This window comes from Streptomyces griseoloalbus, assembly GCA_014650015.1.
GTDB lineage: Bacteria > Actinomycetota > Actinomycetes > Streptomycetales > Streptomycetaceae > Streptomyces > Streptomyces griseoloalbus.
On record BMUD01000027.1, the window covers coordinates 1 to 54561 of the forward strand.

At 68.2% G+C, this 54561-nt stretch carries 67 protein-coding genes and 4 tRNA genes (1 of these 71 only partly in view); 56 read left to right on the forward strand and 15 right to left on the reverse strand.

The features are described 5' to 3' along the window. Positions 1-345: 345 nt before the first annotated feature. The gene (locus IE178_RS30000; protein ID WP_193514467.1) at positions 346-609 is read left to right on the forward strand and encodes a GntR family transcriptional regulator; all 264 of its coding nucleotides are present in this window, start codon (positions 346-348) and stop codon (positions 607-609) included. 136 nt (positions 610-745) lie between these two features. On the opposite strand, the gene IE178_RS30005 is transcribed toward IE178_RS30000, so the two are convergent. The 10 genes from IE178_RS30005 to IE178_RS30050 all read right to left on the reverse strand — a co-directional run bounded on the left by IE178_RS30005 (position 746) and on the right by IE178_RS30050 (position 6101). Then, positions 746-1486, reverse strand: a complete 741-nt coding sequence (locus tag IE178_RS30005; RefSeq protein ID WP_193514468.1) for a hypothetical protein — start codon at positions 1484-1486, stop codon at positions 746-748. Positions 1487-1502: 16 nt separating this feature from the next. Further along, positions 1503-1784, reverse strand: coding sequence for a hypothetical protein (locus IE178_RS30010; protein WP_193514469.1), 282 nt, complete (start codon positions 1782-1784; stop codon positions 1503-1505). Next, complete coding sequence (locus IE178_RS30015) at positions 1781-2200, reverse strand: helix-turn-helix domain-containing protein (RefSeq protein ID WP_318280320.1); 420 nt, start codon at positions 2198-2200, stop codon at positions 1781-1783. Before IE178_RS30015 ends, IE178_RS30010 begins: the two co-directional genes overlap by 4 nt. Continuing rightward, positions 2184-2531 carry a hypothetical protein gene (locus tag IE178_RS30020; RefSeq protein WP_193514470.1) on the reverse strand — a complete coding sequence of 116 codons (348 nt, stop codon included), beginning with the start codon at positions 2529-2531 and terminating at the stop codon, positions 2184-2186. The genes IE178_RS30015 and IE178_RS30020 overlap by 17 nt, the downstream gene beginning before the upstream one ends. A gap of 79 nt (positions 2532-2610) precedes the next feature. Continuing rightward, positions 2611-2808: a hypothetical protein gene (locus tag IE178_RS30025; RefSeq protein ID WP_193514471.1), complete on the reverse strand. Its 198-nt coding sequence runs from the start codon at positions 2806-2808 to the stop codon at positions 2611-2613. Between the two features lie 11 nt (positions 2809-2819). Next, positions 2820-3170: a hypothetical protein gene (locus IE178_RS30030; RefSeq protein ID WP_193514472.1), complete on the reverse strand. Its 351-nt coding sequence runs from the start codon at positions 3168-3170 to the stop codon at positions 2820-2822. 267 nt (positions 3171-3437) lie between these two features. Then, a complete protein-coding gene (locus tag IE178_RS30035; RefSeq protein WP_193514473.1) occupies positions 3438-4721 on the reverse strand; it encodes a DNA primase family protein in 1284 nt (427 codons plus the stop codon). A 203-nt stretch (positions 4722-4924) separates the two neighbouring features. After that, the gene (locus tag IE178_RS30040; protein WP_318280321.1) at positions 4925-5350 is read right to left on the reverse strand and encodes a DUF2742 domain-containing protein; all 426 of its coding nucleotides are present in this window, start codon (positions 5348-5350) and stop codon (positions 4925-4927) included. Further along, positions 5347-5769: a hypothetical protein gene (locus IE178_RS30045; RefSeq protein WP_193514474.1), complete on the reverse strand. Its 423-nt coding sequence runs from the start codon at positions 5767-5769 to the stop codon at positions 5347-5349. The genes IE178_RS30040 and IE178_RS30045 overlap by 4 nt, the downstream gene beginning before the upstream one ends. Before the next feature lie 128 nt (positions 5770-5897). Continuing rightward, entirely contained in the window at positions 5898-6101 is a 204-nt protein-coding gene (locus IE178_RS30050; RefSeq protein WP_085573485.1) for a helix-turn-helix transcriptional regulator, read from the reverse strand. Positions 6102-6267: 166 nt separating this feature from the next. Between IE178_RS30050 and IE178_RS30055 the strand changes: the two genes are divergently transcribed. Together IE178_RS30055 and IE178_RS30060 are read left to right on the forward strand one after the other, a co-directional pair. Continuing rightward, positions 6268-6903 (forward strand): helix-turn-helix domain-containing protein, encoded by a 636-nt coding sequence (locus tag IE178_RS30055; RefSeq protein ID WP_193514475.1) that lies wholly within the window; start codon positions 6268-6270, stop codon positions 6901-6903. Next, positions 6896-8254 carry a tyrosine-type recombinase/integrase gene (locus IE178_RS30060; protein WP_193514476.1) on the forward strand — a complete coding sequence of 453 codons (1359 nt, stop codon included), beginning with the start codon at positions 6896-6898 and terminating at the stop codon, positions 8252-8254. Before IE178_RS30055 ends, IE178_RS30060 begins: the two co-directional genes overlap by 8 nt. A gap of 19 nt (positions 8255-8273) precedes the next feature. Here IE178_RS30060 and IE178_RS30065 read toward each other — a convergent pair whose 3' ends face one another. Beyond that, on the reverse strand, positions 8274-8762 hold the full coding sequence (locus IE178_RS30065; RefSeq protein WP_030823445.1) for a YajQ family cyclic di-GMP-binding protein: 489 nt from the start codon (positions 8760-8762) through the stop codon (positions 8274-8276). A gap of 145 nt (positions 8763-8907) precedes the next feature. On the opposite strand from IE178_RS30065, the gene IE178_RS30070 reads away from it, so the two are divergent. Together IE178_RS30070 and IE178_RS36340 are read left to right on the forward strand one after the other, a co-directional pair. Beyond that, positions 8908-9038: transfer RNA gene (locus tag IE178_RS30070), tRNA-OTHER, on the forward strand. A 108-nt stretch (positions 9039-9146) separates the two neighbouring features. Further along, positions 9147-9359, forward strand: coding sequence for a hypothetical protein (locus tag IE178_RS36340; RefSeq protein WP_229875466.1), 213 nt, complete (start codon positions 9147-9149; stop codon positions 9357-9359). A gap of 85 nt (positions 9360-9444) precedes the next feature. Here IE178_RS36340 and IE178_RS30075 read toward each other — a convergent pair whose 3' ends face one another. Next, the gene (locus IE178_RS30075) at positions 9445-10101 is read right to left on the reverse strand and encodes an NAD(P)H-binding protein (protein ID WP_184760977.1); all 657 of its coding nucleotides are present in this window, start codon (positions 10099-10101) and stop codon (positions 9445-9447) included. Positions 10102-10236: 135 nt separating this feature from the next. After that, the gene (locus IE178_RS30080) at positions 10237-11502 is read right to left on the reverse strand and encodes an amidohydrolase family protein (RefSeq protein WP_193514477.1); all 1266 of its coding nucleotides are present in this window, start codon (positions 11500-11502) and stop codon (positions 10237-10239) included. Positions 11503-11721: 219 nt separating this feature from the next. On the opposite strand from IE178_RS30080, the gene IE178_RS30085 reads away from it, so the two are divergent. The 6 genes from IE178_RS30085 to IE178_RS30110 all read left to right on the forward strand — a co-directional run bounded on the left by IE178_RS30085 (position 11722) and on the right by IE178_RS30110 (position 14292). Then, a tRNA-Thr gene (locus IE178_RS30085) sits at positions 11722-11794 on the forward strand. 46 nt (positions 11795-11840) lie between these two features. After that, positions 11841-11913 (forward strand) — tRNA-Met (locus IE178_RS30090). Between the two features lie 88 nt (positions 11914-12001). Continuing rightward, positions 12002-12166 (forward strand): 50S ribosomal protein L33, encoded by a 165-nt coding sequence (gene rpmG / locus IE178_RS30095; protein ID WP_003948671.1) that lies wholly within the window; start codon positions 12002-12004, stop codon positions 12164-12166. Between the two features lie 118 nt (positions 12167-12284). Next, the gene (locus IE178_RS30100) at positions 12285-12737 is read left to right on the forward strand and encodes a MaoC family dehydratase N-terminal domain-containing protein (RefSeq protein WP_184760979.1); all 453 of its coding nucleotides are present in this window, start codon (positions 12285-12287) and stop codon (positions 12735-12737) included. Positions 12738-12745: 8 nt separating this feature from the next. Next, positions 12746-13174 carry a MaoC family dehydratase gene (locus IE178_RS30105; RefSeq protein WP_193514501.1) on the forward strand — a complete coding sequence of 143 codons (429 nt, stop codon included), beginning with the start codon at positions 12746-12748 and terminating at the stop codon, positions 13172-13174. Positions 13175-13236: 62 nt separating this feature from the next. Next, a complete protein-coding gene (locus IE178_RS30110) occupies positions 13237-14292 on the forward strand; it encodes a UDP-N-acetylmuramate dehydrogenase (protein WP_193514478.1) in 1056 nt (351 codons plus the stop codon). 656 nt (positions 14293-14948) lie between these two features. Here IE178_RS30110 and IE178_RS30115 read toward each other — a convergent pair. Together IE178_RS30115 and IE178_RS30120 are read right to left on the reverse strand one after the other, a co-directional pair. Beyond that, on the reverse strand, positions 14949-15989 hold the full coding sequence (locus IE178_RS30115) for an adenosine deaminase (protein WP_184760981.1): 1041 nt from the start codon (positions 15987-15989) through the stop codon (positions 14949-14951). A gap of 123 nt (positions 15990-16112) precedes the next feature. Beyond that, positions 16113-17339 (reverse strand): pyridoxal phosphate-dependent aminotransferase, encoded by a 1227-nt coding sequence (locus IE178_RS30120; RefSeq protein ID WP_193514479.1) that lies wholly within the window; start codon positions 17337-17339, stop codon positions 16113-16115. A gap of 295 nt (positions 17340-17634) precedes the next feature. Between IE178_RS30120 and IE178_RS30125 the strand changes: the two genes are divergently transcribed. From IE178_RS30125 to rplQ, 45 genes are all read left to right on the forward strand, one after another. Then, a tRNA-Trp gene (locus tag IE178_RS30125) sits at positions 17635-17707 on the forward strand. A 108-nt stretch (positions 17708-17815) separates the two neighbouring features. Next, positions 17816-18103 (forward strand): preprotein translocase subunit SecE, encoded by a 288-nt coding sequence (secE, locus tag IE178_RS30130; RefSeq protein WP_184760983.1) that lies wholly within the window; start codon positions 17816-17818, stop codon positions 18101-18103. 80 nt (positions 18104-18183) lie between these two features. Continuing rightward, the gene (gene nusG, locus IE178_RS30135; protein ID WP_193514480.1) at positions 18184-19041 is read left to right on the forward strand and encodes a transcription termination/antitermination protein NusG; all 858 of its coding nucleotides are present in this window, start codon (positions 18184-18186) and stop codon (positions 19039-19041) included. Between the two features lie 168 nt (positions 19042-19209). Then, the gene (gene rplK / locus IE178_RS30140; protein WP_006130605.1) at positions 19210-19644 is read left to right on the forward strand and encodes a 50S ribosomal protein L11; all 435 of its coding nucleotides are present in this window, start codon (positions 19210-19212) and stop codon (positions 19642-19644) included. Positions 19645-19729: 85 nt separating this feature from the next. Then, on the forward strand, positions 19730-20455 hold the full coding sequence (gene rplA / locus IE178_RS30145) for a 50S ribosomal protein L1 (protein WP_184760985.1): 726 nt from the start codon (positions 19730-19732) through the stop codon (positions 20453-20455). Between the two features lie 683 nt (positions 20456-21138). Then, positions 21139-21669 (forward strand): 50S ribosomal protein L10, encoded by a 531-nt coding sequence (gene rplJ, locus IE178_RS30150; RefSeq protein WP_184760986.1) that lies wholly within the window; start codon positions 21139-21141, stop codon positions 21667-21669. 114 nt (positions 21670-21783) lie between these two features. Further along, positions 21784-22167 (forward strand): 50S ribosomal protein L7/L12, encoded by a 384-nt coding sequence (rplL, locus tag IE178_RS30155; protein WP_184760987.1) that lies wholly within the window; start codon positions 21784-21786, stop codon positions 22165-22167. 597 nt (positions 22168-22764) lie between these two features. After that, on the forward strand, positions 22765-26250 hold the full coding sequence (rpoB, locus tag IE178_RS30160) for a DNA-directed RNA polymerase subunit beta (protein ID WP_184760988.1): 3486 nt from the start codon (positions 22765-22767) through the stop codon (positions 26248-26250). 95 nt (positions 26251-26345) lie between these two features. After that, entirely contained in the window at positions 26346-30245 is a 3900-nt protein-coding gene (locus tag IE178_RS30165) for a DNA-directed RNA polymerase subunit beta' (protein ID WP_184760989.1), read from the forward strand. 173 nt (positions 30246-30418) lie between these two features. Beyond that, positions 30419-30973 (forward strand): DUF1707 and DUF4190 domain-containing protein, encoded by a 555-nt coding sequence (locus IE178_RS30170; RefSeq protein WP_318280322.1) that lies wholly within the window; start codon positions 30419-30421, stop codon positions 30971-30973. Between the two features lie 294 nt (positions 30974-31267). Then, positions 31268-31639, forward strand: coding sequence for a 30S ribosomal protein S12 (gene rpsL, locus IE178_RS30175; RefSeq protein WP_003948652.1), 372 nt, complete (start codon positions 31268-31270; stop codon positions 31637-31639). A gap of 2 nt (positions 31640-31641) precedes the next feature. Next, on the forward strand, positions 31642-32112 hold the full coding sequence (gene rpsG / locus IE178_RS30180; RefSeq protein ID WP_003992340.1) for a 30S ribosomal protein S7: 471 nt from the start codon (positions 31642-31644) through the stop codon (positions 32110-32112). 39 nt (positions 32113-32151) lie between these two features. Then, entirely contained in the window at positions 32152-34278 is a 2127-nt protein-coding gene (fusA, locus tag IE178_RS30185) for an elongation factor G (RefSeq protein WP_193514481.1), read from the forward strand. Positions 34279-34447: 169 nt separating this feature from the next. After that, entirely contained in the window at positions 34448-35641 is a 1194-nt protein-coding gene (gene tuf / locus IE178_RS30190; protein ID WP_062706810.1) for an elongation factor Tu, read from the forward strand. A gap of 519 nt (positions 35642-36160) precedes the next feature. Continuing rightward, complete coding sequence (gene gdhA, locus IE178_RS30195) at positions 36161-37519, forward strand: NADP-specific glutamate dehydrogenase (RefSeq protein WP_193514482.1); 1359 nt, start codon at positions 36161-36163, stop codon at positions 37517-37519. Between the two features lie 752 nt (positions 37520-38271). Further along, positions 38272-38580, forward strand: coding sequence for a 30S ribosomal protein S10 (gene rpsJ / locus IE178_RS30200; protein ID WP_003948644.1), 309 nt, complete (start codon positions 38272-38274; stop codon positions 38578-38580). A gap of 18 nt (positions 38581-38598) precedes the next feature. Beyond that, on the forward strand, positions 38599-39243 hold the full coding sequence (rplC, locus tag IE178_RS30205; protein WP_037929559.1) for a 50S ribosomal protein L3: 645 nt from the start codon (positions 38599-38601) through the stop codon (positions 39241-39243). Positions 39244-39251: 8 nt separating this feature from the next. Then, positions 39252-39911 carry a 50S ribosomal protein L4 gene (rplD, locus tag IE178_RS30210; protein WP_184760993.1) on the forward strand — a complete coding sequence of 220 codons (660 nt, stop codon included), beginning with the start codon at positions 39252-39254 and terminating at the stop codon, positions 39909-39911. Next, positions 39911-40330, forward strand: coding sequence for a 50S ribosomal protein L23 (gene rplW, locus IE178_RS30215; RefSeq protein ID WP_184760994.1), 420 nt, complete (start codon positions 39911-39913; stop codon positions 40328-40330). Before rplD ends, rplW begins: the two co-directional genes overlap by 1 nt. 38 nt (positions 40331-40368) lie before the next feature. Continuing rightward, positions 40369-41205, forward strand: coding sequence for a 50S ribosomal protein L2 (gene rplB / locus IE178_RS30220; RefSeq protein ID WP_184760995.1), 837 nt, complete (start codon positions 40369-40371; stop codon positions 41203-41205). Between the two features lie 12 nt (positions 41206-41217). Next, positions 41218-41499 carry a 30S ribosomal protein S19 gene (rpsS, locus tag IE178_RS30225; protein ID WP_003948639.1) on the forward strand — a complete coding sequence of 94 codons (282 nt, stop codon included), beginning with the start codon at positions 41218-41220 and terminating at the stop codon, positions 41497-41499. 44 nt (positions 41500-41543) lie between these two features. Next, positions 41544-41891: a 50S ribosomal protein L22 gene (gene rplV / locus IE178_RS30230; protein WP_006130776.1), complete on the forward strand. Its 348-nt coding sequence runs from the start codon at positions 41544-41546 to the stop codon at positions 41889-41891. After that, positions 41891-42718: a 30S ribosomal protein S3 gene (gene rpsC, locus IE178_RS30235; RefSeq protein ID WP_004927271.1), complete on the forward strand. Its 828-nt coding sequence runs from the start codon at positions 41891-41893 to the stop codon at positions 42716-42718. Before rplV ends, rpsC begins: the two co-directional genes overlap by 1 nt. A 5-nt stretch (positions 42719-42723) precedes the next feature. Further along, positions 42724-43143, forward strand: a complete 420-nt coding sequence (rplP, locus tag IE178_RS30240) for a 50S ribosomal protein L16 (RefSeq protein ID WP_004927269.1) — start codon at positions 42724-42726, stop codon at positions 43141-43143. Then, positions 43143-43367: a 50S ribosomal protein L29 gene (rpmC, locus tag IE178_RS30245; protein WP_003998824.1), complete on the forward strand. Its 225-nt coding sequence runs from the start codon at positions 43143-43145 to the stop codon at positions 43365-43367. The genes rplP and rpmC overlap by 1 nt, the downstream gene beginning before the upstream one ends. Then, positions 43367-43654: a 30S ribosomal protein S17 gene (gene rpsQ, locus IE178_RS30250; RefSeq protein WP_149551599.1), complete on the forward strand. Its 288-nt coding sequence runs from the start codon at positions 43367-43369 to the stop codon at positions 43652-43654. The genes rpmC and rpsQ overlap by 1 nt, the downstream gene beginning before the upstream one ends. A gap of 138 nt (positions 43655-43792) precedes the next feature. Further along, positions 43793-44161, forward strand: a complete 369-nt coding sequence (gene rplN, locus IE178_RS30255) for a 50S ribosomal protein L14 (RefSeq protein ID WP_003992364.1) — start codon at positions 43793-43795, stop codon at positions 44159-44161. A 2-nt stretch (positions 44162-44163) separates the two neighbouring features. Further along, positions 44164-44487 carry a 50S ribosomal protein L24 gene (gene rplX / locus IE178_RS30260; protein ID WP_184760997.1) on the forward strand — a complete coding sequence of 108 codons (324 nt, stop codon included), beginning with the start codon at positions 44164-44166 and terminating at the stop codon, positions 44485-44487. Continuing rightward, on the forward strand, positions 44487-45044 hold the full coding sequence (gene rplE / locus IE178_RS30265; protein ID WP_024883203.1) for a 50S ribosomal protein L5: 558 nt from the start codon (positions 44487-44489) through the stop codon (positions 45042-45044). The genes rplX and rplE overlap by 1 nt, the downstream gene beginning before the upstream one ends. 5 nt (positions 45045-45049) lie before the next feature. After that, positions 45050-45235 (forward strand): type Z 30S ribosomal protein S14, encoded by a 186-nt coding sequence (locus IE178_RS30270; protein WP_003948630.1) that lies wholly within the window; start codon positions 45050-45052, stop codon positions 45233-45235. Between the two features lie 237 nt (positions 45236-45472). Next, on the forward strand, positions 45473-45871 hold the full coding sequence (rpsH, locus tag IE178_RS30275) for a 30S ribosomal protein S8 (RefSeq protein WP_184760998.1): 399 nt from the start codon (positions 45473-45475) through the stop codon (positions 45869-45871). A 24-nt stretch (positions 45872-45895) separates the two neighbouring features. Further along, positions 45896-46435, forward strand: coding sequence for a 50S ribosomal protein L6 (gene rplF, locus IE178_RS30280; protein ID WP_024883205.1), 540 nt, complete (start codon positions 45896-45898; stop codon positions 46433-46435). 3 nt (positions 46436-46438) lie between these two features. Further along, a complete protein-coding gene (gene rplR, locus IE178_RS30285; RefSeq protein ID WP_184760999.1) occupies positions 46439-46822 on the forward strand; it encodes a 50S ribosomal protein L18 in 384 nt (127 codons plus the stop codon). A 41-nt stretch (positions 46823-46863) separates the two neighbouring features. After that, positions 46864-47469, forward strand: coding sequence for a 30S ribosomal protein S5 (gene rpsE / locus IE178_RS30290; protein WP_003992370.1), 606 nt, complete (start codon positions 46864-46866; stop codon positions 47467-47469). A gap of 2 nt (positions 47470-47471) precedes the next feature. Continuing rightward, the gene (gene rpmD, locus IE178_RS30295) at positions 47472-47654 is read left to right on the forward strand and encodes a 50S ribosomal protein L30 (protein ID WP_037929587.1); all 183 of its coding nucleotides are present in this window, start codon (positions 47472-47474) and stop codon (positions 47652-47654) included. A gap of 2 nt (positions 47655-47656) precedes the next feature. Further along, positions 47657-48112 (forward strand): 50S ribosomal protein L15, encoded by a 456-nt coding sequence (rplO, locus tag IE178_RS30300; RefSeq protein ID WP_024883206.1) that lies wholly within the window; start codon positions 47657-47659, stop codon positions 48110-48112. A gap of 244 nt (positions 48113-48356) precedes the next feature. Beyond that, entirely contained in the window at positions 48357-49670 is a 1314-nt protein-coding gene (gene secY / locus IE178_RS30305; RefSeq protein ID WP_142193684.1) for a preprotein translocase subunit SecY, read from the forward strand. Further along, positions 49670-50323 carry an adenylate kinase gene (locus IE178_RS30310; RefSeq protein ID WP_184761000.1) on the forward strand — a complete coding sequence of 218 codons (654 nt, stop codon included), beginning with the start codon at positions 49670-49672 and terminating at the stop codon, positions 50321-50323. Before secY ends, IE178_RS30310 begins: the two co-directional genes overlap by 1 nt. Before the next feature lie 277 nt (positions 50324-50600). Then, positions 50601-51437 (forward strand): type I methionyl aminopeptidase, encoded by an 837-nt coding sequence (gene map, locus IE178_RS30315; protein WP_184761001.1) that lies wholly within the window; start codon positions 50601-50603, stop codon positions 51435-51437. A 170-nt stretch (positions 51438-51607) separates the two neighbouring features. Beyond that, positions 51608-51829, forward strand: a complete 222-nt coding sequence (infA, locus tag IE178_RS30320) for a translation initiation factor IF-1 (protein ID WP_003948620.1) — start codon at positions 51608-51610, stop codon at positions 51827-51829. A 60-nt stretch (positions 51830-51889) separates the two neighbouring features. After that, a complete protein-coding gene (rpmJ, locus tag IE178_RS30325) occupies positions 51890-52003 on the forward strand; it encodes a 50S ribosomal protein L36 (protein ID WP_004984509.1) in 114 nt (37 codons plus the stop codon). A 192-nt stretch (positions 52004-52195) separates the two neighbouring features. Continuing rightward, positions 52196-52576 (forward strand): 30S ribosomal protein S13, encoded by a 381-nt coding sequence (gene rpsM / locus IE178_RS30330; RefSeq protein WP_004984507.1) that lies wholly within the window; start codon positions 52196-52198, stop codon positions 52574-52576. Positions 52577-52642: 66 nt separating this feature from the next. Continuing rightward, on the forward strand, positions 52643-53047 hold the full coding sequence (gene rpsK / locus IE178_RS30335) for a 30S ribosomal protein S11 (protein WP_003956432.1): 405 nt from the start codon (positions 52643-52645) through the stop codon (positions 53045-53047). Positions 53048-53191: 144 nt separating this feature from the next. Continuing rightward, complete coding sequence (locus IE178_RS30340; protein ID WP_003966937.1) at positions 53192-54214, forward strand: DNA-directed RNA polymerase subunit alpha; 1023 nt, start codon at positions 53192-53194, stop codon at positions 54212-54214. A gap of 206 nt (positions 54215-54420) precedes the next feature. Further along, positions 54421-54561: the beginning of a 50S ribosomal protein L17 gene (rplQ, locus tag IE178_RS30345; protein ID WP_184761002.1), read on the forward strand. 366 nt of this gene lie beyond the right edge of the window; 141 of the gene's 507 nt are visible here — the first part of the coding sequence; the start codon lies at positions 54421-54423; its stop codon lies off the right edge, out of view.

The following is a 54561-nucleotide window of genomic DNA, read 5'->3' on the forward strand; positions in this document are numbered from 1 at the left end:
CGACGGCGGTCGCGGGGGTGAGGGCGATGCCGTCCCACACGCATGTCATTCCGCGGACCTGTGCCTCGGCGAGCCCGTCCAGGGGCGGCAGGATGATGGCCGCCAGCACCTGCTGCCGGGCGTCCGGCGATGGTGGGGTGTCGCTGTTCCGGGCGGACTGCGTAGTCTCTGCCATGTCGTCGCTCCCTTGAAGCGGTGGCCACGCCCCCGGCCGGTCGCACGGCGTGGGGGTCTGTCGTTTCCGCAGCGTAGCCCTACTTGTATCGCCCTGTCTCGCCCTGTCTCGATACGTATCGAGACGCATCCCAAGATGCCGCTACGTGGCCCGCTGCCTAGCTTCGGATCATGGCCACAGACCCGGATGCCGAGATCGACCACGAGGGCCCGGTGACGCCGTACCGGCAGCTCGCCGAGATCCTGAAGGCGCGCATTGCCCGCGGCGACTGGGCGGAAGGCCGGCCGATCCCCTCGGAGAACCGTCTGGTGCAGGAGTACGGCCTGGCCCGTTCGACGGTACGCCGGGCGATCGCCGTACTCGTCGACGAGGGCGCGGTGTGGACCGTACAGGGCCGCGGCACCTGCGTGGGACAGCCGCACGACGCCGGATAGGGACCCGTGCGGGTGACCACCACGTGAGCACCCCTCCCCTACGCTGCGAAGATGTCACGATCAGCGGATGTCTAATCCGTAGGAACGACGGCGCCCGGCCCCGTGGTGGAGGAGCCGGGCGCGGGTGCGTCTGGGGTCAGGCAGCAGCGGGGGCGGTCGCGCGGGCGGCGTCGTTCGCCGCGTACGCCGCGGCGATGGTGTTCTGCGGGGACGCCGAGCCCGATCCGGTGAGCCGCATCCCGTCCAGGGCCTGCTGGGTGGCAGTCAGGGCGCTGTCCGTGGCCAGCTTCGCGGCGAGCGCCTTCCCGGCCTCGCCCGGCAGCAGCGGCACCAGAGCCTCGTCCACGGCCCGTATGGCGGCCGTCGGGTCCGTCTGGTCGCCCTGGGCGCGGTCCAGGCCGCGGCGCTTGTCCTGGGCCCGCAGGTACGCCGGGTACTCGGTCCGCAGGGCCCGCAGGGTGTCGACGTCGGCGCTCTCGATGACCTCCGACAGGGCGGCACCGGCGTCGAGCTGGGCGCGCGCCCGCTCCCACGCGCGGGACAGTCGCAGCTCGGCGAGGAGCTGCTCGTTGGTGTCGCCCGCCGCGGTGTGCCGGTCGGCTGCGTCGCGGGCCACCAAGGCGGCGCGCTGCACCTCGCGTCCGAGCGCGTCGGCCAGGGTGGCGCCGAGCTGCCGCGCCTGCTGGGCGAGTTCCCGCCGGCGGGCCTCCAGCCCCTCCGGGGAGAGGTTCGGGTCGGTGAAGTTCTGCGCCAGGCGGGCGGCCTCGGCAACCTGCTGCTGTGCCTGCGGCAGAACCGTGGTGGTGATCTGCCGGGCGTGGTCGAGGGCGTCGGATGCGGTGGCGAGGTAGCGCTGGGAAAGGGCGGTGAGGTTCATGAGAGGGGGCTCCCGGTCAGTAGTTGCGGCGGTTGGGGTCGAGGGCGTCCTGCGTGGCCACCGCCGGGCGGTAGCCGTCCCGGTCGGCCTTCTCCTTCATCCACTCCACGGCGGTGAGGTAGTCGGCGGGGGCCTCGGCGACGTCCTCCATGGGATATCCGAGGTCGGTGAAGCGGGCGATGGCCTCGGCGTCGTCGGTGTAGATCTCGCCGTTGACCCACCACAGGGCAGCGGGTCCGTGGAGGGTGTTCTCCGGGCCGTGGACGACGGGCCCGGCGGGTGCGGTGATCTTCTTCATGGTGGGGTGCTCCCGGTTCGGTAGGCGTCCAGGGACGCACTGTCGATGAGCCAGACCGGGCCGGCGCGGCGGGCCCGCACACGGCCCGATCGGGCCAGGCGACGCGCGTACGAGGGGCTGCACCTCATGGCATGTGCGGCCTCGGCCGCGGTCAGTTCCACTGTGGCGGCCGGCTGCTGGGGGGTTCCGCCGCTGGAACCGGCCGGCGGGTGGGGTTCACCGCGGACGGCGGCGGCGTGCAGCGCGTGGAGGACGCGGCGGGCCTCCGGGGACAGCTCGCCCCCGTCGGCCCGCGTACGGTCGAGCAGGTCGCGCATCAGGGCCCGCAGTACCTCGCTCGCGACCGACGGGGGGACCATGACGGAGCCGTCCGGCCGCAGCAGCCGGGCGACACCCGGATCAGGCTGCATCGCCATCGTCGGGTCCGTCCTGCGCCTGGCGGGCCGCGAGGGGCACCACGACCTGATCAGGCTCCCGCAGCAGCACCCGCACGAGCAGCGGCCAGTCCGCGGGCCAGAACGCGTACGCCTCGCGGCCGGCCTCCGTGTTCCGGTCTACCTGCGGGAGCGGCTTACGGCGGCCCATACGCAGCCACAGCATGATCACGCGGGGGCCGCGGACCAGGATCAGCGAGGGGTCGTCACCGCGCTGGTTCTCGCGATCGGGGGTGAAGGCAGTGAAGCCGCGCTTACGGGCCTCCGTGATCACACGGTGGTTGTACTGGAGTTGTGCGGGCTGGAGTCGCATGTGTGCCTCTGAGCTGGGGTGTTGGTGTTCCCACGCGCGCGTGATGCGCGGGGGCTGCGGAACCGGATGCCGGCGGCGGTCAGGGGGTGGTGGGGGGCTGTTCGGTGTCGCGTCTGGCGGCTTGGTTGCGGAGCTTCTGGGCGTGGCGGTGCGCGAGTCCTCGGCGGCGGGCGGCGGTGAGGGCGGCGCGGCGCTTCTTCGCGGCCTGGATGCGGATGCGTGCGGCGGTGATGCGGGCCTGTATCTGCTGTTCGACGTGGGATGTGGGTTCGGTCATGGCGGTCCCTTTCACAGGTAGTCGGGGGTGCTGGTGGACCATCCGCAGGTCCAGCGGTAGCCGCAGTGGTGGCACTGGTAGGCGCCCACGAGCCAGCCGTCAGAGCTGAGTTCGGTCTTGGCGGGGACCGCCGGCACGTCGAGGTTGCGGCAGTTGTTGCACATGTCGGTGAAGGGGATGGCGGCGGCCATGTCGCGTACGGCGGTGAGCCAGTCGGCCTGGCTCATGTCGATGTCCTCGCGGGTGATCGCCTGGATGAGCTGGTTGAGGGCGTGGGCGGCCTGGTTGTACTCGGGCAGGTGGGCGAGCCGGGTGTGATCGAAGGTGCGGACGTGGGCGGGGTTCTCGGAGGGCTTCGGCATGTGGGGCTCCGCTTCGGATGTGACGGGTGGTCCGGGTGTGGTCCGGGTGTGGTCCGGGTGGTTGTCACCCGTTCGGCGTGATGTTTGTGCTGGTGAGAGGGGTGCTGGTCCGGGTGGTCCGGGTGGTCCGGGTGATTTGAGAAAGCCCCCCACGTGCGCACGCACGTACTGAGGGGGAAAAGTTCCGCCGATCTGCCTGGACCACCCGGACCGGGCGGGATGACCTGTGGTTTCCCGAGGCCACCCGCCCGGACCGGACCCGGACCATCACCCGGACCACCCCGGACCGGGCGCCGGAGCATCGAGCCGCACCCCGAGGTACGACGGCGTCCGGACACCACCGATGCGGATCTTGGCTTCCTTGATGCCGACGCCGGCCGCGAACAGATCCCGGCTGAATGTCGGCTTGGTGCCCGGGTGGTCGCGTCCCTCGGTACGGCACCAGCGCCGCCACGCCTCGTACAGCTCGTCCTTGGGCGTGCTGGCCTCGGGGTCGAGCTGACACCAGTCCCCGAGGAATGCCCGGATAGGGCTGGTGCTCGCGGCGAGCAGGGCCACGGCTTCCGCAGACGAGACTGGTTCGACGAGACGGCCCCGCTGGTTGAGTCGGTCCAAGCCGTCAAGAGCCCAGTTCAGGATGCCGGGCAGCTCCCGGGCGAGGTCACGTTCAAGGGTCGTGTCCTCGCGGCCGAGGTTGCTGATCGTCATGGTCAGGATGAGCAGCCGGGAGGCGATGGCGCCGGAGGAGTCGCGGAACGCCGGCAGTTCGTTGGACAGCAGCATGAAGCGGGCGCCGAGGCGGCCGACCCACGGTTCGCGGTGCTTCCGGTCCACGGTCACGGTGTCCTCGCCGGAGACCGTGAGCAACCGTTCCACGATGGTCTCGGCACCCTGCCGGGGGAGGCGAGCGTCAGCGACGACAGCCAGGGACTTGTCGATGAGGTCCGCCAGTCCGAAGTTCGTGGCCAGGCTGCCCATCGTGGGCCCGGACATGTTGCGCTTGCCCACCAACGCCGTCAGGGTGCGCGCGATCGTGCCCTTCCCGGACCGCATCGGGCCGACGATCAGGAGCATCTTCTGGAGGTCGGTGCGCCCGCTGATGACGTATCCGAACCACTCCTGGAGGGCCTGGATCGCCTCGGGGTCGTCGGGCCAGATGGAGTTCAGGAAACCGAGCCACCGGGCCGGGGCGGGCGCCTCGGGCGCGTAGCCGAACGGCACCGACACCCGGTTGAAGAACATCGGGGTGAGCGGGTGCAGTTGGCGTGTCGTGACGTCGAGCAGGCCGTTTTCACAGGCCACGACGGTGCGCCGCTCGCGGTCGGGTGCCGCCAGCCAGGCCGGCGGTTCCGTGTCCGCGGGCAGGTGCACGATCGCCGCCATGGCTTCCAGGAGGTTGGCGATCTTCGCCGAGGTCGGCGCCCAATCGGCGATCTTCTCCTGACCGTTGCGGTCCACCGTCGTGTACGTGGCGTGCTCGACACGGGGGTACAGATCGGCGCGCATCGCAGCGGCGTCGTCCTCGTCCCAGTGCGGGCCACGCCACCGCATCCACGCACCACGCCAGTGCCTCAGGGTGTACGTGCCGTGGTCCTGCCATGCGGGCAGTAGCGCCCGAGCCACGGCCATGGGGTTGTTCGGCGCCGGAAGGTGCAAGGGCTCGTCCTGCACCAGTGGGGGCGGTTGGTTGGGGACATGGGCGAGGGCCCGCGGGCCAGTGCCTGCGGGCCACTCTCCAGGTCGGCGGTGCGTGGTCAAGTGCGGTTCTCCCGACCGGGGACGGTGACCTTCGGCCACCGGGATTGGTTGCTGATCTGGTCTCTCTCGCGCGCCCACATCTCGGCGGCCTGCTCGCGGACGCGGAGCCACGCGGCGTCCAGTTCGGCACGGGTCCGGCGAGAAGTGAGCGGTTCGCGCGGCTGCGAGGCTTCGCGGAACCACTGGAGGAGCCCCTCCTCGTCCCCGTACTTCCGCCACTTCTCGGCGGCGTCGATGACGGCGGCGAACCGGCGCGGGTCGTCCGGGTGAAGCGCGAGCCAGGCGGGCGATCCGTACGGCGGGAAGTCCTCGGCGAGGAACCGGCAGCGGGCCTCTGCCCAGAGGGCGACGACGTCCGTGGGGTCGACGGCCAGGGCCCCCAGCACCGTGGCACTGGGGGCGGCCGTCGTACGACCGGTCACGCGCCGGCCTCGTGGGCGAGCATGTCGAGCATCGTCCGCAGCGCGGCGGCGGTCTCCCGCGGGTTGGCCGAGAGGTCCAGCGCCCGCCGGATCGCGTAGCCGGCGGTGCTGAACGCCTCGTGACCGCGGGCCTCCTCGATGGGGAAGCCGCCGACGTCCGGCCGGGCGAGGTGCTCGGCGGAGGCGTCGTCCACGGCCTGGTGCAGCTGCTCGGCGATGTCCCGCGGGTGCGTGGTGAGTCCGGTGAGCCGTTCGCTGACGGCCTTGGTGATCAGGGCGGTGGCGACCTCGGTGGTGCTCGGCACGGGGTGCTGGCGGGGCTGCTCGGGGATCAGCGGGTGCGGCCGGCCGGTCGGCTCCAGGGCGGAGGCGATGGCGGGGCTACTGGCGTCCTGTCCACGAAGGGTCGTACGCTTCACGTGAAGCTCCTTTCGACGGCGGCGCAACGGGTTCACGGCCCGCGCCGCCGTTCGGCTGTTCAGGGATGGATGGCTGGTGCTTCTGGCCCCCGGACCACAGGTGTTGGCGCACCTGCTGGGGGCCGCCTTCATGCGGCGATCGTCTGGGAGTCGAGCCACTGCTCGACGTCGGACCAGCGGGCCCGGAGGTGCCGGCCGACCTTGATGAACTTCGGGCCGCCGCCACGGCTGGACCACTGGTAGACGGTGCCGAGCGGTACCCCGCAGTACTCGGCGATCTGCTCAGGCGTAGCCAGGGGGCGACGCGCTTCAGACGGGGAAGTCGATCGCATCCGTGATCATCCTCATTCCGAGCCGCAGTGCAGCGGGCGATCATCGTTCGTGGGGTCGTCCCACGAACCGTGTCTCAAGAGTGAGGGGCGTCGATCGTGGTGTCAACCCACACGAGAGAAGTCGTGTGTGTTGTGAACCCACGGCAACTGTGCGACTCTGACGGCCATGGAGACGGAGCGCGAAGAGCAACCGCCGCCCACAGTGGGGGCGGTCGTAGGGGCCAACCTCCGGGGTCTACGGAAGTCCAAGCGCTGGACTCAGGACGTCGCAGCGGCACAGCTCTCTTCCCGGGGGCTCACCTGGAAGCGAGCGCACATTGCGGATCTAGAGAGCGGTCGACGCGAGACGCTCGATCTCGGCGCACTGATCGTCCTCGGGGAGGTGCTTGATGCGCCGTTGCCCGAGCTGTTCGCAGGAGACGGCGACGTGTTGCTGACACCGCGGTCCGACTTTCCCCAGCACGCCATTACGGTGACGCGTGATCAGCTCCGGGCCTGGTTGGTTGGCGAGAAGACGTGGGTGCGTGTCGATGGAAGCGAAGACGTCCGAACCGCGTTGCACGGCACGCCGGCGCAAGCGGACGCAGCACTGGCGAAGCGCCTGAACCTGCCTGTTCAGGACGTCATTACGGCCGCTCGAAGCCGCTGGGGGCACAGCCTCACGCAGGAGCGCGACGAACGCGTTCGGCAGCTGGGAGACCTGCCCATCGAAGAGCGTCAGGCTCGCCAAGGACACATCACGCGCGAACTCAGCGCTGAGCTTTCCGCTTGGATCGACGAGGCGGAGTCCACCGATGGCTAGCGTCTACGACCGGTGGCACCTCTCCCGCCCGAAGAAGGGCGCCGATCCCTGCCCCGAGCACTCCAGCAAGACCCGCGCCCTGGTGCCCAGCAAGGACCACGGCACGGGGAAGCGCTGGCAGGTCCGTTGGCGCGACGCGGCCGGCGAGCAGCAGAAGGAGAACTTCGCCAAGCGCAGCCAGGCCGACACCCGGGCGGCGACGATCGAGGCGGACCTTGCCCGCGGCCTGTACGTCGACCCGGCGGCCGGCAAGGAGAGCTTCCGCGCGGTCGCCGAACGGTGGCGCACCACGGCCGTCCATCGCGGCGGCACGTCCTCCCGGGTCGAGCGGGCGCTGCGGCTGCACATCTACCCGACGTTCGGGGACCGGCCGATCGTGTCCATCCGGCCGTCGGAGGTGCAGGCGTGGGTCAAGGACCGGTCACAGGCCCTCGCCCCGACCACCCTGCGGGTCACCTTCTCCTACCTGGTCTCCGTGATGCACACCGCCGTACGGGACCGGACGATCGCCATCAACCCGTGCGCCGGCATCAAGCTTCCGGACATCCGGCGCCCGGAGATCGTGCCCCTGCACAAGGACGCCGTCCACGCGCTGATCGAGGCGGCCCCGCCGCGGTACCGCGCGATGATCCTGCTCGCCGTCGCCTCCGGACTCCGACAGGGCGAGGTGTTCGGCCTCGAGGTCGACTGCATCGACTTCCTGCGGCGCGAGGTGGCCGTGCGGCAGCAGCTGGTCACGCCGGACAAGGACGTCGACGGCGACCCGGGCGAGACGCCCGAGCCGTACCTCGGCGAGCCCAAGACGCACGAGAGCTACCGCACCGTGCCCCTGGTCGGTCTGGCGGTCGACGCGCTCGCCGCGCACCTGCAGCAGTACCCGGCGGCCTCGGTCGACATCGAGGACCGGACCGATCCGCGGAAGCCGAAGCGCAGGACGGCCCGCATGCTGTTCTCCACTGAGCGGGGCGACGTCCTGAAGCGGGCCAACTGGTCGCACGTCTGGTCACGTATGGAGGAGCGGGCGAACGAGGCCCTCAGCAAGGCGTACGCCGAGGCTTACGCGAGCTGGGTGCAGCGAGGCCGGCCGAAGGGGGAGGAGCCCGCGCTCGTCCGGGTGCTGGACGGGGCGAGCATGCACGACCTGCGGCACTTCTACGCCTCGGCGCTGATCAAGAACCGGGAGAGCGTGAAGACGGTTCAGCGGCGGCTCGGCCACTCGAAGCCGTCGATCACGCTCGACATCTACACCCATCTGTGGCCCGACGATGAGGACACGACGCGGGCGGCCGTGGAGGCGGTCCTCGGCGATGTGCCCGCGTTGTGCCCTCCCGCCAAGATCGTTTCCCGATAGTGCAGGTCAGCCGCTCGGGTCAGCGGTAGTTCACGAACTGCAGCGCGAAGTCGAAATCCTTGCCCTTGAGCAGCGCGATGACGGTCTGGAGATCGTCGCGGCTCTTGGAGCTGACCCGCAGCTCATCGCCCTGCACCTGGGCCTTCACGCCCTTCGGGCCCTCATCGCGGATGATCTTCGCCACCTTCTTCGCGTTGTCCTGGGAGATGCCCTCCTCGATCGACGCGAAGATCTTGTACTCCTTGCCCGAGAGCTGGGGCTCGCCCGCGTCCAGGGCCTTCAGCGAGATGCCCCGCTTGATCAGCTTGGACTGGAAGACGTCGAGGACAGCCTTCACCCGGTCCTCGGAGTTCGCCTCCATGAGGATCTTCTCCCCGGACCACGAGATCGAGGCACCCACGCCCTTGAAGTCGTAGCGCTGCGAGATCTCCTTGGCGGTCTGGTTGAGGGCGTTGTCGACCTCCTGCCGCTCGACCTTCGAGACGATGTCGAAACTGGAGTCGGCCATGTCCTGTGGCTCCTTGTATCGGGGTGCGTGTCGGGCTGCGCACCGGATGCGCGGTGTACGTGAGGCGGCCCCCGCCCGCGATGGGTCCCGGGCCGCATCCGGACCAGCCTAGTCACCCCCCGGGCCTCCGGGTGGCGATCAATCGGGTGGCGAAGCACCCCTGTCCATCGGGTATTGTTTACGTCGTTGCCACGGAGCGCCGCCGAAAGGCGGTTCGAGGGCAGCAACCCCGGCGGTGTGGCTCAGCCTTCCCAGGTTCGAATCCTGGCGCCGCCACACTGGGGAAGACCCCCTCCGGACTGCGGAAACGCAGACCGGAGGGGGTCTCTTCATGTCTTCGCTCGCTTCGTTTCGTGAACAAGGGCCCCGGGGCACACTGGCTCCATGTCACCCCGTCGCCGCCCCTGTCCCGAGTGCCGTCGAGAGATCGCCGTCGTCGCCGGGCGGTACGCACGGCACGATCCGCCCGGCGCCCGGGGGAGCGGGGAACTCACCTCGTGCCCGGGGTCGCGCAGGCAGGCCCTACTCGGTGCGGAACAACCCTCGTTGGACGGCTACGTGGTGCCGGAATTCCCCGGGCAGATGCCCCTGTTCTGACGCCGCGTGGTCCGGCCGCTCGCCGGACCGACCGGAGTTCGGCCCGGTTGCCCGCACCCGCCCGCCGGTCCGGACGCAGGCCCGCTCAGTTGCCGGCCACCGACTTCACGGCCACCGACACCGGTGCGGGTCCGCTGATCAGTTCCAGGGTCAGGCCGGCCGTCGCGGGGGTGTCCACCAGTTCCGCCAGCACGGCGGCCACGTCGTCGCGCGGGATGGGGCCGCGGCCCGTGTGGGCCTCCAGGCGGACCAGGCCGGTGCCGGCGTCGTTGGTGAGCTGACCGGGCCGCAGGATCGTCCAGTCCAGGGCGTCCTGGCCGCGTACGTACGCGTCCGCCTCGCCCTTGGCGCGCAGGTACACGTCGAAGATCTCGTCGCCTTCGTGCGCCGGGTCCGCTCCCATGGAGGACACGACCACGAAACGCCGTACGCCCGCCCGGACGGCCGCGTCGGCGAAGAGCACCGCCGCCGCCTTGTCGACCGTCTCCTTGCGGCCCGCCCCGCTGCCCGGTCCCGCGCCGGCCGCGAACACCGCCGCGTCCGCGCCCTCCAGCCGCTCCGCCACCTCTTCCACCGACGCCGACTCCAGGTCGAGCACGACCGGTTCGGCACCCAGTTGCCGCAGCTCGTCGGCCTGTTCGGGTTTGCGGATGATGCCCGCCGCCTCGTCCCCGCGCGCGGCGAGCAGTCGCTCCAGCCGCAACGCGATCTGACCATGACCACCAGCGATGACAATGCGCATGCCTCCGACCGTACGCCGGGACGACCGCATCCGCCGCACAACTCCCACGACGCCGCGCGCCCCGCACAGCGCCCCGCTGCCCGGTCCGGCGCCCACCCCGCACAGCGCCCCGCCCAGCACCACGCCGAGGCGCGTTCACGGCGTCTCGGCCCGCCCCTGCCGCGGCAGCCCCAATTCCCCGGTCGCCGCCGAACCGCAGTACTCCCGCACCGCACTCGTCCGCGCCACCACCCGCCCCCCGTGCACCACGACACGGCTGTACGCCGGCGACAGGGCCTCCGAGAGCCTGTCGCCACGCACCGCCAGCAGTTCGGCCGGGAAACCCGCCTCCACGCGCACCTCGGGGAGCCCCAGGGCCGCCCGCGCCGCCGTGCTCACCGCGGCGTAGGCGTCCCCGGCGGAGAGTCCGTGGCACGAGGCCAGCAGGTAGGCCGCCTCCAGTGGGTCGCCGCGGCCCACGGGGTTGGACACGTCCCGCAGGGCACCGCTGCCGGCGGTCACCCGCACACCCGCCGAGCGCAACAGCCGTACCGGCGCCGCGCCCCGGCCGTCCGCGGCGCCGCAGCCGCCCTGCGGCAGGCACACCACCGTCACCCCGGCCGCCGCGAGCCGGTCCGCGGTCCGTCCGGCCACCTCGGCCGGCCACCGGGCGAGACCCCCGCACGGGCCGAGGGTCACCCCCGGCCGCAGCCCGCCCGCCATGGCGGCGAACCGGGCCAGGCGGGTGGGGTCGGCGGCGTCCGTGTGCAGGTCGACGGGGCATCCGTGTTCGGCGGCGACCTCCAGGACGGCCTCCACATATCCCGTGGGATCGGGATCGAGATCCGGACAGCCGCCCACCGCCGTCGCGCCCATCTTCACCGCGTCCCGCAGCAGCGCGAGCCCGTCCGCCCCGGCCGTCCCGGTCAGCACCCGGGGCATGGCCACCGTCGTCATTTCGGTCAGCCCGCGCAGCAGACGCGCCGTCCGCAGCACGGCGGTCAGCGCGCCGAGGCCGGCCACGTCGCCCACGCGCACATGGGCCCGCAGCGCCGTCGCGCCGTGCCCGAGCTGGAGCAGGGCCGCCTCGGTCGCGCGGCGCTGGACGTCCCGGGGGTCGTACGAGGGCGGGCCGCCGTCGTCGGCGGACAGGGCAGTGTCCGCGTGGGCGTGGGGCTCGGCGGGGGCCGGCAGGAGCAGATAGCCGCTGAGGTCGATGCGGCGGGTGCCGCACGCGCGCGTGCCGTCCGCCGCGAGGCTGCCGGCCGTACCGACCGCCTCGATGCGCCGGCCGCCAAGCCGTACGTCCACGGTCCGGCCGTCGGTGAGTCGCGCCCCGCACAAGAGGAGCGGGGCCGGATCGGCCGGGCCCGAGGGCGACGACCACGAGTGGGGCGGTGGCTGCGGCCGGCTGTCGGGCATCGCGCTCCTGGGGCTCGGGCTGCGCACGAGGACGCACGTCACGCTGAGACAAGATCACGCAGAGTGAGTCGAGCCTAGGACGACCACCCGCCCCTCGCCGGGATGAGCGCAATAGTCGTACCGGCGTGGTCCGCCGCGGGCGTCCGTCTCAGGGCGTGACAGGGGGTCCGAAACGGATTTGGGCGAACGGCGGCGGACCGTGTAATGTCTTCATCGCTCGCCCCAATAGCTCAGTCGGCAGAGCGTCTCCATGGTAAGGAGAAGGTCAACGGTTCGATTCCGTTTTGGGGCTCTGGTGTGTGAGGTTCCCGTCGCGAGGCGGGACCCGATCGCATCAAAGCGGTGTAGCTCAGTCGGTAGAGCAAGCGGCTCATAATCGCTGTGTCACCGGTTCAAGTCCGGTCACCGCTACAGACAGTAGCCGATTGCGGGGTCGGTCCTTCGATCGGCTACTCTTCTTGCGTAAATACAGTCAATCCGTTCGTCAAGGAGCACTCACGTGGCTGCCACCGACGTCCGCCCGAAGATCACGCTGGCCTGCGTGGAGTGCAAGGAGCGGAACTACATCACCAAGAAGAACCGGCGTAACAACCCGGACCGTCTTGAGATGAAGAAGCACTGCCCGCGTTGCAATGCGCACACCGCGCACCGCGAAACGCGATAAAACAGGCTCGTACACGAGGCCGTCCCCCCACTCGGGGGGCGGCCTCGTGTCGTTTCCCCATCGGCCGGCCAGGGCCAGGACCGGCCGGCCGCAGTCAGACACAGGAGGTGCCGCGCGCATGGCGCTCGACCAGTCCTTCGTGGGGCGGAGCTACCCGCCCACCGAGCCCTACGAGGTGGGCCGGGAGAAGATCCGTGAGTTCGCCGAGGCGGTGGGGGACGCCAACCCGGCGTACACGGACGCGGAGGCCGCCAAGGCGCTCGGCCATCCCGATGTGATCGCCCCGCCGACCTTCGTGTTCGCGATCACCTTCAAGGCCGCCGGGCAGGTCGTCGCCGACCCCCAGCTGGGCCTCGACTACAGCCGGGTGGTGCACGGCGACCAGAAGTTCGCCTACGACCGGCCGGTGCGCGCCGGTGACCGGCTCACCGTCACCTCGACCATCGAGAAGATCCGGTCGATGGCGGGCAACGAGGTGCTGGACATCCGCGGTGACGTGCACGACCAGGACGGCGAACACGTCGTGACCGCCTGGACCAAGCTGGTGGCCCGCGCGGCCGAGGAGGCGTGAGCAACACCATGACGGCGAAGATCTCCTACGCCGACGTCGAGGTCGGCACCGAGCTGCCCGCGCAGACGTTCCCCGTGACCCGGGCCACCCTCGTCCAGTACGCGGGCGCCTCCGGCGACTTCAACCCCATCCACTGGAACGAGAAGTTCGCCAAGGAGGTCGGCCTGCCCGACGTCATCGCGCACGGCATGTTCACCATGGCCGAGGCGATCCGCGTGGTGACCGACTGGGTCGGCGACCCGGGCGCGGTCGTCGAGTACGGCGTCCGCTTCACCAGGCCGGTCGTCGTCCCGAACGACGACCGGGGCGCCACCGTCGAGGTCAGCGGCAAGGTCGCGGCCAAGCTCGACGACAACACGGTCCGCGTGGACCTCACGGCGACCAGCGACGGACAGAAGGTGCTGGGGATGGCGCGGGCGGTCGTCCGGCTGGGCTGAGCGGGCAGGGGCCCACCGGCCGAGGGCGGGGGCTGTCGGTGCCGTCTCGTAGTCTTGAGCCCGTGCAGGAACTCCACGACGCCCCTCTCGCCCCGCTGACCACCTTCCGGCTGGGCGGCCCCGCGACCCGGCTGGTCACCGCCACCACGGACGACGAGGTGATCGCTGTCGTCCGCGACGCCGACGACAGCGGTACGCCCCTGTTGATCATCGGCGGCGGCTCGAACCTGGTCATCGGAGACAAGGGCTTCGACGGCACCGCCCTCGTCATCGCCACCCGGGGCTTCACCCTGGACGGCACCCGACTGGAACTGGCGGCCGGAGAGGTGTGGACCGACGCCGTCGCCCGCACCGTGGAGGCGGGTCTGGCCGGTGTCGAGTGCCTGGCCGGCATCCCCGGCTCGGCGGGTGCCACCCCGATCCAGAACGTCGGGGCGTACGGCCAGGAGGTCTCCGCCACCATCACGGAGGTCGTCGCCTACGACCGCCGGGCCCGCGAGACGGTCACCCTCAGCAACGAGGAGTGCGGCTTCTCCTACCGCCACAGCCGCTTCAAGGCCGACCCCGAGCGCTACGTCGTCCTGCGGGTGCGCTTCGGCCTGGAGGACGCGGGCGGCCTCTCCGGTCCGGTCAAGTACGCCGAGACGGCCCGCGTCCTCGGTGTCGCTCCCGGCGACCGGGTACCGCTGGCCACGGCCCGCGAGACGGTGCTGAAACTCCGTGCGGGCAAGGGCATGGTCCTGGACCCCGAGGACCACGACACCTGGTCGGCCGGCTCCTTCTTCACCAACCCGATCCTCACGGACGGGGACTTCGCGGCCTTCCAGGCGCGCGTGCGGGAGCGGCTCGGTGACGGCGCGGAGCCCCCCGCGTACCCCGCGGGGGAGGGCCACACCAAGACCTCCGCGGCCTGGCTGATCGACAAGGCCGGTTTCACCAAGGGCTACGGCCAGGGTCCGGCCCGTATCTCCACCAAGCACACCCTCGCCCTCACCAACCGCGGCGAGGCGACCACCGAGGACCTGCTCGCCCTCGCCCGCGAGGTCGTCGCCGGCGTGCGCGAAACCTTCGGCATCACGCTGGTCAACGAGCCGGTCACGGTGGGCGTGAGCCTGTAGCGGCCGGAGCCGGAGCCCGGAGCCCGCAGCCGCAGCCCGGAGCCGGAGCCCGGAGCCGGAGCCCGGAGCCGGAGCCCGGAGCCGGAGCCCGGAGCCGGAGCCCGGAGCCGCGGCCCGGAGCCGCGGCCCGGAGCCGCGGCCGAATCTCCGTTGCCGTCCGGCACCCGCGCCCGCGATGCCGCGTGTGTGAGGTGGACCCCATGCACCGGAGACCGCGCCGGTTCCGCCCCCGGACGGGCCGGCGCGAGCACGCGTCGTGCACCCCCGGCACCCGCTGCGCCACAGCTCACAGCAAGTGGCCGGAACCGCGCCGCTCGCTGGGTCCGGGCACCCCCCTCTCCGTCCGCGCCGACGAGGCGCGCACGCAACGGGACTCCGCCGCCCGGCGCCGTCGCTCGGGGCGCGGACTTCCGGGACGAGCCGCGGCACGCCACCCACGCCCGCACGTTCTTCCTCTTCGGCAGCCGGGACGTCTTCGCCGAGGCGGCCATGTCCCTCGCGTACGCGGCCGGCTGGGGGCCGCGCCGCGCCGGAAGGGCGTCGCGAAGGGGCAATCGGCCCTGGTGTCGGGCCTCCAGGGCCCGACGCGGCAGCCCGGCGGCGGGCACCCCCACGAGGGCATGGTCCGCTTCGAGCCCCTCCGCCCTACGCCCGCTTCAAGCGACCGGGGCACCGAGCCAGTCGTCCACGCCCGACAGCAGCTTCGCCTTCACGTCCTCGGGTGCCGCCGATCCCCGTACCGACTGCCGGGCCAGCTCGGCCAGTTCCGCGTCCGTGAAACCGTGGTGGAGCCGCGCGAACTCGTACTGCGCCGCCAGCCGCGAGCCGAACAGCAGCGGATCGTCGGCACCCAGCGCCAACGGCACCCCCGCCTCGAACAGCGTCCGCAGCGGCACGTCCTCGGGCTTCTCGTAGACCCCCAGCGCCACGTTCGACGCCGGGCACACCTCACAGGTCACCTGCCGGTCCGCGAGCCGCTTCAGCAGTCGCGGGTCCTCCGCCGCCCGCACGCCGTGCCCGATCCGGTCCGCCTCCAGGTCGTCCAGGCAGTCACGGACCGAGGCCGGCCCCGCCAGTTCGCCGCCGTGCGGCGCGGACAGCAGCCCTCCGTCCCGGGCGATGGCGAACGCCCGGTCGAAGTCGCGGGCCATCCCGCGCCGCTCGTCGTTGGAGAGCCCGAACCCGACGATCCCCCGGTCCGCGTAGCGCACCGCAAGCCGGGCCAGCGTGCGCGCGTCCAGGGGGTGCTTCATCCGGTTGGCGGCCACCAGCACCCGCATCCCGATCCCCGTGTCCCGCCTCGCCGACTCCACCGCGTCCAGGATGATCTCCAGCGCCGGGATCAGCCCGCCCAGCCGCGGCGCGTAAGACGTCGGGTCCACCTGGATCTCCAGCCAGCCGGAGCCGTCCCGCACATCCTCCTCGGCCGCCTCGCGCACCAGCCGCTGGATGTCCTCGGGCTCCCGCAGACACGAGCGGGCCGCGTCGTACAGCCGCTGGAAGCGGAACCAGCCCCGCTCGTCCGTGGCGCGCAGTCTCGGCGACTCCCCACCGGTCAGCGCGTCGGTCAGCGCCTCGGGCAGGCGGACCCCGTACTTGTCGGCCAGCTCCAGCAGGGTGGCGGGGCGCATGGACCCGGTGAAGTGCAGGTGGAGATGGGCCTTCGGCAGCTCAGAGACATCACGTACACGCTCCATTCCGTGATCCTGCCGTATGCCCCGGCCGTCCCGGTAGCGCTTTCCCCTTTCGTGGTCTTGCTCGCACAAACGAATGGGGCGCCCGGGAGGAAACCCGGGCGCCCCAGCAGCGGAAGGACGACGTCAGTCCCGCGCCTCCGCGAGCAGCTTCTGGATCCGGCTCACGCCCTCGACGAGGTCCTCGTCGCCCAGCGCGTACGACAGCCGCAGGTAACCGGGAGTGCCGAACGCCTCACCGGGCACCACGGCGACCTCGGCCTCCTCCAGGATGAGCGCGGCCAGCTCGACCGAGTCCTGCGGTCGCTTGCCCCGGATCTCCTTGCCGATCAGCGCCTTCACCGAGGGGTAGGCGTAGAACGCGCCCTCGGGCTCCGGGCAGACCACGCCGTCGATCTCGTTGAGCATCCGCACGATGGTCCTGCGCCGCCGGTCGAACGCCTCGCGCATCGTGGTGACCGCCTCCAGGTCGCCGGAGACGGCGGCGAGCGCGGCCGCCTGGGCGACGTTGGAGACGTTCGACGTGGCGTGCGACTGCAGGTTGGTCGCGGCCTTCACCACGTCCTTCGGACCGACGATCCAGCCGACCCGCCAGCCGGTCATCGCGTACGTCTTCGCGACACCGTTGACCACGATGCACTTGTCGCGCAGCTCGGGCAGGAGGGCGGGCAGGGACACGGACACGGCGTCGCCGTAGACCAGGTGCTCGTAGATCTCGTCCGTCAGCACCCACAGACCGTGCTCGGCGGCCCAGCGGCCGATCGCCTCGGTCTCCGCCTCGCTGTAGACGGCGCCGGTCGGGTTCGACGGGGAGACGAACAGGACGACCTTCGTCTTCTCGGTGCGGGCCGCCTCCAGCTGCTCCACGCTCACGCGGTAGCCGGTCGACTCGTCGGCCACGACATCGACCGGGACACCGCCGGCCAGCCGGATCGACTCCGGGTACGTCGTCCAGTACGGCGCCGGCACGATGACCTCGTCGCCCGGGTCGAGGATCGCGGCGAAGGCCTCGTAGATGGCCTGCTTGCCGCCGTTGGTCACCAGGATCTGGGAGGGGTCGACCTCGTAGCCGGAGTCGCGCAGCGTCTTGGCGGCGATCGCGGCCTTCAGCTCGGGCAGACCGCCGGCCGGCGTGTAGCGGTGGAACTTGGGGTTCTTGCAGGCCTCGATCGCGGCCTCGACGATGTAGTCCGGCGTCGGGAAGTCGGGCTCACCGGCGCCGAAGCCGATCACCGGTCGCCCGGCGGCCTTGAGGGCCTTGGCCTTGGCGTCCACGGCGAGAGTGGCGGACTCGGAGATCGCGCCGACTCGGGCGGAGACCCGGCGCTCGGTGGGAGGGGTTGCAGCGCTCATGGGGTCCATCGTTTCAGACCGGAAACCCACGCGGCACGGGGGTTTCACAGACTGAACAGGACCGGGCAAACCACTGAACACCAGTCCGGATCGACCCGGCCGGGGCCCCGTGGCCGGGTCGATCTTCCGCCACGGTTCCGGCCGTCTTCCGCCGGAACGGCTCTTCACGGGTGCTTTCTGTTCGACGCCCGGGCCCGGAACACGTACACTCTCACCTCGTTGGCCTTCAGCGGCCCGCGCTCAGCCGGTGCACACCAAGCATCCGGTCGGATGCGGTACGTTGGGGGACACACAAAGGGTCGTAGCTCAATTGGTAGAGCACTGGTCTCCAAAACCAGCGGTTGGGGGTTCAAGTCCCTCCGGCCCTGCTACACACACCTTCGCCAGGATGTGTGCGCATGTACGTACAGCAATGCACCGCCGTGCGGCTCAGACCGGGCGCGGCACGGCCACGACCCGGAATCAGGTGAGGACGAGTGACGGACGCCGTGGGCTCCATCGACATGCCTGATGCCGAGGACGAAGCGCCGGATTCCCAGAAGAAGACCCGCAAGGGTGGCAAGCGGGCCAAGAAGGGTCCGCTGAAGCGCCTCGCTCTCTTCTACCGCCAGATCGTCGCGGAACTCCGCAAGGTTGTCTGGCCGACCCGCAACCAGCTGACGTCGTACACGACCGCCGTGATCGTCTTCGTCGTGCTGATGATCGGCCTGGTCACCCTGATCGACTATGGCCTCAGCCACGCCGCCAAGTACGTCTTCGGCTGAGCCGAGAGCGAAGAGCGCCGAGGGACTCGGCGCTCCTTTCGCGTGTTCCACCCCTCTGTATCCAGGAAGAAGCAGCCACCGTGTCTGACCCGAACGTGAACGACGCCGTTGAGCCTCGCGGCGATGGGGCCGAGTCCGCCGAGGACGCGCTCGCCGCCGTCGAGGGCGCGGACGTCGAGGACACCGAGGCCCCTGCCGAGGCCGAGGCTGCCGACACCTCCGCGGACGAGACCTCCGAGGACGAGAGCGCCGCGGACGAGACCGCTCCGGACGACGCCGAGGCCGAGGCCGAGGAAGTGGCCGAGGAGCCCGAGGACGACCGCGACCCCGTCGAGAAGCTCCGTGAGGAACTGCGGACGCTGCCCGGCGAGTGGTACGTCATCCACACGTACGCCGGCTACGAGAACCGGGTGAAGACCAACCTGGAGCAGCGCGCCGTCTCGCTGAACGTCGAGGACTACATCTTCCAGGCCGAGGTGCCGCAGGAAGAGGTCGTCCAGATCAAGAACGGCGACCGCAAGACGATCAAGCAGAACAAGCTCCCTGGTTACGTGCTGGTCCGTATGGACCTGACGAACGAGTCCTGGGGCGTCGTCCGCAACACCCCCGGCGTCACCGGCTTCGTGGGCAACGCCTACGACCCGTACCCGCTGACGCTGGACGAGATCGTCAAGATGCTCGCCCCGGAGGCCGAGGAGAAGGCCGCCCGTGAGGCCGCCGAGGCCGAGGGCAAGCCGGCTCCGCAGCGCAAGGTCGAGGTCCAGGTGCTGGACTTCGAGGTCGGCGACTCGGTCACCGTCACCGACGGCCCGTTCGCCACGCTGCAGGCGACCATCAACGAGATCAACCCCGACTCCAAGAAGGTCAAGGGCCTGGTGGAGATCTTCGGCCGCGAGACGCCGGTCGAGCTCTCCTTCGACCAGATCCAGAAGAACTAGTTCTTCTGGCACACAGCTTCCGCGCAGGTCAGGCGAACGCTCGCGCGTACGCCTGACCTGCGCGGTTTTTGGCCGCGCATCTATACCCGTTATCGTTGTGCGGTATGCCTGCGTCCGGGTTGTCCCCATGACGTGGGCAGGACCCGAATCGAAAGGACCCGGAGAGCCATGCCTCCCAAGAAGAAGAAGGTCACGGGGCTCATCAAGCTCCAGATCCAGGCCGGTGCCGCCAACCCGGCCCCGCCGGTCGGCCCCGCGCTGGGTCAGCACGGCGTGAACATCATGGAGTTCTGCAAGGCCTACAACGCCGCGACCGAGTCGCAGCGCGGTTGGGTCATCCCGGTGGAGATCACGGTCTACGAGGACCGTTCCTTCACCTTCATCACCAAGACCCCGCCGGCCGCGAAGATGATCCTCAAGGCCGCGGGCGTGGAGAAGGGCTCCGGCGAGCCGCACAAGACCAAGGTCGCGAAGATCACGCGTGACCAGGTCCGTGAGATCGCCACCACCAAGATGCCCGACCTCAACGCCAACGACCTGGACGCCGCCGAGAAGATCATCGCCGGCACCGCCCGTTCCATGGGCGTCACGGTCGAGGGCTGACCTCCACCCCCGTAAGCCAAGCAGAAGTGTGGAAGGGCCTGCTCGGCCCGGACCACGACTCCTCGACAATCCACAGGAGCTTTCAGTGAGCAAGCGCAGCAAGTCTCTCCGCGCTGCGGACGCCAAGATCGACCGGGAGAAGCTGTACGCCCCGCTCGAGGCCGTCCGTCTCGCCAAGGAGACGTCCACGACCAAGTTCGACGGCACCGTCGAGGTCGCCTTCCGTCTGGGTGTCGACCCGCGCAAGGCCGACCAGATGGTCCGTGGCACCGTGAACCTCCCGCACGGCACCGGTAAGACCGCCCGGGTCCTGGTCTTCGCGACCGGTGACCGTGCCGAGGCCGCGCGTGCCGCGGGCGCCGACATCGTCGGCGCCGACGAGCTGATCGACGAGGTGTCGAAGGGCCGTCTGGACTTCGACGCCGTCGTCGCCACCCCGGACCTCATGGGCAAGGTCGGCCGCCTCGGCCGCGTGCTCGGTCCCCGTGGTCTGATGCCGAACCCGAAGACCGGCACCGTGACCCCGGACGTCACCAAGGCCGTCACCGAGATCAAGGGCGGCAAGATCGAGTTCCGTGTCGACAAGCACGCGAACCTGCACTTCATCATCGGCAAGTCGTCCTTCGACGACACCCAGCTGGTGGAGAACTACGGCGCCGCGCTGGAGGAGATCCTCCGCCTGAAGCCGTCCGCCGCCAAGGGTCGCTACATCAAGAAGGCCGCCATCAGCACCACGATGGGCCCCGGCATCCCGCTCGACCCGAACCGCACCCGCAACCTCCTCGTCGAGGAGGACCCGGCCGCCGTCTGAGCCGGGCGGGCCGGATGACCGGCCCCGTGCAGTTCCCCAGCCCGTCCCCGCGCCTGCCGAGGCGCGGGGACGGGTTTTCTCGTACGACAGTGTCAGAGGGCCGGGTTACCTTTCCGAGGACGTCACAGCTGTCGAACAGGAAAAACCAGGGGTGGGATTCATGGGCATGTCCGCATGGAAGCGCGCGGGTGTCTGTCCGACGGCCGCGGCCGTCGTCGCGGGAGTCGCGGGCTGAGGGTGCTGAAGATGGACTTCGGCGCCATCGCCGAGGCGTCCGGAACGGGGCCAAGGCCGAGGCGCCGCCGGCGCAGGACACGTTCGACCTCATGGAGATGATGGGGGAGCTCGAGGGCCTGGGGGCGGACTCCGAGGCCGGTCTCAGCGCCTGATGCCTCCACTCGGCCGATTTGCTTGACGCCGATCCGTTCACGTACTCTTCCACAGAAGCCAAAGACCGCAGGTCGTTGCCGTGTGCTCGTCAGAGTTCGCGGTGGCCGAAGGATCCGCTGAACTGCGGACGACCCGCGCAGGTGACAGTGGAAGAGTTCCCGGAGTTCGCTGCCCCGAGTATGCGAGCAACCGGTTGAGCTAAGCCCCGTGCGCCTGCGCCGGGGCGTTTCGTTTTCTCCAGACCTCCTTCGGGTCCGCGCGGTCCGAATCACCCGGAAGGAGGCCGAGGCTCTATGGCGAGGCCCGACAAGGCTGCCGCGGTTGCCGAGTTGACGGACCAGTTCCGCAACTCCAGCGCTGCCGTGCTGACCGAGTACCGCGGTCTCACCGTGGCCCAGCTCAAGCAGCTGCGCCGTTCGCTCGGTGAGAACGCCCAGTACGCCGTGGTGAAGAACACGCTGACCAAGATTGCGGCCAACGAGGCCGGGATCTCGACGCTCGACGACCTGTTCAACGGTCCGACGGCAGTCGCCTTCGTCACCGGTGACCCGGTGGAGTCGGCGAAGGGTCTTCGTGACTTCGCCAAGGACAACCCGAATCTCGTCATCAAGGGCGGTGTCCTTGACGGCAAGGCGCTGTCCGCCGACGAGATCAAGAAGCTCGCGGACCTCGAGTCCCGCGAGGTTCTGCTCTCCAAGCTGGCGGGTGCCTTCAAGGGCAAGCAGTCCCAGACTGCTCAGCTCTTCCAGGCGCTTCCCTCGAAGCTCGTCCGCACCGTGGACGCGCTCCGTGCCAAGCAGGACGAGCAGGGCGGTGCCGAGTAATTCGGCTCGCTTTCCGATCCTCGCCGCATGAGGTGAGGGTCGATGCGGGCCCGACGTACGCCCGCCTCACCCCGTACATCCGGCACCTGCCGATTTAGTGGAAGGACCGCCATCATGGCGAAGCTCAGCCAGGAAGACCTGCTCGCGCAGTTCGAGGAGATGACCCTCATCGAGCTCTCCGAGTTCGTGAAGGCCTTCGAGGAGAAGTTCGACGTCACCGCCGCCGCGGCCGTCGCCGTCGCCGGTCCGGCCGGTCCGGCCGCCCCGGTCGAGGCCGAGGCCGAGAAGGACGAGTTCGACGTCATCCTCACCGGTGCCGGCGACAAGAAGATCCAGGTCATCAAGGTCGTGCGTGAGCTGACCTCCCTGGGTCTGAAGGAGGCCAAGGACCTCGTCGACGGCGCCCCGAAGCCCGTCCTCGAGAAGGTCGCCAAGGACGCCGCCGAGAAGGCCGCCGAGTCCCTCAAGGGCGCCGGCGCCTCCGTCGAGGTCAAGTAAGACCTTCCGGGTCCCCCAGGGCCTGGCACACGTCCCGCTGGGCGTGTAACGCGTAAGCACCGAAGAGCGATCATCCATCCGGGTGGTCGCTCTTCGGCGTACGGGGGGTCCGGCGGCGGCTGCCTTGCCCCCGGGACGGCGGGGGGTAGGGTGATCTTCGTTGTGCCACCACGGGCCACGAGGATTCGCCTGGTGGTGAGCGGTTACGGCAAGGGGGGCCTTGACGAACCGCACGCAGCGCGCAATTCTCAGGACGCGTCGTCACAAGGATCCGAATCCGAGGCATGGATCGACGGCAAAGAGGGCAGTATCAACGTGCGTTGAGGGCAGCGCCTTGTCGCAGGAGTTGAGAACAACGAGGGCCACCACCCGGTCTCGTACACCGCACTGGACATCAGTGTGCCAAGTGGCTACACTGACCCTTTGCGCTGCCTGTTAGCTGTCCCCTGCCCGTCACCAGGGGCATGCCCTCGCTCGACACCGACGACCAGATGATCTCGGACCTGGCCTTTTGGCCAATTCGGAGAATTCTGTCTCTGTGCACAGTGGGGGGCCGGTACGCGCGTAGTGAGTCCGAGCCCTCGGAAGGACCCCCTCTTGGCCGCCTCGCGCAACGCCTCGACCGCGAATACGAACAATGCTGCCAGCACCGCCCCGCTGCGCATCTCCTTTGCAAAGATCAAGGAGCCCCTCGAGGTTCCGAACCTTCTCGCGCTGCAGACCGAGAGCTTTGACTGGCTGCTCGGCAACGACGCATGGAAGGCTCGCGTCGAGGAGGCTCTCGAGAACGGGCAGGACGTCCCCACCAAGTCCGGTCTGGAGGAGATCTTCGAGGAGATCTCCCCGATCGAGGACTTCTCCGGGTCGATGTCGCTGACCTTCCGCGACCACCGCTTCGAGCCGCCGAAGAACTCCATCGACGAGTGCAAGGAGCGCGACTTCACGTACGCCGCCCCGCTCTTCGTCACCGCCGAGTTCACCAACAACGAGACCGGCGAGATCAAGTCCCAGACCGTCTTCATGGGTGACTTCCCGCTCATGACGAACAAGGGCACCTTCGTCATCAACGGCACCGAGCGTGTCGTGGTGTCGCAGCTGGTCCGTTCGCCGGGTGTCTACTTCGACTCCAGCATCGACAAGACGTCCGACAAGGACATCTTCTCCGCCAAGATCATCCCGTCCCGGGGTGCCTGGCTGGAGATGGAGATCGACAAGCGCGACATGGTCGGTGTCCGCATCGACCGCAAGCGCAAGCAGTCCGTCACCGTCCTCCTGAAGGCGCTCGGCTGGACCACCGAGCAGATCCTCGAGGAGTTCGGCGAGTACGAGTCCATGCGCGCCACCCTGGAGAAGGACCACACCCAGGGCCAGGACGACGCGCTGCTCGACATCTACCGCAAGCTGCGTCCGGGCGAGCCCCCCACGCGTGAGGCCGCGCAGACGCTTCTGGAGAACCTCTACTTCAACCCCAAGCGCTACGACCTGGCCAAGGTCGGCCGCTACAAGGTGAACAAGAAGCTCGGCGGGGACGAGCCGCTGGACGCCGGCGTGCTCACCACCGACGACATCATCGCCACCATCAAGTACCTGGTGAAGCTGCACGCCGGTGAGACCGAGACGGTCGGCGAGTCCGGTCGCTCGATCATGGTCGAGACCGACGACATCGACCACTTCGGCAACCGTCGTATCCGCAACGTCGGCGAGCTGATCCAGAACCAGGTCCGTACGGGTCTCGCCCGTATGGAGCGCGTCGTGCGCGAGCGCATGACCACCCAGGACGTCGAGGCGATCACGCCGCAGACCCTGATCAACATCCGGCCGGTCGTCGCCTCCATCAAGGAGTTCTTCGGCACCAGCCAGCTGTCCCAGTTCATGGACCAGAACAACCCGCTGTCGGGGCTGACGCACAAGCGTCGTCTGAACGCCCTCGGCCCGGGTGGTCTCTCCCGTGAGCGGGCCGGCTTCGAGGTCCGCGACGTCCACCCGTCGCACTACGGCCGCATGTGCCCGATCGAGACGCCGGAAGGCCCGAACATCGGCCTGATCGGCTCGCTGGCCTCCTACGGCCGGATCAACCCCTTCGGCTTCATCGAGACGCCGTACCGCAAGGTCGTCGAGGGCCAGGTCACCGACGAGGTCGACTACCTGACCGCCGACGAGGAGGACCGCTTCGTCATCGCGCAGGCCAACGCGCCGCTCAACGACGACATGCGGTTCGTCGAGAACCGCATCCTGGTCCGCCGCCGCGGCGGCGAGGTCGACTACGTCCCCGGTGACGACGTCGACTACATGGACGTCTCGCCGCGCCAGATGGTGTCGGTCGCGACCGCCATGATCCCGTTCCTCGAGCACGACGACGCCAACCGTGCCCTCATGGGCGCGAACATGATGCGTCAGGCCGTGCCGCTGATCAGGTCCGAGTCCCCGCTCGTCGGCACCGGCATGGAGTACCGCTCCGCCGTCGACGCCGGCGACGTGGTCAAGGCGGAGAAGGCGGGTGTGGTCCAGGAGGTCTCCGCGGACTACATCACCACCGCCAACGACGACGGCACGTACATCACGTACCGCCTGGCCAAGTTCTCCCGCTCCAACCAGGGCACCTCGGTCAACCAGAAGGTCATCGTCTCCGAGGGCGACCGCGTCATCGAGGGCCAGGTCCTCGCCGACGGTCCGGCCACCCAGAACGGCGAGATGGCCCTCGGCAAGAACCTGCTCGTCGCGTTCATGCCGTGGGAGGGTCACAACTACGAGGACGCGATCATCCTGTCGCAGCGCCTCGTGCAGGACGACGTCCTCTCCTCGATCCACATCGAGGAGCACGAGGTCGACGCCCGTGACACCAAGCTCGGCCCCGAGGAGATCACCCGGGACATCCCGAACGTCTCCGAAGAGGTCCTCGCCGACCTCGACGAGCGCGGCATCATCCGTATCGGTGCCGAGGTCATCGCCGGTGACATCCTCGTCGGCAAGGTCACGCCCAAGGGTGAGACCGAGCTGACCCCCGAGGAGCGTCTGCTGCGCGCGATCTTCGGTGAGAAGGCCCGTGAGGTCCGTGACACCTCGCTGAAGGTGCCGCACGGCGAGACCGGCAAGGTCATCGGCGTGCGCGTCTTCGACCGCGAGGAGGGCGACGAGCTTCCCCCCGGTGTGAACCAGCTGGTGCGCGTCTACGTCGCGCAGAAGCGCAAGATCACCGACGGTGACAAGCTCGCCGGCCGTCACGGCAACAAGGGCGTCATCTCCAAGATCCTGCCCATCGAGGACATGCCGTTCCTCGAGGACGGGACCCCGGTCGACATCATCCTCAACCCGCTGGGTGTGCCGTCCCGAATGAACCCGGGACAGGTCCTGGAGATCCACCTCGGCTGGCTCGCCAGCCGCGGCTGGGACGTCTCCGGCCTCGCGGAGGAGTGGGCTCAGCGCCTCCAGGTCATCGGCGCCGACAAGGTCGAGCCCGGCACCAACGTCGCCACCCCGGTCTTCGACGGTGCGCGTGAGGACGAGCTCGCGGGTCTGCTCCAGCACACCATCCCGAACCGCGACGGCGAGCGCATGGTGCTCCCGTCCGGCAAGGCCAGGCTGTACGACGGCCGCTCCGGTGAGCCGTTCCCGGAGCCGATCTCGGTCGGCTACATGTACATCCTGAAGCTGCACCACCTGGTCGACGACAAGCTGCACGCGCGTTCGACCGGTCCGTACTCCATGATCACCCAGCAGCCGCTGGGTGGTAAGGCTCAGTTCGGTGGCCAGCGGTTCGGCGAGATGGAGGTGTGGGCACTCGAGGCGTACGGCGCCGCCTACGCCCTCCAGGAGCTGCTGACCATCAAGTCCGACGACGTCACCGGCCGCGTGAAGGTCTACGAGGCCATCGTCAAGGGCGAGAACATCCCCGAGCCCGGCATCCCCGAGTCCTTCAAGGTCCTCATCAAGGAGATGCAGTCCCTGTGCCTGAACGTGGAGGTGCTGTCCAGCGACGGTATGTCCATCGAAATGCGTGACACCGACGAGGACGTCTTCCGCGCTGCGGAGGAGCTCGGCATCGACCTGTCCCGGCGCGAGCCGAGCAGCGTCGAAGAGGTCTGACGGGAGTTGGGCGGCTCGTTGAACCACGGGCCGCCCGCCCCAGGACCCCCGTATCAGACCCCAAGACTTACAACCCTGAGAGGGATTGACGCATAGTGCTCGACGTCAACTTCTTCGACGAGCTCCGGATCGGTCTGGCCACCGCTGACGACATCCGTCAGTGGAGCCACGGCGAGGTCAAGAAGCCCGAGACCATCAACTACCGCACCCTCAAGCCCGAGAAGGACGGACTCTTCTGCGAGAAGATCTTCGGTCCGACCCGGGACTGGGAGTGCTACTGCGGCAAGTACAAGCGCGTCCGCTTCAAGGGCATCATCTGTGAGCGCTGCGGCGTCGAGGTCACGCGCGCCAAGGTGCGCCGTGAGCGGATGGGCCACATCGAGCTCGCCGCGCCCGTCACGCACATCTGGTACTTCAAGGGCGTTCCGTCGCGCCTCGGCTACCTGCTCGACCTCGCCCCGAAGGACCTGGAGAAGGTCATCTACTTCGCGGCGTACATGATCACGTACGTCGACGAGGAGCGCCGCACCCGCGACCTGCCCTCGCTGGAGGCCCACGTCTCCGTCGAGCGCCAGCAGATCGAGAACCGCCGCGACGCCGACCTCGAGGCCCGTGCCAAGAAGCTCGAGACCGACCTGGCCGAGCTCGAGGCCGAGGGCGCCAAGGCCGACGTGCGCCGCAAGGTGCGCGAGGGTGCCGAGCGTGAGATGAAGCAGCTGCGCGACCGTGCGCAGCGCGAGATCGACCGTCTCGACGAGGTGTGGAACCGGTTCAAGAACCTCAAGGTCCAGGACCTCGAGGGCGACGAGCTGCTCTACCGCGAGCTGCGCGACCGCTTCGGCACGTACTTCGACGGTTCGATGGGTGCCGCGGCGCTGCAGAAGCGCCTGGAGTCCTTCGACCTCGACGAGGAGGCCGAGCGCCTCCGCGAGATCATCCGTACCGGCAAGGGCCAGAAGAAGACCCGCGCGCTCAAGCGCCTCAAGGTCGTCTCCGCGTTCCTGCAGACCAGCAACAGCCCCAAGGGCATGGTGCTGGACTGCGTGCCGGTCATCCCGCCGGACCTGCGTCCGATGGTGCAGCTGGACGGTGGCCGCTTCGCGACCTCCGACCTGAACGACCTGTACCGCCGTGTGATCAACCGCAACAACCGTCTGAAGCGGCTTCTCGACCTCGGCGCGCCCGAGATCATCGTGAACAACGAGAAGCGCATGCTCCAGGAGGCCGTCGACGCGCTCTTCGACAACGGCCGTCGTGGTCGCCCGGTCACGGGCCCCGGCAACCGTCCGCTGAAGTCGCTGTCCGACATGCTCAAGGGCAAGCAGGGCCGCTTCCGTCAGAACCTGCTCGGCAAGCGTGTCGACTACTCGGCGCGTTCCGTGATCGTCGTCGGTCCGCAGCTGAAGCTGCACCAGTGCGGTCTGCCGAAGGCGATGGCGCTGGAGCTCTTCAAGCCGTTCGTGATGAAGCGCCTGGTCGACCTGAACCACGCGCAGAACATCAAGTCGGCCAAGCGGATGGTCGAGCGTGGCCGCACGGTCGTGTACGACGTCCTCGAAGAGGTCATCGCGGAGCACCCGGTTCTGCTGAACCGTGCGCCCACGCTGCACCGCCTCGGCATCCAGGCCTTCGAGCCGCAGCTGGTCGAGGGCAAGGCCATCCAGATCCACCCGCTCGTCTGCACCGCGTTCAACGCGGACTTCGACGGTGACCAGATGGCCGTGCACCTGCCGCTGTCCGCGGAGGCGCAGGCCGAGGCCCGCATCCTGATGCTGTCCTCGAACAACATCCTCAAGCCGGCCGACGGCCGTCCGGTGACGATGCCGACCCAGGACATGGTCCTCGGTCTGTTCTTCCTCACCACCGACGGCGAGATGCGCGACCTCAAGGGCGAGGGCCGTTCCTTCGCCTCGGTCGCCGAGGCGATCATGGCCTTCGACGCGGGCGAGCTGTCGCTCCAGTCGAGGATCGACATCCGCTTCCCGGTCGGCACCATCCCGCCGCGCGGCTGGACCCCGCCGGCGCGCGAGGAGGGCGAGCCCGAGTGGCAGCAGGGTGACAGCTTCCGGCTGAACACCACCCTGGGCCGTGCGCTCTTCAACGAGCTGCTGCCCGAGGACTACCCGTTCGTCGACTACGAGGTCGGCAAGAAGCAGCTCTCGGAGATCGTCAACGACCTCGCCGAGCGCTACCCGAAGGTCATCGTGGCGGCGACGCTCGACAACCTGAAGGCGTCCGGCTTCTTCTGGGCCACCCGTTCCGGCGTCACCGTTGCCATCTCCGACGTCGTCGTTCCCGAGGCGAAGAAGGAGATCGTCAAGGGCTACGAGGCGCAGGACGAGAAGGTCCAGAAGCAGTACGAGCGCGGTCTGATCACCAAGGACGAGCGCACGCAGGAGCTCATCGCGATCTGGACCAAGGCGACCAACGAGGTCGCCGAGGCGATGAACGACAACTTCCCGAAGACCAACCCGATCTTCATGATGGTGAACTCGGGTGCACGAGGCAACATGATGCAGATGCGTCAGATCGCCGGTATGCGTGGTCTGGTGTCGAACGCGAAGAACGAGACGATCCCGCGTCCGATCAAGGCGTCGTTCCGTGAGGGCCTGTCCGTGCTGGAGTACTTCATCTCCACGCACGGTGCCCGTAAGGGTCTGGCGGACACCGCTCTGCGTACCGCCGACTCGGGTTACCTCACCCGTCGTCTGGTCGACGTCTCCCAGGACGTCATCATTCGCGAGGAGGACTGCGGCACCGACCGCGGTCTGCGCCTCAAGATCGCGAACCGGGACGCGGACGGGGTGCTGCGCAAGACGGAGGACGTCGAGACCTCCGTGTACGCGCGCTGCCTCGCCGAGGACATCGTGGTCGACGGCCAGGTGCTGGCTCCGGCCGGCACCGACCTGGGCGACGTCCTCATCGAGGAGCTCGTCTCGCGCGGCGTCGAGGAGGTCAAGACCCGCTCGGTCCTGACCTGCGAGTCCGCCGTCGGCACCTGCGCGATGTGCTACGGCCGTTCGCTGGCCACCGGCAAGCTGGTCGACATCGGTGAGGCGGTCGGCATCATCGCCGCCCAGTCCATCGGTGAGCCCGGTACCCAGCTGACGATGCGTACCTTCCACACCGGTGGTGTGGCCGGTGACGACATCACCCAGGGTCTGCCCCGTGTCGTCGAGCTCTTCGAGGCCCGTACCCCGAAGGGTGTCGCCCCGATCTCCGAGGCCTCCGGCCGCGTGCGGATCGAGGAGACCGAGAAGACCAAGAAGCTCGTCGTCACCCCGGACGACGGCAGCGACGAGACGGCGTACCCGATCTCGAAGCGTGCCAAGGTCCTGGTCCGCGAGGGCGACCACGTCGAGGTGGGCCAGCAGCTCACCGTGGGTGCCACCAACCCGCACGACGTGCTGCGCATCCTGGGTCAGCGTGCCGTCCAGGTCCACCTGGTCGGCGAGGTCCAGAAGGTCTACAACTCGCAGGGTGTGTCGATCCACGACAAGCACATCGAGATCATCATCCGGCAGATGCTCCGCCGCGTGACGATCATCGAGTCCGGCGACGCCGAGCTGCTGCCCGGCGAGCTGGTCGAGCGCTCGAAGTTCGAGACCGAGAACCGTCGTGTGGTCCAGGAGGGCGGTCACCCGGCCTCCGGTCGTCCGCAGCTGATGGGTATCACCAAGGCCTCGCTGGCGACGGAATCCTGGCTGTCGGCCGCCTCCTTCCAGGAGACGACCCGAGTTCTGACGGACGCGGCGATCAACGCCAAGTCCGACAGCCTCATCGGCCTCAAGGAGAACGTCATCATCGGTAAGCTCATCCCGGCCGGTACGGGTCTGTCCCGCTACCGCAACATCCGGGTCGAGCCGACCGAGGAGGCCAAGGCCGCGATGTACTCGGCCGTCGGCTACGACGACATCGACTACTCGCCGTTCGGCACGGGCTCCGGCCAGGCCGTTCCGCTGGAGGACTACGACTACGGTCCGTACAACCAGTAAGCGGGAGTTCGCTTGAAGCGCCGAGGGGCGGTCACTCCGTACGGGGTGGCCGCCCCTCGGCGTTCTCCCGGGGCGGGAACCGGTCGGCGGACCGGTTTCGTCCGTACCCGTGCCGGAACGTCTGCTCCAGCGCATGATGGAGGGACCCGGTCCGACGGGGGAGGTGGTGCTCGGTGTCGTATTCGCCGTATCCGCAGTGGCAGCCATGGCAGCAGGGGCACGGTGGGCCGCAGCCGTGGGGTGGGCAGGCCGGTCCGCCGATGCGTGCCTCGCACGCCGACCGGGAGCGTGCCGTCGACGTCCTGAGAGCGGGGTACGGCGAGGGGCGGCTGGAGAAACCCGAGTTCGACCGGCGCGTGGAGCGGGCGTACGCGGCGCGTACGGTGGGGGAGCTGGCGCTGCTGGTGGCCGACCTGCCGCAGGGACCCGTACCGCATGCCGTGCCCGCCGTGCCCGCCGTGCCGGCCGTGTTCCTGCCGGCGCCCCGGGCGCGGGTGAACGGCAAGGCGGTCGCCTCCGCCGTCTGTGGCGGGCTCTGCCTGGTCACCTTCGGGCTCACCGGCATTCCCGCGGTCGTCCTGGGGCACGCGGCGCGCGCGGAGATCGCGCGCACCGGCGAGGAGGGGGACGGGCTGGCGCTGACCGGGCTGGCGCTCGGCTGGCTGGCGAACGCGGCGTGGGCGGTCCTGATGTTCCTCTCGTTCGCCCTGGCGGTGGCGTTCGGCTGACAATCGAAGATCATCGGCCGCTTGCGCCTGTGAGGTGGCCCGCGCGGCTGGGCGGGCCGACCCCATTTGTTTTGACCGCAGCGAATGCGATAGGTACGCTCAGACCTTGTGCCTGGGGTGTGCCCTGGCTCTCGTGCGTGCCATCACACCGCACCGGGGGCTGAGAAACGGCCACCGCAATCCGCGTCCCTCCGCCTCGCGGTGGAAGTCCGCGGTATTCGACACACCCGACCGCGTGGGTCGGTGACGTTCCAGGTTAGCTTCACCATTCGGCACACAGAAACCGGAGAAGTAGTGCCTACGATCCAGCAGCTGGTCCGCAAGGGCCGGCAGGACAAGGTCGAGAAGAACAAGACGCCCGCACTCGAGGGTTCCCCTCAGCGTCGCGGCGTCTGCACGCGTGTGTTCACGACCACCCCGAAGAAGCCGAACTCGGCCCTGCGTAAGGTCGCGCGTGTGCGTCTGACCAGCGGGATCGAGGTCACCGCCTACATTCCGGGTGAGGGACACAACCTGCAGGAGCACTCCATCGTGCTCGTGCGCGGCGGCCGTGTGAAGGACCTGCCGGGTGTTCGCTACAAGATCATCCGCGGTTCCCTCGACACCCAGGGTGTCAAGAACCGCAAGCAGGCTCGCAGCCGCTACGGCGCCAAGAAGGAGAAGTAAGAATGCCTCGTAAGGGCCCCGCCCCGAAGCGCCCGGTCATCATCGACCCGGTCTACGGTTCTCCTCTGGTGACCTCCCTCATCAACAAGGTGCTGCTGAACGGCAAGCGCTCCACCGCCGAGCGCATCGTGTACGGCGCCATGGAGGGTCTGCGTGAGAAGACGGGCAACGACCCGATCATCACGCTGAAGCGCGCGCTGGAGAACATCAAGCCGACCCTCGAGGTCAAGTCCCGCCGTGTCGGTGGCGCCACCTACCAGGTGCCGATCGAGGTCAAGCCCGGTCGCGCCAACACCCTCGCGCTGCGCTGGCTCGTCGGTTACTCCCGCGCCCGTCGCGAGAAGACCATGACCGAGCGTCTGCTCAACGAGCTCCTCGACGCCAGCAACGGCCTCGGTGCCGCTGTGAAGAAGCGCGAGGACACGCACAAGATGGCCGAGTCCAACAAGGCCTTCGCGCACTACCGCTGGTAGTCGCAGACCCCATCGAGACCGAGAGAAGACTGAAGCCTTATGGCTACCACTTCGCTTGACCTGGCCAGGGTCCGCAACATCGGGATCATGGCCCACATCGACGCGGGCAAGACGACCACCACCGAGCGGATCCTGTTCTACACCGGCGTTTCGTACAAGATCGGTGAAGTCCACGACGGCGCCGCCACCATGGACTGGATGGAGCAGGAGCAGGAGCGTGGCATCACGATCACGTCTGCTGCGACCACCTGTCACTGGCCGCTCGAGGACAACGACTACACCATCAACATCATCGACACCCCGGGGCACGTCGACTTCACCGTCGAGGTGGAGCGCTCCCTGCGCGTGCTCGACGGTGCCGTGACGGTGTTCGACGGTGTCGCCGGTGTCGAGCCGCAGTCCGAGACGGTGTGGCGTCAGGCCGACCGCTACGGCGTGCCGCGCATCTGCTTCGTCAACAAGCTGGACCGTACCGGCGCCGAGTTCCACCGCTGTGTGGAGATGATCTCGGACCGCCTGGGTGCCCAGCCGCTCGTCATGCAGCTCCCGATCGGTGCCGAGGCCGACTTCAAGGGCGTCGTGGACCTGGTCCGCATGAAGGCGCTCGTGTGGTCCGCCGAGGCCGCCAAGGGCGAGATGTACGACATCGTCGACATCCCGGCCACGCACACCGAGGCCGCCGAGGAGTGGCGCGGCAAGCTGGTCGAGGCCGTCGCGGAGAACGACGAAGAGATCATGGAGCTGTACCTGGAGGGCCAGGAGCCCACCGAGGAGCAGCTGTACGCCGCGATCCGTCGCATCACCATCGCTTCCGGCAAGTCCAGCGACACCACGGTCACCCCGGTGTTCTGCGGCACCGCGTTCAAGAACAAGGGCGTCCAGCCCCTGCTCGACGCGGTCGTGCGCTACCTGCCGACCCCGCTCGACGTCGAGGCCATCGAGGGCCACGACGTCAAGGACCCCGAGGTCGTCGTCAGGCGCAAGCCGTCCGAGGACGAGCCCCTCGCCGCGCTCGCGTTCAAGATCATGAGCGACCCGCACCTCGGCAAGCTCACCTTCGTCCGGGTCTACTCGGGCCGCCTGGAGTCCGGCACCGCGGTGCTGAACTCCGTGAAGGGCAAGAAGGAGCGCATCGGCAAGATCTACCGCATGCACGCGAACAAGCGTGAGGAGATCGAGTCGGTGGGCGCCGGCGACATCGTCGCCGTCATGGGCCTGAAGCAGACCACCACCGGTGAGACGCTGTCCGACGACAAGAACCCGGTGATCCTGGAGTCCATGGACTTCCCGGCGCCGGTCATCCAGGTCGCCATCGAGCCCAAGTCGAAGGGCGACCAGGAGAAGCTCGGCGTCGCGATCCAGCGCCTGGCCGAGGAGGACCCGTCGTTCCAGGTCCACTCGGACGAGGAGACGGGCCAGACCATCATCGGTGGTATGGGCGAGCTGCACCTCGAGGTGCTGGTCGACCGTATGCGCCGTGAGTTCAAGGTCGAGGCCAACGTCGGCAAGCCGCAGGTCGCGTACCGTGAGACGATCCGCAAGTCCGTCGAGCGTGTGGACTACACCCACAAGAAGCAGACCGGTGGTACCGGTCAGTTCGCGAAGGTGCAGATCGCGATCGAGCCCATCGAGGGCGGCGACGCCTCGTACGAGTTCGTGAACAAGGTGACCGGTGGCCGCATCCCGAAGGAGTACATCCCTTCGGTGGACGCCGGTGCACAGGAGGCCATGCAGTTCGGCATCCTGGCCGGCTACGAGATGACGGGCGTCCGCGTCACGCTCATCGACGGTGGCTACCACGAGGTCGACTCCTCCGAACTCGCGTTCAAGATCGCCGGTTCGCAGGCCTTCAAGGAGGCCGCGCGCAAGGCTTCGCCCGTGCTCCTGGAGCCGATGATGGCCGTCGAGGTCACCACGCCCGAGGACTACATGGGTGAGGTCATCGGCGACATCAACTCCCGCCGTGGCCAGATCCAGGCCATGGAGGAGCGGGCCGGTGCCCGCGTCGTGAAGGGTCTCGTGCCCCTCTCGGAGATGTTCGGCTACGTCGGCGACCTGCGCAGCAAGACGTCCGGCCGTGCCAGCTACTCCATGCAGTTCGACTCCTACGCCGAGGTTCCCCGGAACGTCGCCGAGGAGATCATCGCGAAGGCCAAGGGTGAGTAAGGGACTCCGTTCCACGGACTCCGTTCACACGCTTTAGGCTTGACCCCGGAGCCTGCAAGAGGGCATTCCGTCGCCAACCCGGCGGAATGTCCCGGGTCCGGGTTTCCCAGCAAAGATCACCTGGCGCCGATGAGTAAGGCGTACCAGAACCACTCTCAGGAGGACCCCCGTGGCGAAGGCGAAGTTCGAGCGGACTAAGCCGCACGTCAACATCGGCACCATCGGTCACATCGACCACGGTAAGACGACCCTCACGGCCGCCATTACCAAGGTGCTGCACGACGCGTACCCGGACCTGAACGAGGCCTCGGCCTTCGACCAGATCGACAAGGCTCCCGAGGAGCGCCAGCGCGGTATCACCATCTCCATCGCGCACGTCGAGTACCAGACCGAGACGCGTCACTACGCCCACGTCGACTGCCCCGGTCACGCGGACTACATCAAGAACATGATCACGGGTGCGGCGCAGATGGACGGCGCCATCCTCGTGGTCGCCGCCACCGACGGCCCGATGCCGCAGACCAAGGAGCACGTGCTCCTGGCCCGCCAGGTCGGTGTTCCCTACATCGTCGTCGCCCTGAACAAGGCCGACATGGTGGACGACGAGGAGATCCTGGAGCTCGTCGAGCTCGAGGTTCGTGAGCTGCTCTCCGAGTACGAGTTCCCGGGCGACGACCTGCCGGTCGTCAAGGTCTCGGCGCTCAAGGCCCTCGAGGGCGACAAGGAGTGGGGCCAGACCGTTCTCGACCTGATGAAGGCCGTGGACGAGAACATCCCGCAGCCCGAGCGTGACGTCGACAAGCCGTTCCTCATGCCGATCGAGGACGTCTTCACGATCACCGGTCGCGGTACGGTCGTCACCGGCCGTATCGAGCGTGGTGTCCTCAAGGTCAACGAGACCGTTGACATCGTGGGCATCAAGCAGGAGAAGACCACCACCACGGTCACCGGCATCGAGATGTTCCGCAAGCTGCTCGACGAGGGTCAGGCCGGTGAGAACGTCGGTCTGCTGCTCCGCGGCATCAAGCGCGAGGACGTCGAGCGCGGCCAGGTCATCATCAAGCCGGGCTCGGTCACCCCGCACACCGAGTTCGAGGCCCAGGCCTACATCCTGTCGAAGGACGAGGGTGGCCGTCACACCCCGTTCTTCAACAACTACCGCCCGCAGTTCTACTTCCGTACGACGGACGTGACCGGCGTCGTGACCCTCCCCGAGGGCACCGAGATGGTCATGCCGGGTGACAACACCGAGATGAAGGTGGAGCTCATCCAGCCCGTCGCCATGGAGGAGGGCCTGAAGTTCGCCATCCGTGAGGGTGGCCGGACCGTGGGCGCCGGCCAGGTCACCAAGATCAACAAGTGAGCTTGCTGATCTGACCTGGTAGCTCCACTACGAGCACCTTGAAGGGGCCCGCACGACTTCGGTCGTGCGGGCCCTTTCGCTGTGCGGGGGGCAGACGTCAACCGCCCGCCTGCCTCGCGACGCCATGCACGCACTCTCGCCGCACCGGGCGCAGAGCCGAGTACATCCCGTACGAGGCTCTGCGCCCGGCACGCCAGCACGCACCTGACGCCGCGAGGCCGCCCCGCGGGCGACGACGCGGCTTGTCAGACAGGTCCTGGTTCGGCGACGAGCAGACGCGCCGGGTCCCAGGGGGTGCCGGGAGCCGGGCGCGGCGGCGGCCGGCTTCCGTACAGCCGGTCTCGTATGGCGGACATCGGGGATCGGCCCTTGCCCTCGCGGTTTACACAGGGGTAACACTGGAAGGTCGGCCGCCTCGGGCAACCACCCACCGCGGCCCGCTTGTCCTGCGCGCGGCAACGGCGCCGAGCGCCCCTCACCGGTCCCGTACCGGTGTCAGCCGTGCCAGAAAGGGACCTCGTGACCTCACGACCCGACCCCAAGACCTCGCTCGAGCGGATCCGTGCCGAGGTCGAGCGCCGCAACCCGGCGGAGCCCGAGTTCCATCAGGCGGCACGCGAGGTGCTGGAGACGCTCGCGCCGGTGCTCGCCGCGCGGCCCGAGTACGCGCAGCCGGGGCTCGTCGAGCGACTGGTCGAGCCGGAGCGGCAGATCATGTTCCGGGTGCCGTGGCAGGACGACCAGGGTCGGGTCCACGTCAACCGGGGCTTCCGGATCGAATACAACAGCGCCCTGGGCCCGTACAAGGGCGGCCTGCGCTTCCACCCCTCCGTGAACCTCGGGATCATCAAGTTCCTCGGCTTCGAGCAGGTCTTCAAGAACGCGCTGACCGGACTCGGCATCGGCGGCGGCAAGGGCGGCAGCGACTTCGACCCGCAGGGCCGCAGCGACGCCGAGGTCATGCGCTTCTGCCAGTCCTTCATGACCGAGCTGCACCGGCACATCGGGGAGTACACCGACGTCCCCGCCGGCGACATCGGTGTCGGCGGCCGTGAGATCGGCTACCTCTTCGGCCAGTACCGGCGCATCACCAACCGCTGGGAGGGCGGTGTGCTCACCGGCAAGAGCGCCGGCTGGGGCGGCTCGCTGATCCGGCCGGAGGCGACCGGGTACGGCAACGTGCTGTTCGCGGAGGCGATGCTGCGCGAGCGAGGCGAGGACCTGGAGGGGCAGACGGCGGTCGTCTCCGGCTCAGGGAACGTGGCGATCTTCACCATCCAGAAGCTGGCGGCCCTCGGCGCCAACCCGGTGACCTGCTCCGACTCCAGCGGCTACGTCCTGGACGAGAAGGGCATCGACCTCGACCTGCTGCGTCAGGTCAAGGAGGTCGAGCGGGGCCGGGTGAGCGCGTACGCCGAGCGCAGGGGCGCGTCCGCGCGGTTCGTACCCGGCGGGCGGGTCTGGGAGGTCCCGGCCGACGTCGCCCTCCCGTCGGCCACCCAGAACGAACTGAACGCGGACGACGCCGCCACCCTCGTCCGCAACGGCGTGAAGGCGGTCTCCGAGGGCGCCAACATGCCGACGACTCCGCAGGCCGTACAACTCCTGCGGCAGGCCGGCGTCGCCTTCGGCCCCGGCAAGGCGGCGAACGCGGGCGGCGTCGCGGTCAGCGCGCTGGAGATGACGCAGAACGCGGCGCGGACGTCGTGGAAGGCCGAACAGGTCGAGAACGAACTGGCCCGCATCATGACCGACATCCACACCACCTGCGCCGAGACCGCCGAACGCTACGGCGCCCCCGGCGACTACGTGACCGGCGCGAACATCGCCGGCTTCGAGCGGGTGGCGGACGCGATGCTCGCGCAGGGCGTCATCTGACGCGGACGTACGGCGTCACGGCGTGGGGCGAGCGTCGGCAGCCACGGGGAAGCCGTCGGTTCCGTCGGCTACGCGGGCTCGGCGACGCTGCTGCGCGGATCGGCCACCGGGCCGACCGCGGCCGGTTCCACGGGGTGCACGCGGAACACGAGCGGCGTGCCCCGCGCCGCCGAGCAGGCCGGGCGGGCGGCGGGGCCCGATGGGCTGCGAGAACCCCGCCGGACGGGACGCCGCGCCGGTGCTCCGTCCGGCGTCCGCCGGTCGAGTACGCGGCGTGTCGAGGACGACGGCCTCGCCGTACGGTTCCGGCCCTCGGGCGACCGTCCTCGCGCGAGCCCTTGTTTGATCTCCGCCGCCCCCGGGGTATTGTCTCCGGCTCGATTGGCCAGCCGCCCGCCCCATATGGCAAACTGTCCTAGTTGCTCGGTCGAGCGTTGATGCTGCGCGCCTCCCGCCGGGAGGACCGGAAGCGAGTCCCACAGTACTCGTCGTCCCACGCATTACACCGAAAGGTGTAGGGACGGACGTACGGGAATCTTCCGGGAAGCGTGGGCGCGGCGCCGGCCAGGCGCCCGGTGGGTCTTTCGCCCCCGGTCCGCGGTTCTGGTAGGGCCGTGTCAATCCCGCAGGGATGTTCGAACAAGGGACATTCATGTCAGCGGGAGTACGACACGCCCGACCGCGTGGGTCGGAGCGAAGAGTGTTCGCTCCGGGTTCCAGAGCGTAAAGAGAGACAGGACTACGAAGTAGCCATGGCGGGACAGAAGATCCGCATCCGGCTCAAGGCCTACGACCACGAGGTCATCGACAGCTCGGCGAAGAAGATCGTCGAGACGGTGACTCGCACTGGTGCGTCGGTCGCGGGCCCGGTGCCGCTGCCCACTGAGAAGAACGTGTACTGCGTCATCAAGTCGCCGCACAAGTACAAGGACTCGCGCGAGCACTTCGAGATGCGCACGCACAAGCGCCTGATCGACATCCTCGACCCGACCCCCAAGACCGTTGACTCTCTGATGCGACTCGACCTCCCGGCCGGTGTCGACATCGAGATCAAGCTCTGAGGCCGGTGATCTGAAGAGATGACAAAGCAGATCAAGGGCATCCTGGGCGAGAAGCTCGGTATGACGCAGGTGTGGGACGAGAACAACCGTGTTGTTCCGGTCACCGTCGTCAAGGCCGGGCCGAACGTCGTCACCCAGGTCCGTACGAACGACGTCGACGGCTACGAGTCCGTCCAGATCGCCTTCGGCGAGATCGACCCGCGCAAGGTGAACAAGCCCCTCAAGGGTCACTTCGCCAAGGCCGACGTCACCCCCCGTCGTCACCTCGTCGAGATCCGCACCGCGGACGCCTCCGAGTACACGCTGGGCCAGGAAGTCACCGCCGAGGTGTTCGAAGCCGGCGTGAAGGTCGACGTCACCGGCAAGAGCAAGGGCAAGGGCTTCGCCGGTGTCATGAAGCGTCACAACTTCAAGGGCCTCGGCGCCGGTCACGGCACCCAGCGCAAGCACCGCTCGCCCGGTTCCATCGGTGGCTGCGCCACCCCGGGCCGTGTGTTCAAGGGCCTCCGCATGGCGGGTCGCATGGGCAACGAGCGGGTCACCACCCAGAACCTGACCGTCCACGCCGTTGACGCGGAGAAGGGTCTGCTGCTCATCAAGGGCGCGGTTCCCGGTCCGAACGGCGGCCTCGTCCTGGTCCGCACCGCGGCCAAGGGGGCCTGAGGTAACCGATGAGCACTGTTGACATCCTTTCGCCGGCGGGCGACAAGGCCGGTACCGTCGAGCTCCCCGCGGAGATCTTCGACGTGGAGAAGGTCAGCATTCCGCTGATCCACCAGGTCGTCGTCGCGCAGCTGGCCGCTGCCCGCCAGGGCACCCACAAGACCAAGACCCGCGGTGAAGTCCGTGGTGGTGGCAAGAAGCCTTACCGCCAGAAGGGCACCGGTCGCGCCCGTCAGGGTTCGACCCGCGCACCGCAGTTCGCCGGTGGTGGCGTCGTCCACGGCCCGCAGCCGCGCGACTACTCGCAGCGGACCCCGAAGAAGATGAAGGCCGCGGCCCTGCGCCACGCCCTCACCGACCGGGCCCGCCACAACCGCATTCACGTCGTCACCGGCGTGATCGAGGGTGAGACGCCCTCCACGAAGGCCGCCAAGACGCTGTTCGGCAAGATCTCGGAGCGCAAGAACCTGCTCCTGGTCGTCGACCGCGCCGACGAGGCCGCGTGGCTGTCCGCCCGCAACCTGCCCCAGATCCACATTCTGGAGCCGGGCCAGCTGAACACGTACGACGTTCTCGTCTCGGACGACGTGGTCTTCACCAAGGCCGCTTTCGAGTCCTTCGTCGCCGGCCCGAACACGGCCAACGACAACGAAGGGAGCGAGGTCTGATGGCAGTCCGTCACCCCTCCATCGCCTCCAAGGCGGCCAAGAAGGCGAAGGAGGCGCGCGTCAAGAAGGCGCGTCGCCACGCCACCGAGGGCAAGAACACCGTCGTCACTCCGGTGAGCAAGGCGTACACGGACCCCCGTGACGTCCTGCTGAAGCCGGTCGTGTCGGAGAAGAGCTACGCGCTCATCGACGAGAACAAGTACACGTTCATCGTCGACCCCAACGCGAACAAGACCCAGATCAAGCAGGCCGTCCAGGCGGTCTTCTCGGTCAAGGTCACCGGGGTCAACACGATCAACCGCCAGGGCAAGCGCAAGCGGACCCGCACCGGCTTCGGCCAGCGTGCGGCGACCAAGCGCGCGATCGTGACCCTCGCTGAGGGCGACCGTATCGACATCTTCGGCGGTCCGACCGCGTAAGCGGTCAGGATCGTTCGATATCGGACGAGGACTGAGAAATGGGTATCCGCAAGTACAAGCCGACGACTCCGGGCCGTCGTGGCTCCAGCGTCGCCGACTTCGTCGAGGTCACGCGGTCCACGCCGGAGAAGTCGCTGGTCCGTCCCCTGCACAGCAAGGGCGGCCGTAACAATTCCGGTCGTGTGACCGTCCGCCACCAGGGTGGTGGCCACAAGCGCGCCTACCGCGTGATCGACTTCCGTCGTCACGACAAGGACGGCGTGCCGGCGAAGGTCGCGCACATCGAGTACGACCCCAACCGCACCGCGCGCATCGCGCTGCTGCACTACGCCGACGGCGAGAAGCGCTACATCCTCGCCCCGCGCAACCTGCAGCAGGGTGACCGCGTCGAGAACGGTCCCGGGGCCGACATCAAGCCGGGCAACAACCTTGCCCTGCGCAACATCCCGGTCGGTACGACGCTGCACGCCATCGAGCTGCGTCCCGGCGGCGGCGCCAAGTTCGCCCGCTCCGCCGGCGCCTCGGTGCAGCTGCTCGCGAAGGAGGGCCAGATGGCCCACCTCCGCATGCCCTCCGGCGAGATCCGCCTGGTCGACGTGCGCTGCCGCGCCACCGTCGGCGAGGTCGGCAACGCCGAGCAGAGCAACATCAACTGGGGCAAGGCCGGCCGTAAGCGCTGGCTGGGTGTCCGCCCGACCGTGCGTGGTGTGGTCATGAACCCGGTGGACCACCCGCACGGTGGTGGTGAGGGCCGTACCTCCGGTGGTCGCCACCCGGTGTCCCCCTGGGGCAAGAAGGAAGGCCGTACTCGTTCGCCCAAGAAGGCGTCGAACAAGTACATCGTCCGCCGCCGCAAGACGAACAAGAAGCGCTAAGGACGGGTTGAGATGCCTCGTAGCTTGAAGAAGGGACCCTTCGTCGACGACCACCTGATCAAGAAGGTGGATGTTCAGAACGAAGCCGGTACCAAGAACGTCATCAAGACCTGGTCCCGTCGCTCGATGATCGTCCCGGCGATGCTGGGCCACACGATCGCGGTGCACAACGGCAAGACCCACATCCCGGTGTTTGTCACCGAGTCGATGGTCGGCCACAAGCTCGGCGAGTTCTCGCCGACCCGCACCTTCCGGGGCCACGTCAAGGACGACCGGAAGTCGAAGCGCCGCTAGTCGGCGGGGTGCAATCGACCATGACAGACACTGAAGGGACAACCATGGAAGCCAGGGCCCAGGCGCGGTACATCCGCGTCACGCCCATGAAGGCCCGCCGCGTGGTGGACCTCATCCGTGGCATGGACGCCACGGAGGCTCAGGCGGTCCTGCGTTTCGCCCCGCAGGCCGCGAGCGTGCCGGTCGGCAAGGTGCTGGACAGCGCCATCGCCAACGCCGCGCACAACTACGACCACACCGATGTCGACAGCCTCTTCATTTCCGAGGCCTACGTCGACGAGGGCCCGACCCTGAAGCGGTTCCGGCCGCGTGCCCAGGGCCGCGCCTACCGGATCCGCAAGCGGACCAGCCACATCACCGTGGTCGTCAGCAGCAAGGAAGGAACCCGGTAATGGGCCAGAAGGTAAACCCGCACGGGTTCCGGCTCGGTGTCACGACCGACTTCAAGTCGCGTTGGTACGCCGACAAGCTGTACAAGGACTACGTCAAGGAAGACGTCGCCATCCGTCGGATGATGACGTCCGGCATGGAGCGCGCCGGCATCTCCAAGGTGGAGATCGAGCGCACCCGTGACCGTGTGCGTGTGGACATCCACACCGCGCGTCCGGGCATCGTCATCGGCCGCCGTGGCGCCGAGGCCGACCGCATCCGCGGCGACCTCGAGAAGCTCACGGGCAAGCAGGTCCAGCTGAACATCCTCGAGGTCAAGAACCCCGAGACGGACGCTCAGCTCGTGGCCCAGGCCGTCGCCGAGCAGCTCTCCTCCCGCGTCTCCTTCCGCCGCGCCATGCGCAAGAGCATGCAGTCGGCGATGAAGGCGGGCGCCAAGGGCATCAAGATCCAGTGCGGTGGCCGCCTCGGCGGCGCCGAGATGTCCCGCTCGGAGTTCTACCGCGAGGGCCGTGTGCCCCTGCACACGCTCCGCGCGAACGTGGACTACGGCTTCTTCGAGGCCAAGACGACCTTCGGCCGCATCGGTGTGAAGGTCTGGATCTACAAGGGCGACGTCAAGAACATCGCCGAGGTCCGCGCCGAGAACGCCGCTGCCCGTGCCGGCAACCGCCCGGCCCGTGGTGGCGCTGACCGCCCGGCCCGTGGTGGCCGCGGTGGCGAGCGTGGCGGTCGCGGTCGTAAGCCGCAGCAGGCTCCCGCTGCCGAGGCCCCCAAGGCCGAGGCTCCGGCTGCCGCTCCGGCTGAGAGCACCGGAACGGAGGCCTGACCGACATGCTGATCCCCCGTAGGGTCAAGCACCGCAAGCAGCACCACCCGAAGCGCCGTGGTCAGGCCAAGGGCGGTACGACGGTCGCGTTCGGCGAGTACGGCATCCAGGCCCTCACGCCGGCGTACGTGACCAACCGCCAGATCGAGGCGGCCCGTATCGCGATGACCCGCCACATCAAGCGTGGCGGCAAGGTCTGGATCAACATCTACCCGGACCGCCCGCTCACGAAGAAGCCGGCCGAGACCCGCATGGGTTCCGGTAAGGGTTCGCCGGAGTGGTGGATCGCGAACGTGCACCCGGGCCGGGTCATGTTCGAGCTGTCCTACCCCAACGAGAAGATCGCCCGTGAGGCGCTGACTCGTGCGGCCCACAAGCTGCCGATGAAGTGCCGGATCGTCAAGCGCGAGGCAGGTGAAGCGTGATGTCGGCCGGTACCAAGGCGTCCGAGCTGCGCGAACTGGGTGACGAGGAGCTTCTGGCGAAGCTTCGCGAGGCCAAGGAAGAGCTGTTCAACCTCCGCTTCCAGGCGGCGACGGGCCAGCTCGAGAACCACGGTCGGCTCAAGGCCGTCCGCAAGGACATCGCGCGGATCTACACCCTGATGCGTGAGCGCGAGCTGGGCATCGAGACGGTGGAGAGCGCCTGATGAGCGAGAACAACGTGACTGAGACGAACACTGAGGCTCGGGGCGACCGCAAGACCCGAGAGGGCATCGTCGTCAGCGACAAGATGGACAAGACCGTCGTCGTCGCCGTCGAGGACCGCAAGAAGCACGCGCTGTACGGCAAGGTCATCCGCAGCACGAGCAAGCTCAAGGCCCACGACGAGCAGAACGCCGCCGGCGTCGGCGACCGCGTCCTCCTGATGGAGACCCGGCCGCTGTCCGCCACGAAGCACTGGCGCGTCGTCGAGATCCTCGAGAAGGCCAAGTAGGTAATTCCCGCAAGGGAATTACCGCAAGTACGTTCCTGCGAGGCATTCCTCGCAGGACAGTTCCGCCAGGCTCCGGGGGCCGCTCGCTCAAGTAGATGAGCGGCCCCCGGGGAACCGGCAGACAAACAGGAGATAGACGTGATCCAGCAGGAGTCGCGACTGCGTGTCGCCGACAACACTGGTGCGAAGGAAATCCTTTGCATCCGTGTGCTCGGTGGCTCCGGTCGCCGCTACGCGGGCATCGGTGACGTCATCGTCGCCACCGTCAAGGACGCGATCCCCGGCGGCAACGTGAAGAAGGGTGACGTCATCAAGGCGGTCATCGTTCGCACCGTCAAGGAGCGCCGCCGTCCGGACGGCTCGTACATCCGCTTCGACGAGAACGCCGCCGTCATTCTGAAGAACGACGGCGACCCTCGCGGCACCCGTATCTTCGGCCCCGTGGGCCGTGAGCTGCGCGAGAAGAAGTTCATGAAGATCATCTCCCTCGCGCCGGAGGTGCTGTGAGCATGAAGATCAAGAAGGGCGACCTGGTCCAGGTCATCACCGGTAAGGACAAGGGCAAGCAGGGCAAGGTCATCGCGGCCTACCCCCGCGAGGACCGCGTCCTGGTCGAGGGTGTCAACCGGGTCAAGAAGCACACCAAGGCCGGTCCGACCACTCGTGGTTCGCAGGCCGGCGGCATCGTGACCACCGAGGCCCCGATCCACGTCTCCAACGTCCAGTTGGTCGTGGAGAAGGACGGCAACAAGGTCGTCACGCGCGTCGGTTACCGCTTCGACGACGAAGGCAACAAGATCCGCGTTGCCAAGCGGACGGGTGAGGACATCTGATGACGACCACCACCACTCCGCGTCTGAAGACGAAGTACCGCGAGGAGATCGCGGGCAAGCTGCGCGAGCAGTTCTCCTACGAGAACGTCATGCAGGTTCCCGGCCTCGTCAAGATCGTGGTCAACATGGGTGTGGGCGACGCCGCCCGCGACTCCAAGCTGATCGACGGCGCCATCCGCGACCTCACCACGATCACCGGTCAGAAGCCGGCCGTCACCAAGGCCCGCAAGTCCATCGCGCAGTTCAAGCTGCGTGAGGGTCAGCCGATCGGTGCCCACGTCACGCTCCGTGGCGACCGCATGTGGGAGTTCCTGGACCGCACCCTGTCGCTCGCGCTGCCGCGCATCCGCGACTTCCGTGGTCTGTCCCCCAAGCAGTTCGACGGCCGTGGCAACTACACCTTCGGTCTCACGGAGCAGGTCATGTTCCACGAGATCGACCAGGACAAGATCGACCGTGTCCGGGGTATGGACATCACCGTGGTCACCACGGCGACCAACGACGAAGAGGGCCGCGCCCTTCTCCGTCACCTCGGCTTCCCGTTCAAGGAGGCGTGAGCGAGATGGCGAAGAAGGCTCTCATCGCGAAGGCTGCTCGCAAGCCCAAGTTCGGAGTGCGTGGCTACACCCGTTGCCAGCGCTGCGGTCGTCCGCACTCCGTGTACCGCAAGTTCGGCCTGTGCCGCGTGTGCCTTCGTGAGATGGCTCACCGTGGCGAGCTGCCGGGCGTGACCAAGAGCTCCTGGTAAGCCGGGTAATTCCGACTCCCAGGGCTCTCGGTAAGCAATGGGAACGGCAGGAGGCCCGCTCCGTATGGCTTAGGCTTGCGGGGTTGGGCACCTGCCGTGCCCACACGCACGCGGGCAGTGCCCGCTCATGTTTGCTTACTACGCCGTAGGTCCACCGCGCCGCACCCGTCCCGTCTCGGATCGGGGAGAGGGATGGCGCACCAGGAAACCCCGGCGAGAGAGGCCGAAGGCCAATTCATGACCATGACTGATCCGATCGCAGACATGCTTACGCGTCTGCGGAACGCGAACTCGGCGTACCACGACTCCGTGGCGATGCCGCACTCGAAGATCAAGTCGCACATCGCGGAGATCCTCCAGCAGGAGGGCTTCATCACGGGCTGGAAGGTCGAGGACGCCGAGGTCGGCAAGAACCTCGTCCTGGAGCTGAAGTTCGGCCCCAACCGTGAGCGCTCCATCGCGGGCATCAAGCGGATCTCCAAGCCCGGTCTCCGGGTGTACGCGAAGTCCACCTCCCTGCCGAAGGTGCTGGGCGGCCTCGGCGTGGCGATCATCTCCACGTCGCACGGGCTCCTCACCGACAAGCAGGCCGGCAAGAAGGGCGTGGGTGGGGAAGTCCTCGCCTACGTCTGGTAGCGGAAGGGAACGGAGGAAACAGCTATGTCGCGCATCGGCAAGCTCCCCATCGCGGTTCCCGCCGGCGTGGACGTCACCATCGACGGCCGTACGGTTTCGGTCAAGGGACCCAAGGGTTCGCTGACTCACACCGTCGTGGCGCCGATCGAGATCGCCAAGGGTGAGGACGGCGTGCTGAACGTCACCCGCCCCAACGACGAGCGTCAGAACAAGGCCCTGCACGGCCTGTCCCGCACGCTGGTGGCGAACATGATCACCGGCGTGACCCAGGGTTACGTGAAGAAGCTCGAGATCAGCGGTGTCGGTTACCGCGTTGTCGCCAAGGGTTCGAACCTGGAGTTCTCCCTGGGCTACAGCCACCCGATCACGGTCGAGGCCCCCGAGGGCATCACCTTCAAGGTGGAGGCCCCGACCCGTTTCTCGGTCGAGGGCATCGACAAGCAGAAGGTCGGCGAGGTTGCGGCCAACATCCGCAAGCTGCGCAAGCCCGACCCGTACAAGGCCAAGGGCGTCAAGTACGAGGGCGAAGTCATCCGCCGCAAGGTCGGAAAGGCGGGTAAGTAAGCCATGGCATACGGGCAGAAGATCCTCAAGGGCGACGCCTACAAGCGTGCTGCTATCAAGCGTCGCCACATCCGGATCCGCAAGAAGGTCGCCGGTACCGCCGAGCGTCCTCGCCTGGTCGTGACTCGTTCCAACCGCCACATCGTGGCGCAGGTGATCGACGACCTGAAGGGTCACACCGTGGCGTCGGCGTCCACTCTGGACGCGTCGATCCGCAGTGGCGAGGGCGACAAGTCCGCACAGGCCAAGCAGGTCGGCGCCCTGGTCGCCGAGCGCGCCAAGGCCGCCGGTGTCGAGGCCGTCGTGTTCGACCGCGGTGGTAACCAGTACGCCGGGCGCATCGCCGCTCTGGCGGACGCCGCCCGCGAAGCCGGACTGAAGTTCTGAGCCGGTTCCGTAGCTAGCGGAAACAGAGAGAGGTAATTCCAATGGCTGGACCCCAGCGCCGCGGTGGCGGTGCCGGTGGCGGCGAGCGGCGGGACCGGAAGGGCCGTGACGGTGGCGCAGCTGCCGCCGAGAAGACCGCATACGTTGAGCGCGTTGTCGCGATCAACCGTGTCGCCAAGGTTGTGAAGGGTGGTCGTCGCTTCAGCTTCACCGCGCTGGTCGTGGTGGGCGACGGTGACGGCACCGTGGGTGTCGGATACGGCAAGGCCAAGGAGGTGCCGGCCGCCATCGCCAAGGGTGTTGAGGAGGCCAAGAAGCACTTCTTCAAGGTCCCCCGCATCCAGGGCACCATCCCGCACCCCATCCAGGGTGAGAAGGCTGCCGGCGTCGTACTGCTCAAGCCCGCGTCGCCCGGTACCGGTGTGATCGCCGGTGGTCCGGTGCGCGCCGTGCTCGAGTGCGCCGGTATCCACGACGTGCTGTCGAAGTCGCTCGGCTCCGACAACGCGATCAACATCGTGCACGCGACCGTGGCGGCCCTCAAGGGCCTGCAGCGTCCCGAGGAGATCGCGGCCCGCCGCGGTCTGCCGCTCGAGGACGTCGCCCCCGCGGCTCTGCTGCGTGCGCGTGCCGGGGCGGGTGCGTAATCATGGCGCAGCTCAAGATTACGCAGGTCAAGTCCTACATCGGCAGCAAGCAGAACCACCGCGACACCCTGCGTTCGCTTGGCCTGAAGAGGGTCAACGACGTGGTCGTCAAGGAGGACCGCCCCGAGTTCCGCGGCATGGTGCACACCGTCCGCCACCTCGTGACGGTCGAGGAGGTCGACTGATCATGGCGGAGAACAACCCGCTCAAGATCCACAACCTCCGTCCCGCCCCCGGCGCCAAGACCGCGAAGACCCGTGTCGGTCGTGGTGAGGCGTCGAAGGGTAAGACGGCCGGTCGTGGTACGAAGGGCACCAAGGCCCGTTACCAGGTTCCGGAGCGCTTCGAGGGTGGCCAGATGCCGCTCCACATGCGTCTCCCGAAGCTGAAGGGCTTCAAGAACCCGTTCAAGACCGAGTTCCAGGTCGTCAACCTGGACAAGCTCGCCTCCCTCTACCCCGAGGGTGGAGAGGTCACGGTCGAGGACCTGGTCGCCAAGGGTGCCGTGCGCAAGAACAGCCTCGTCAAGGTCCTGGGCCAGGGCGAGATCTCCGTGGCGCTGCAGGTGACGGTCGACGCCGTCTCCGGCTCCGCCAAGGAGAAGATCACCGCCGCCGGCGGTACCGTCACCGAGCTCGTCTGACCCCGTCAGGTGTCTCGATGACGTAGAACGATCCCGACCGGGGATACCCCACAAAATGGGGTATCCCCGGTTGGTCGTTCCTAGGGCGGCAGGTCGCCGGTAAGGTGGCCTGCGCTGCCCATTGACCTCGGGCGCCCCATGCGGGGCACTCAGGGCGGCAGTTGACCGTTACGTAATCGTCCTTAGTCGGAATCTCAAGACCGTCACCCTTGACGCAGTTGCGCGGGGGGTCGCAGGAGGCACCGTGCTTACCGCGTTCGCCCGGGCGTTCAAGACGCCCGACCTGCGCAAGAAGCTGCTCTTCACGCTCGGCATCATCGTGGTGTATCGGGTCGGTACGCATATCCCGATCCCTGGTGTCGACTACCGGAACGTCCAGACCTGTATCGACGCCGCCCAGGCGAACCAGGGCCTGTTCGGCCTGGTGAACATGTTCAGTGGCGGCGCGCTGCTCCAGATCACGGTCTTCGCGCTGGGCATCATGCCGTACATCACGGCGAGCATCATTCTGCAGCTGCTGACCGTGGTGATCCCGCGCCTGGAGGCCCTGAAGAAGGAGGGCCAGGCCGGTACGGCGAAGATCACGCAGTACACCCGGTACCTGACGGTGGCGCTGGCCATCCTTCAGGGCACGGGCCTGGTGGCCACCGCCCGCAGCGGCGCGCTGTTCCAGGGCTGCCCGGTGGCGAGCCAGATCGTTCCGGACCAGTCGATCTTCGTGACCATCACCATGGTCATCACCATGACCGCCGGTACGGCCGTCGTCATGTGGCTCGGTGAGCTCATCACCGACCGCGGCATCGGCAACGGCATGTCCATCCTGATGTTCATCTCGATCGCCGCGACCTTCCCCTCCGCCCTGTGGGCCATCAAGGAGCAGGGCAGCCTGGCGGACGGGTGGATCGAGTTCGGCACCGTCATCGCCGTGGGTCTGGTCATGGTCGGTCTGGTCGTCTTCGTCGAGCAGGCCCAGCGCCGGATCCCCGTCCAGTACGCGAAGCGCATGATCGGCCGCCGTTCCTACGGCGGCACGTCCACCTACATCCCGCTCAAGGTGAACCAGGCGGGTGTGATCCCGGTCATCTTCGCCTCGTCGCTGCTGTACATCCCGGCGCTGATCGCGCAGTTCTCCAGCGGTACCTCGGGTTGGAAGACCTGGATCGAGGCGCACCTGGTCAAGGGCGACCACCCGATTTACGTCAGCTTGTACTTCTTGCTCATCGTTTTCTTCGCGTTCTTCTACGTGGCGATCTCCTTCAACCCCGAGGAAGTCGCCGACAACATGAAGAAGTATGGTGGCTTCATCCCGGGCATCCGGGCTGGCCGACCGACCGCTGAGTACCTGAGCTACGTGCTCAACCGGATCACCTGGCCGGGTTCGCTGTACTTGGGTCTGATCGCTCTCGTACCGACGATGGCGTTGGTTGGTTTCGGGGCAAACCAGAACTTCCCCTTCGGCGGGACCAGCATCCTGATCATCGTGGGTGTCGGCCTCGAGACGGTGAAGCAGATCGAGAGCCAGCTCCAGCAGCGCAATTACGAAGGGTTCCTCCGCTGATGCGAATCGTCCTCGTCGGGCCGCCGGGTGCCGGTAAGGGTACGCAGGCCACCCGCCTTGCCGAGAAACTGCGCATCCCGCACATCTCCACGGGCGACCTGTTCCGCGCCAACATCAGCCGGCAGACCGAACTCGGGAAGCTCGCGAAGTCCTACATGGACGCAGGCAACCTCGTACCGGACGAGGTCACCATCGCCATGGCCAAGGACCGCATGGAGCAGCCCGACGCCGAGGGCGGTTTCCTGCTGGACGGTTTCCCGCGCAATGTGTCGCAGGCCGGGGCGCTGGACGAGCTGTTGCAGACCGAGGGCATCAAGCTGGACGCGGTTCTCGACCTGGAGGCCCCCGAGGACGAGGTGGTCAAGCGGATCGCCGGGCGGCGGATCTGCCGCAAGGACTCCGCGCACGTCTTCCACGCGACGTACAGCCCGCCGAAGCAGGACGGTGTCTGCGACGTCTGCGGTGGTGAGCTGTACCAGCGTGACGACGACTCCGAGGACACCGTGCGGACGCGGCTGGAGGTCTACCACACGCAGACCGAGCCGATCATCGACTACTACCGGGCGCAGGGCCTGGTCGTGACCATCTCCGCGATGGGGGCGGTCGACGAGGTCACCGGGCGGGCGCTGGAGGCGTTGGAGAGCGGTAAGTAGTTCGTGTTCGTCGGTCGCAGCCGCGGTTCCCTTCGAGGGGCCGCGGCTGTGGCTTGGCGGGGGTGGGTCGCGCGGCCCGGCGGCCGCGGGGTGCCTCCCCCCACTCCCGGTTCGGCTCGAGCGGGGACCCCATCGCCCCAGTGGCACGGCTCCCCGCGGATGGCGTCCCCGCCCGTGGTACGGCGATGTCAGCGGTCCGCCGGGGGCGGAGGCCTTCGGCCCCGTATCGTTGGAAGCGTTCGTGTTCTCCCCTGGTCCAGAAAGGCCGTCGTCCCCCATGGTGCAGATCAAGAGCCCCGAGCAGATCGCCAAGATGCGTGAGGCGGGGCTGGTCGTCGCCGCCATTCACGCGGCCACCCGTGAGGCCGCCGTGCCCGGGGCCACGACGAAGGATCTGGACCAGGTCGCCCGCAAGGTGCTCGCGGAGCACGACGCCAAGCCGAACTTCCTCGGCTACGGCGGTTTCCCCGCGACGATCTGCACCTCGGTCAACGAGGTCGTCGTCCACGGCATCCCCTCCGACGACGTCGTCCTGAAGGACGGCGACATCATCTCCATCGACTGCGGCGCGATCATCGACGGCTGGCACGGTGACGCCGCCTACACGGCCTTCGTCGGGTCGGGTCACTCCCCGGAGCTCGTCGAGCTGTCCCGGGTGACGGAGGAGTCGATGTGGGCCGGCATCGCGGCCATGAAGCAGGGCAACCGGCTCGTCGACATCTCCCGCGCCGTCGAGACGTACATCCGCCGCCAGCCGAAGCCGGGCGGCGGCAAGTACGGGATCATCGAGGACTACGGCGGCCACGGCATCGGCACCGAGATGCACATGGACCCGCACCTGCTGAACTACGTCGACCGCCGCCGGGGCAAGGGCCCCAAGCTGGTCCCGGGCTTCTGTCTCGCCATCGAGCCGATGGTCTCCCTGGGCACCGCGAAGACCGAGGTCCTCTCCGACGACTGGACGGTCATCACGACCGACGGCACCTGGTCCTCCCACTGGGAGCACTCCGTCGCGCTGACCGAGCAGGGCCCGCTGGTCCTGACGGCGCCCGACGGCGGCAAGGCGAAGCTGGCGGAGCTGGGGATCACGGCGGCGCCGGATCCGCTCGGCTGACGCCCGGCCGTCCGGTTAAGGATCTCGGGCGTGGGGCAGACTTCCCCGATTCGTCTTTCCGGGTGCGCTGACGTAGACTGACTCGTCGGCTCTTGTGCACCCGCATGTCTGCATGTACTCACGCGGTGCACGCTGGAGTCGATCAAGGTAGTCGATTCGAAGGGCGAAGCGTGGCCAAGAAGCAAGGTGCCATCGAGATCGAGGGCACTGTCGTCGAGTCTCTTCCGAACGCCATGTTCAAGGTCGAGCTCCAGAACGGCCACCAGGTCCTGGCACACATCAGCGGCAAGATGCGTATGCACTACATCCGCATCCTCCCTGACGACCGGGTCGTGGTGGAGCTGTCTCCGTACGACCTGACGCGTGGCCGGATCGTCTACCGGTACAAGTAGATCTTGCCCGCGCCCCGGTTCGCCGGGGTGATGGCACTGACCCGGAGAACCTCACATCCCATGAAGGTCAAGCCGAGCGTCAAGAAGATCTGCGACAAGTGCAGGGTGATCCGCCGTCACGGCCGGGTCATGATCATCTGCGAGAACCCGCGCCACAAGCAGCGCCAGGGCTGACCGCAGCACGATCGACCCTCTGCGACTTCCGCAGAACTTCGCGCGACGCGAGCAACACACGTTCATACGCAGGACCCGAGCCGCACGGCTCGACACCCCCGGTTCGGAGGCCGGGGACCCAGTTCGTACCTGGTACGGCGGCTGGGATCCGGTCCTGTGGAAGACCTCCGAAGATCAAACTGGAGCCATTGAATGGCACGCGTTTCCGGTGTTGACATCCCGCGCGAAAAGCGCGTGGAGATCGCCCTCACCTACGTGTTCGGTATCGGCCGGACCCTTTCGCAGCAGACGCTGGCCGCCACCGGCGTCGACCCGAACACCCGCGTTCGCGACCTCTCCGAGGAGCAGCTCGTCGCGATCCGCGAGTACGTCGACAACAACATCAAGACCGAGGGTGACCTCCGTCGCGAGATCCAGGCCGACATCCGCCGCAAGGTCGAGATCGGTACCTACCAGGGTCTGCGTCACCGTCGCGGTCTGCCCGTCCGCGGTCAGCGCACCAGCACCAACGCGCGTACCCGCAAGGGCCCGCGTCGCGCCATCGCCGGCAAGAAGAAGCCGGGCAAGAAGTAGTCCGCAGCGGACTCGCCGTCCAGCGGTCTTCGCTGTAGGACCGACCACCTCCCGTAGGAGTTATAGATGCCCCCCAAGGGTCGTCAGGGCGCTGCCAAGAAGGTGCGCCGCAAGGAAAAGAAGAACGTCGCTCACGGCCACGCGCACATCAAGAGCACGTTCAACAACACGATCGTCTCCATCACGGACCCGTCCGGCAACGTGATCTCCTGGGCCTCCGCCGGCCACGTCGGCTTCAAGGGCTCCCGGAAGTCCACGCCGTTCGCCGCGCAGATGGCCGCCGAGTCGGCTGCCCGTCGCGCCCAGGAGCACGGCATGCGCAAGGTCGACGTGTTCGTCAAGGGCCCGGGTTCCGGTCGTGAGACCGCCATCCGTTCGCTCCAGGCGACCGGTCTCGAGGTCGGCTCCATCCAGGACGTCACCCCGACCCCGCACAACGGCTGCCGTCCGCCGAAGCGCCGCCGCGTCTGAGGCAGGCCGCTTTCGGGATGCGGGCGGTACGGCTCTTTCGGGGCGTGCCGCCCGTACCCTTGCAGTACCCGCGCTTTTCACCGGGTGCGGTTTCCGTCGGACGTCAAATAGCGGGCGTCCACGAAAGAAGGATCTGATCCACACATGCTGATCGCTCAGCGTCCCTCGTTGACCGAAGAGGTCGTCGACGAATTCCGCTCCCGGTTCGTGATCGAGCCGCTGGAGCCGGGCTTCGGCTACACCCTCGGCAACTCCCTCCGCCGCACCCTCCTGTCGTCGATCCCCGGTGCCGCTGTCACCAGCATCCGCATCGACGGCGTCCTGCACGAGTTCACCACCGTGCCGGGCGTCAAGGAGGACGTCACCGACCTGATCCTCAACATCAAGCAGCTGGTCGTCTCCTCGGAGCACGACGAGCCGGTCGTGATGTACCTGCGCAAGCAGGGCCCGGGTCTGGTCACCGCCGCGGACATCGCGCCGCCGGCCGGTGTCGAGGTGCACAACCCCGACCTCGTCCTCGCCACGCTCAACGGCAAGGGCAAGCTGGAGATGGAGCTGACGGTCGAGCGCGGCCGCGGTTACGTCTCCGCCGTGCAGAACAAGCAGGTGGGCCAGGAGATCGGCCGTATCCCGGTCGACTCGATCTACTCGCCGGTTCTCAAGGTCACCTACAAGGTCGAGGCGACCCGTGTCGAGCAGCGCACCGACTTCGACAAGCTGATCGTCGACGTCGAGACCAAGCAGGCGATGCGTCCGCGTGACGCCATGGCCTCCGCCGGCAAGACCCTGGTCGAGCTGTTCGGTCTCGCCCGCGAGCTGAACATCGACGCCGAGGGCATCGACATGGGCCCGTCCCCGACGGACGCCGCCCTCGCCGCCGACCTGGCGCTGCCGATCGAGGAGCTGGAGCTCACCGTTCGGTCGTACAACTGCCTCAAGCGTGAGGGCATCCACTCCGTGGGTGAACTCGTCGCGCGGTCCGAGGCGGACCTCCTCGACATCCGCAACTTCGGTGCGAAGTCCATTGACGAGGTCAAGGCCAAGCTCGCGGGTATGGGGCTTGCGCTGAAGGACTCGCCTCCCGGGTTCGACCCGACCGCTGCGGCGGACGCGTTCGGCGCGGACGACGACGCGGATGCGGGCTTCGTGGAGACCGAGCAGTACTGAGGGACCGGGCCTCCCGGTCCGTACTCGGGTGCGGGTGCGCCGTGGCTTGTCGCACCCACGCGACCAAGTCGCGGGTCGGTACCTCCCCGCGCCCCTTCCGGAGGCGCCCCTTCGGGGCTGCCTCCGGATCTCTGACAGACAACCGTCTGCTCAGATACTGACCCCGGTACCTGATACGGCCGGGGCAGACACCTAGGAGAAACACCATGCCGAGGCCCACCAAGGGTGCCCGTCTGGGCGGCAGCGCCGCGCACGAGAAGCTGCTGCTCGCGAACCTCGCGAAGTCGCTGTTCGAGCACGGCCGCATCACCACCACCGAGGCGAAGGCGCGCAAGCTGCGTCCGTAC

Coding starts and splice junctions, on each gene's coding strand:
- IE178_RS30105 (WP_193514501.1), top strand. CDS start 12,746: ATGACGGCGAAGATCTCCTACGCCGACGTCGAGGTCGGCACCGAGCTG.
- IE178_RS30115 (WP_184760981.1), bottom strand. CDS start 15,989: ATGGAGCGTGTACGTGATGTCTCTGAGCTGCCGAAGGCCCATCTCCAC.
- rplC (WP_037929559.1), top strand. CDS start 38,599: ATGACAAAGCAGATCAAGGGCATCCTGGGCGAGAAGCTCGGTATGACG.
- rpsM (WP_004984507.1), top strand. CDS start 52,196: ATGGCACGCGTTTCCGGTGTTGACATCCCGCGCGAAAAGCGCGTGGAG.
- rplO (WP_024883206.1), top strand. CDS start 47,657: ATGGCGGAGAACAACCCGCTCAAGATCCACAACCTCCGTCCCGCCCCC.
- rplB (WP_184760995.1), top strand. CDS start 40,369: ATGGGTATCCGCAAGTACAAGCCGACGACTCCGGGCCGTCGTGGCTCC.
- IE178_RS30100 (WP_184760979.1), top strand. CDS start 12,285: ATGGCGCTCGACCAGTCCTTCGTGGGGCGGAGCTACCCGCCCACCGAG.
- rplK (WP_006130605.1), top strand. CDS start 19,210: ATGCCTCCCAAGAAGAAGAAGGTCACGGGGCTCATCAAGCTCCAGATC.
- IE178_RS30120 (WP_193514479.1), bottom strand. CDS start 17,339: ATGAGCGCTGCAACCCCTCCCACCGAGCGCCGGGTCTCCGCCCGAGTC.
- IE178_RS30065 (WP_030823445.1), bottom strand. CDS start 8,762: ATGGCCGACTCCAGTTTCGACATCGTCTCGAAGGTCGAGCGGCAGGAG.
- rplD (WP_184760993.1), top strand. CDS start 39,252: ATGAGCACTGTTGACATCCTTTCGCCGGCGGGCGACAAGGCCGGTACC.
- IE178_RS30005 (WP_193514468.1), bottom strand. CDS start 1,486: ATGAACCTCACCGCCCTTTCCCAGCGCTACCTCGCCACCGCATCCGAC.
- rplR (WP_184760999.1), top strand. CDS start 46,439: ATGGCATACGGGCAGAAGATCCTCAAGGGCGACGCCTACAAGCGTGCT.
- rplE (WP_024883203.1), top strand. CDS start 44,487: ATGACGACCACCACCACTCCGCGTCTGAAGACGAAGTACCGCGAGGAG.
- rpsQ (WP_149551599.1), top strand. CDS start 43,367: ATGAGCGAGAACAACGTGACTGAGACGAACACTGAGGCTCGGGGCGAC.
- rpsJ (WP_003948644.1), top strand. CDS start 38,272: ATGGCGGGACAGAAGATCCGCATCCGGCTCAAGGCCTACGACCACGAG.
- rplJ (WP_184760986.1), top strand. CDS start 21,139: ATGGCGAGGCCCGACAAGGCTGCCGCGGTTGCCGAGTTGACGGACCAG.
- rpsS (WP_003948639.1), top strand. CDS start 41,218: ATGCCTCGTAGCTTGAAGAAGGGACCCTTCGTCGACGACCACCTGATC.
- rpsH (WP_184760998.1), top strand. CDS start 45,473: ATGACCATGACTGATCCGATCGCAGACATGCTTACGCGTCTGCGGAAC.
- IE178_RS30060 (WP_193514476.1), top strand. CDS start 6,896: ATGGCTAGCGTCTACGACCGGTGGCACCTCTCCCGCCCGAAGAAGGGC.
- rplF (WP_024883205.1), top strand. CDS start 45,896: ATGTCGCGCATCGGCAAGCTCCCCATCGCGGTTCCCGCCGGCGTGGAC.
- IE178_RS30055 (WP_193514475.1), top strand. CDS start 6,268: ATGGAGACGGAGCGCGAAGAGCAACCGCCGCCCACAGTGGGGGCGGTC.
- IE178_RS30035 (WP_193514473.1), bottom strand. CDS start 4,721: ATGCGGTGGCGTGGCCCGCACTGGGACGAGGACGACGCCGCTGCGATG.
- IE178_RS36340 (WP_229875466.1), top strand. CDS start 9,147: ATGTCACCCCGTCGCCGCCCCTGTCCCGAGTGCCGTCGAGAGATCGCC.
- IE178_RS30000 (WP_193514467.1), top strand. CDS start 346: ATGGCCACAGACCCGGATGCCGAGATCGACCACGAGGGCCCGGTGACG.
- rpsC (WP_004927271.1), top strand. CDS start 41,891: ATGGGCCAGAAGGTAAACCCGCACGGGTTCCGGCTCGGTGTCACGACC.
- IE178_RS30080 (WP_193514477.1), bottom strand. CDS start 11,502: ATGCCCGACAGCCGGCCGCAGCCACCGCCCCACTCGTGGTCGTCGCCC.
- rplW (WP_184760994.1), top strand. CDS start 39,911: ATGGCAGTCCGTCACCCCTCCATCGCCTCCAAGGCGGCCAAGAAGGCG.
- map (WP_184761001.1), top strand. CDS start 50,601: ATGGTGCAGATCAAGAGCCCCGAGCAGATCGCCAAGATGCGTGAGGCG.
- IE178_RS30030 (WP_193514472.1), bottom strand. CDS start 3,170: ATGCCGAAGCCCTCCGAGAACCCCGCCCACGTCCGCACCTTCGATCAC.
- IE178_RS30310 (WP_184761000.1), top strand. CDS start 49,670: ATGCGAATCGTCCTCGTCGGGCCGCCGGGTGCCGGTAAGGGTACGCAG.
- IE178_RS30010 (WP_193514469.1), bottom strand. CDS start 1,784: ATGAAGAAGATCACCGCACCCGCCGGGCCCGTCGTCCACGGCCCGGAG.
- rpsG (WP_003992340.1), top strand. CDS start 31,642: ATGCCTCGTAAGGGCCCCGCCCCGAAGCGCCCGGTCATCATCGACCCG.
- IE178_RS30020 (WP_193514470.1), bottom strand. CDS start 2,531: ATGCGACTCCAGCCCGCACAACTCCAGTACAACCACCGTGTGATCACG.
- rplP (WP_004927269.1), top strand. CDS start 42,724: ATGCTGATCCCCCGTAGGGTCAAGCACCGCAAGCAGCACCACCCGAAG.
- IE178_RS30025 (WP_193514471.1), bottom strand. CDS start 2,808: ATGACCGAACCCACATCCCACGTCGAACAGCAGATACAGGCCCGCATC.
- IE178_RS30050 (WP_085573485.1), bottom strand. CDS start 6,101: ATGCGATCGACTTCCCCGTCTGAAGCGCGTCGCCCCCTGGCTACGCCT.
- rpsK (WP_003956432.1), top strand. CDS start 52,643: ATGCCCCCCAAGGGTCGTCAGGGCGCTGCCAAGAAGGTGCGCCGCAAG.
- rpsE (WP_003992370.1), top strand. CDS start 46,864: ATGGCTGGACCCCAGCGCCGCGGTGGCGGTGCCGGTGGCGGCGAGCGG.
- IE178_RS30340 (WP_003966937.1), top strand. CDS start 53,192: ATGCTGATCGCTCAGCGTCCCTCGTTGACCGAAGAGGTCGTCGACGAA.
- rpmC (WP_003998824.1), top strand. CDS start 43,143: ATGTCGGCCGGTACCAAGGCGTCCGAGCTGCGCGAACTGGGTGACGAG.
- IE178_RS30270 (WP_003948630.1), top strand. CDS start 45,050: ATGGCGAAGAAGGCTCTCATCGCGAAGGCTGCTCGCAAGCCCAAGTTC.
- rplV (WP_006130776.1), top strand. CDS start 41,544: ATGGAAGCCAGGGCCCAGGCGCGGTACATCCGCGTCACGCCCATGAAG.
- fusA (WP_193514481.1), top strand. CDS start 32,152: ATGGCTACCACTTCGCTTGACCTGGCCAGGGTCCGCAACATCGGGATC.
- rpmD (WP_037929587.1), top strand. CDS start 47,472: ATGGCGCAGCTCAAGATTACGCAGGTCAAGTCCTACATCGGCAGCAAG.
- rpmJ (WP_004984509.1), top strand. CDS start 51,890: ATGAAGGTCAAGCCGAGCGTCAAGAAGATCTGCGACAAGTGCAGGGTG.
- IE178_RS30075 (WP_184760977.1), bottom strand. CDS start 10,101: ATGCGCATTGTCATCGCTGGTGGTCATGGTCAGATCGCGTTGCGGCTG.
- rplX (WP_184760997.1), top strand. CDS start 44,164: ATGAAGATCAAGAAGGGCGACCTGGTCCAGGTCATCACCGGTAAGGAC.
- IE178_RS30015 (WP_318280320.1), bottom strand. CDS start 2,200: ATGGCGATGCAGCCTGATCCGGGTGTCGCCCGGCTGCTGCGGCCGGAC.
- rplL (WP_184760987.1), top strand. CDS start 21,784: ATGGCGAAGCTCAGCCAGGAAGACCTGCTCGCGCAGTTCGAGGAGATG.